Origin of the sequence: Nocardioides sp. NPDC023903 (assembly GCF_040639295.1) — a bacterium.
Classification (GTDB): domain Bacteria; phylum Actinomycetota; class Actinomycetes; order Propionibacteriales; family Nocardioidaceae; genus Nocardioides.
Genome location: NZ_JBEZZS010000034.1, coordinates 1 through 54835 on the forward strand (window position 1 = coordinate 1; position 54835 = coordinate 54835).

The following is a 54835-nucleotide window of genomic DNA, read 5'->3' on the forward strand; positions in this document are numbered from 1 at the left end:
ACGTGCTGGTCGTCGCGTCCGCACTGTCCTTCATGCCCCTGGCCGGATTGGCTTCCTACGGTGCGAGCAAAGCCGGAGTCGAAATGCTGACCCTGGGCTACCGCCAAGAGGTGGCACACCTCGGTGTCACCGTCGGCGTGGCGACGAATCTCTACTTTCGTCGCCCACAACTACCTGCTCGGCGCGCCAGTTCTGCCGACTCGACGGTCAGGAACGGCCTGCGGCAACGGTGTCGAGGGCGAGCGTGGCCAGGAAGTCTCCGGGGATACCGGGGTAGCCGTGGCTGAGCTTGCGCCACTCGGCGGGGATGGCGGTGGCGCCCCAGCGGGCGCCGAGAAGGCCCCCGGCGATGGCAGCGATGGTGTCGGTGTCGTTGCCGATCCGGATGGTGGTGTTGAGCGCTTCGACGTAGTGGCTCGACGGGTCGGCCTCGGGCACGGGGGTCTGGGCGATCGACGACCAGGCGGCCTGTAAGGCGGTGACCACCCAGCCGTTGGGGTTGAACTTCGTCGGCGGCTCGGTCTCGGCCTCGTCGAGCTTCTCGGTCCAGAAGGTGGCTTCGGCGGGGGAAAGGAGGGAGAGGCCGGAGCGTACGTCGAGCTCGCCGTGCATCACCGCGTGCTCGATCGCCAGGGACCACAGCACGCAGCCGGACCGGGCATGCTCGTCCCAGTGGGTCAGGGCGCTCACCGCGGCGGCTGCCTCGGCGACGGCCGGACGGTCGCCGAGATAGCAGAGCGGGACGGGAGCGGTACGCATCAGGGAGCCGTTGCCTCCCGTGTGGCCGGTCATCTCGTGCAGCTTCTCCGAGACGTGCCGCAGCTGCGCGGCGGTCGGCGCGGGACCGGCGGTGTTGAGCACTCGGGCGGTCTGGTTGCCGATGTCCTTCGGCTCCGACTCCGCCCACGTCCTGAAGTTGCGGGCGACCGCGGTCAGCCCCTCCTCGGTACGCAGGTCGAGACCGCCCGCGGCGACGTCGAGGATGCACCACGACATCGTCGTGTCGTCGGTCCACTCCCCAGGCGCGAACGGGCCGAGCCCGCCGCCGAGCATCTGCGCCTTCTCGTCCGCGCCGAGCCGAGCCCGGTCGAACTCGTAGTGAGCTCCGAGCGCATCCGCCACCGCGGTTCCGACGATGGCCCCGACGGCCCGGTCACTCTGAGAATCGGTCAGCTTCACGCGAAGACACTAGCGGCGCGTGTACTGCACATGCGTGTCCGCCGCAGCGCGCGTGAAGCCGAGGCCTTCGTAGAGACGTACGGCCGGGGTGTTGTCGCCCTCGACATAGAGATGGATCCGCTCGACGCCGGCACCAGCCAGGTGGTTCAACCCGAGGAGCGTGACCAGCTTGCCGAGGCCACGGCCCTGCGCGGCGGGATCGACACCGACGACGTAGACCTCGCCCTCGGTCTCGCTGTGGCGCTTGGTCCAGTGGAACGCCAGAAGCTTCTCGTCCTCCCACGCGGTGACCAGCCCCGACGGGTCGAACCACGACTCCGCCATCCGCTCCTGTAGACCGGCCTCGTCCAGCGATCCCTGCTCGGGGTGGTGCGCGAAGGCGGCAGCGTTGACGCGGAGCAGTTCGGCCTCGTCGCCGGGCTCGAAGCCGCGTACGACGATCCCGTCGGGTGTCTCCGGAGCCGGCGGCAGACCGGCAACAGGACGACGCATCACCCACAGCTCACGGGTGCGCTCCCAGCCCTGTGCGGCGGCCAGCCGGGCAGCCGCCGGGTTGTCCCCGTGCGACCACGCCGTGGTCCCGGGCACCAGAGACGGCGCCCGGAGCAGCAGTTGGCGACCCAGGCCGACACCGCGATGCTGAGTCAGCACCACCAGCGACAGCTCGGTGCCGACCAACAGCCCGAAACCGCGTACGTCACCCCAGATCGTGGCGTCCTCCGGACGGTTGCGTAGCGTCAGGAGGGTCGCCTCGTCGAGCGGCGCCGCGCCGTCGTACGCCTCGGTCGCCTTCGCGATGGCCAGGACCTGTTCGACGGTGAGTGCCATAGGTGCAGCCTAGGCGTCGGCCCCCAGGCGAGGAGACGGGGTCAGCCGGGCGCCGTCGGCGGCGGCCTCGTTGTTCTTCGACGGCAGCACGAAGCGGTAGCCGACGTTGCGGACGGTGCCGATGAGGGTCTCGTTCTCGGGGCCGAGCTTGGCGCGCAGGCGACGTACGTGGACGTCGACGGTGCGGGTGCCGCCGAAGTAGTCGTAGCCCCACACCTCCTGCAGCAGCTGCTGGCGGGAGAAGACGCGGCCGGGGTGCTGGGCGAGGAACTTCAGGAGCTCGAACTCCTTGAAGGTCAGGTCGAGCGGGCGGCCGCCGATCTTGGCGGTGTAGGTGGCGTCGTCGACGACGACCTCGCCGGAGCGGATGACGTGGGCCTCGGGGTCGGAGGCCTCGCGGGCCGCCGAGATGCGGCCGATCGCAAGCTTGATCCGGGCCTCGAGCTCGGCCGGACCGCAGGTGTGCAGCACGACGTCGTCCATGCCCCAGTCGTGGGCGACGACGGCGAGGCCACCCTCGGTGGCGATCAGCAGAACGGGGATGTCGGTGCCGGTCGTACGGATCAGACGACACAGGTCACGGGCCTGGGCGAGGTCCTGCCGGCCGTCTACCAGCAGCAGGTCGGAGTCGGGCGCCTCGAGAAGCGCGCTACCTTCAGCAGGAAGGATCTTCACCTGATGGCCGAGGAGCGAGAGCCCGGGAAGGACATCTGCCGAAGGCTGGAGCGAACTGGTCAACAACAGAAGCGAGCTCATTGGGGGTGCCTCTCGGTCAGAGAAAGAGGAGCACCGAAACGCAACATTGAGCCTCGGTGAGGTGATCGTTGCACCATATTAACGAAACCTGACGGTGACATAGGAAGGATGTCCACGAGAAAGTGACGAATGTTATAGAGGTTCACTACTGGGCCGCGGCCAAGTCAGCGGCCGGGACTCCGTCCGACAAGTTCGAGGTCGACGGCCCGTTGACGCTGGCAGAGGTCGTACGCCGCGCCGCGGAGCTGCATGCCGACACCCGTCTTCCCGAGATCCTGAAGGTCTGCTCGGCACTCATCGGTGACCGCCCGGCGGGTACGGGCGACCCCGGCGGGATCGAGGTCCCACCGGGGTCGACAGTTGAGTTCCTTCCGCCGTTCGCCGGCGGCTGATTCGCGAGGGGCTGGGGAAGCCCGCGCCCGGTGACTCACCTGCGTAAGGGCCTGCCGGGGCGGGCAGGTCCTATCCCTCAGCCCTCGATCGCGGCCGGCTCCGGCTTGGCGCTGGTGGCGATCTGGATCTTGCGCGGCTTGGCCTTCTCGGCGACCGGCACGACCAGGCGCAGCACGCCGGCGTCGTACGCAGCCTCGATGTGGTCGAGGTCGAGGTTGTCGCCGAGCACGAGCTGACGGCTGAAGCTGCCGCGGACGCGCTCGTTGGCGAGCATCTGCCAGTCGCCGTTCTTGGCGACCCGCTCGGCCTTGACGGTGAGTACGTTGCGCTCGACATCCAGGTCGATCGTGTCCGGGCTGACGCCGGGAAGGTCGAACTCGATGACGAACCGGTCGCCCTCGCGCCAGGCATCCATGGGCATCACGGCCGGCCGGTTGGTGGTGCCGCCGCCCAGGAGCTGCTGGGTGATGCGATCGAACTCGCGGAACGGATCGGTGCTTCGGATCAGCATTGGATTCCCTCCTGACGGGATCTATATCAGCGGTTACACCTTTCATATATCCCAATCGCTAGATGATTTCAAGTCCTCGTGTCAGAATTGACCGTGTGACGGAGCGAACCAGGGCTGTGTACGCCATCTCGGTGGCCGCGGAGATGGCCGACATGCAGATCCAGAACCTCCGCGTCTACGAGCGGCGGGGGCTGGTCGACCCTGCGCGGACCTCGGGCGGCACCCGGCTCTACTCCCGCGCCGACGTCGATCGTCTCGTCCGCATCCGTGACCTCCTCGCCGACGGCCTCAACCTCGCCGGCATCGCCCGCGTGCTGGCTCTGGAGGAGGACGTACGCCGCCTGGAAGCGGCCAACGAGAGGCTTCGGCGCGCCTCGAGGGAATGAGCGGGGCGGATTACCGGTTCAATAGTTCCATGAGCACCGGAGCCTGGATCGCCGTCATCGCGATAGCCGCCGCCGTCGTCTTCGGCCTTTTCCGGATGCTCAGCGACGGCCGCTTCCGAGGCACGAAGGAGCTCCATGTGACTCACGAGGACCACGCACCCGAGCCGCACGCGTGGGACGCGGTCACCGACGCACTGGGCGAGACCGAGCTCGGTGACCGCGCGACTCTCGTGCAGTTCTCCAGTGCCTTCTGCGCGCCCTGCCGGGCGACCCGGCGAATCCTGGGCGAGGTCGCCGACATCGTCCCGGGCGTGGTGCACGTCGAGATCGACGCCGAGCACCACCTCGACCTGGTGCGCCGCCTCGACATCATGCGTACCCCGACGACCTTGGTCATCGACGGCTCCGGGAACGAGATCGCACGTGCCTCGGGGGCTCCGCGCAAGGAGCAGGTCCTGAGTGCGATTCCTGCCGTCAATCTCGAATCCTGACACGCTCGTCCATATGACGAGACATTCGTTTCGTGGCCGTCGAGCATCGCGCTACTGTCATCGCATGTTCTCGACCATGCTGACCAAGCGCCGCGCAGTGGATCACTGCCGCGTGCGCTCGGCGCTGTGTCGTTCCTGCCGCTGATTCCCTGAGATTGTCGACCGAGTCGACCCTGGGGATCGCTTTCGCCTGTCAGGCTCGTTCCTGACGACCTCCCCTCCACTCTCGCAGGAGCACACCTATGTCCGAGACCTCAGGCCAGACGGCGACACAGACCGGAATCGACCCTCGTGGCCCGCAGTTCGCTGCGGCGCTGACCGTTGTCGTACTCATCCTGGCTCTGCTGCTCCCGCAGCCATGGGCTCTGGTGGTGACGGCCATTCAGACCGTGCTCTTCGCGATCGGGGCCGGTCTCGGCGTTCAGCGGACCCCGCACTCCTGGCTCTTCAAGAAGTTCGTACGTCCCCGGCTCGGGGCTCCGAACGAGCTCGAGGACCCGGCACCGCCCAGGTTCGCCCAGGGCGTCGGCCTCGCCTTCGTGCTGGTCGCGCTCGTGGGCTTCATCCTCGGCGCCACGCTCGTGGCGCAGATCGCGCTCGGCTTCGCACTTGTCGCGGCCGTGCTCAATGCCGCCTTCAAGTTCTGCCTCGGCTGCGAGCTCTACCTGCTGATCAGGCGAGTGGGTCTCATCCCCTCGGCCTGACCCCCTGAACGCAAGAAACACCAACGAAAGGTACCTAGATGACCCGCGAGAACTCCCTCGTCTCCGCCCAGTGGGTGGAGGAGCACCTCGATGACCCGAAGGTGGTGCTGATCGAGGTCGACGAAGACACCACCGCCTACGACAAGGGCCACATCAAGGGCGCGATCAAGCTCGACTGGACCACCGACCTGCAGGACCAGGTGCGCCGCGACTTCGTCAACAAGGACCAGTTCTCCGCACTGCTCTCCGAGCGTGGCGTCTCCAACGACGACACTGTGGTGCTCTATGGCGGCAACAACAACTGGTTCGCCGCGTACGCCTTCTGGTACTTCAAGCTCTACGGCCACCAGGACGTCAAGCTCCTCGACGGCGGCCGCAAGAAGTGGGAGCTCGACTCCCGCGAGCTGACCGACGAGACTGTCACCCGAGAGGCGGCCAGCTACACCGCCAAGGACCAGGACCTCTCGATCCGCGCCTTCCGCGACGAGACCGTCGAGGCCATTGGCGTGAAGAACCTGGTCGACGTGCGGTCGCCTGACGAGTTCGCCGGCCGCCTCCTCGCGCCGGCCCACCTCCCGCAGGAGCAGGCCCAGCGCGCCGGTCACATCCCGACCGCGGCCAACGTCCCGTGGTCCAAGGCGGCCAACGACGACGGCACCTTCCGCTCCGACGAGGAGCTCAAGGAGATCTACTCCGAGGCCGGCGTCGACTGGAGCAAGGACACCATCGCCTACTGCCGCATCGGCGAGCGCTCCTCGCACACCTGGTTCGTGCTCAAGGAGCTCCTCGGCCAGGAGAACGTGAAGAACTACGACGGCTCGTGGACCGAGTACGGCTCCCTCGTCGGCGTCCCGGTCGTCACCGGCGACGAGCCCGGGGAGGCCTGAGCATGTGCGGAGCAACTGAGGGCGGGCTCTCGCTCGCCGGCGTCGATGTCGCCAAGGAAGCAGTCATCCAGGGTCAGGTGACCCGTGGCGGCGAGCCGGTCCACGGTGCGTATGTCCGGCTGCTCGACCGCACCGGCGAGTTCACCGCCGAGGTGCCCACCTCGGCCACCGGCCACTTCCGGTTCTTCGCCGGCGACGGCGAGTGGACGCTGCGTACGCTCGCGCCGAAGGCCGAGCCCGTGGACAAGAAGGTCCACGCTGCGGTCGGCAACGTCGCCGAGGTGACGATCCCGATCGGCTGACGATCCCTGACGTGGGAGCCCCGGTGTCACTTTGACACTGGGGCTCCCACGTCGTTTTTGCCATCATTGGGCGGAGATATTGCGGTGGATCCGTTGAATGGCGCTAGATTGTCCGGGTGACTGGACTGCTTGTGACCGTGGCGCCGACCGGGGCGGAAACCGCGAAGGAAGACTGCCCGCAGCTGCCGACGACGCTCGAGGAGCTGGTGGCGACGGCCGTCGAGTGCGAGGAGGCGGGGGCGCGGATGATCCACGTCCACATCCGCGACGACGACCACGCGCCGACGCTCGACCTGGGGCGGCTCACCGAGACCGTCGACGCGCTCCACGAGAAGACCGAGCTGATCGTGCAGCTCTCCACCGGCGGCTCGGTCCATGACCCGCTGGACAAGCGGCTGAAGGTGCTCGACGCCGGGCCGGACTCCTGCTCGCTGACGATGGGCACGACCAACTTCGGCGACGACGTCTTCTCCAACCCGTGGCCGTTCATCTCCGAGCTCTACCAGCTCACCCAGGAGCGCGGCGTGGTGCCGGAGTTCGAGCTCTTCGACCTGGGGCACGTCGCCGCCCTGCAGCGGCTGCTGGGCAAGTACGGCCTGCCCGCGGGCGGCAAGGTCCACGTCGACTTCGTCATGGGCGTGCCCGGTGGCATGCCCGGCACCTCTGCCGCGCTGGTCGCCGGCGTCGCCGCACTGCCGGACGAGGTGACCTCGTGGTCGGCGACCGGCATCGGCCGCTCGACCCTCCCGGTCATGCTCACCTCGCTGGCCATGGGCGGGCATCTGCGGGTCGGGATGGAGGACGTACTCACCCTTGCCAAGGGTGTCCCCGTCGACGCCAACCGCCAGCTCGTCGAGCGTGCCGTAGAAGCGGCCGCGGTCGCTCAGCGGGAGCCGATGAGCACAGACGAGGCCTGGGCCCTCCTCGGCCTCAAGCGATAGGCGCAAGATTCGCCGAGTCGGCTCGTCATGACGAGCCGACTCGGCCCTCGTTTTGGTCAGTTTGAGCCGACTCGGCGGTGAGGTAGCGGTCGATCGTCGGGGCCACCCAGGTGACGATCTCCTCCGGGTCCATCTCGACGATGGGTGGGAGATGGAGTACGTAGCGGCCCAGCGCGATGCCGAGGAGCTGGGTGGCGACGAGGGCTGCCCGGCGGGCGGCCTCGGTCGGGTCGGGGCACAGGGGAGCGACGGCGGCGGCGACCTGGGTGGCGAAGATGCTCCGCATCTGCTCCGCGGCCTGGGGATCCGAGGCGGCCCGGCGGAGCAGGGCCATCAGGGTGCCCTCGGAGTCCCAGGTGCGTACGAAATGGGCGGTCATCACGCGGCCGACCTCGCCCTCCGGGGTCGTGGAGAGGTCGGGGAGAGCCAGGTCGATCGAGGCGGCGACCTTGAAGAGCTCCTCCTTGTTGCCGAAGTAGCGCATCACCATCGACGGGTCGATCTGCGCCTCTGAGGCGATGGCGCGGATGGTGGTGCGGTCGTATCCCTGCCGCGCGAAGTGCTCGCGCGCGACGGCGAGGATGCGCTCGCGGGTCTCAGCTCCGGATCGGCGCATATCGGTCATGCCAACAAGTGTAGGCCAACGCTCGTTGACGTCAATGGCGACAGCGCGCTAACTTGGTCAACACCAGTTGGCCAACAAGTGTTGACCTCCGAATCAGAGCAAGGAGCGCATCATGTCCACCATCACCACTGATGTCCTCGTCGCCGGCGCCGGCCCCACCGGGCTGGCGGTGGCGGCCAAGCTGGCCGCAGCCGGCATCGACGTCACCGTTATCGACAACCAGGCCTCCGGGGACAACACCTCCCGGGCCGCGGTCGTCCACGCCCGCACCCTGGAGGTCCTCGCCGACCTCGGCGTCTCAGCTCGCCTTGTCGAGGAGGGCATCGAGGCGCCGCGCTTCACCATCCGTGACCGCGACAAGGTCCTGGTGCCGATCCGCTTCGACGACCTCCCCAGCGAGTTCCCCTACGCCCTGATGGTCTCCCAGGCGGTCACCGAGCGGGTCCTCCTCGAGCGCCTCACCGAGCTCGGCGGTCACGTACGCCGGCCGCTCACCCTCGTCGACCTCGTCCAGGACGACACCGGCGTCACCGCCACCACCGAGGACGGCACCGAGATCCGCGCGCGCTACCTCGTCGGCGCCGACGGCATGCACTCCACCGTGCGCGACAAGTCCGGGATCGGCTTCCCGGGAGGAAAGTACGCCGAGTCGTTCAGCCTCGCCGACGTACGCATCGAGGGCGACCTGCCGCACGACGAGGTCATCCTCTACTTCTCTCCCGAGGGCACCCTGGTCTCGGCGCCCCTGCCCGACGGCTCGTTCCGGTTCGTCGCACCGGTCCCCGAGGCCCCGGAGAAGCCCGACGTCGACTATGTCCAGGGCCTTCTCGACCGGCGCGGTGGCGTCAAGAGTCCGGCCAAGGTCACCGAGGTCCTGTGGGGGTCGCGGTTCCGGGTCCACCACCGGGTCGCCGACGCCTACCGGGCGGGCCGGGTCCTGATCGCCGGCGACGCCGCCCACGTGCACAGCCCCGCGGGCGGCCAGGGCATGAACACCGGTCTCCAGGACGCGGTCGTGCTCGGAGACGCCCTCGTCGCGACCATCGCCCGCGGCGAGGACGCGCTCGACGACTACGCCGCCCGCCGCCGGCCCGTCGCCGAGGAAGTCATCGAGCTCTCCGACCGGCTGACCCGGTTCGGCATCGCGCAGGGGGTCCGGCGCAGCGTACGGAACCTGGTGCTGTCCACGCTCGCGAGGCTCCCGCGCTTCCGCCGGATGCTCGCCTGGCGCCTGTCCGGGCTGGTCTACCGCGACCGCTGAGCCGCGGCTCAGGCGAGGTCGAGGTAACCCGCCGAGCGCAGGCCCTCGATGACGTCGTCCAAGGCGTCCTCGATCGAGCGGCCGGTGGTGTCGACGCGTACGTCGGCGTCGGCCGGCTCCTCATAGGGCGAGGAGATCCCGGTGAACTCGGGGATCTCGCCGCGTCGGGCCTTGGCGTAGAGGCCTTTGCGGTCGCGCCGCTCGCACTCCTCCAGCGGCGTGGCCACGTGGACCAGGAAGAAGGCGCCACCGGCGTCATCGACGTAGCCGCGTACGTCCTGGCGGGTCGAGTCGAAGGGCGCGATGGGGGAGCAGACGGCGAGGCCGCCGTGGCGGGAGATCTCGGCGGCCACCCAGCCGATCCGGCGGATGTTGGTCTCCCGGTCCTCCTTGGAGAAGGTCAGCCCGGCCGACAGGTTGCGGCGCACGACATCGCCGTCGAGCGAGGTGACCGTGCGCGCGCCCTGCTCGAGGATCCGATCCATCAGGGCACGGGCGAGGGTGGACTTGCCGGAGCCGGACAGGCCGGTGAAGAAGATGACCAGGCCCTGGTCCTCAGGCGCCGGCTGGTCGGAGGCGATGACCGCGGCGATCGCCTCGGTGTAGTCGGCCGACTCGGTCGAGTTGCCCGAGGAGAGTGCGTGGATCGGGTCACCCCCGGCGTACGCCTCCACCACGGCCACCCCGAGGGCGTGGTCGGCCTCGGGGTCGTCGTGCGAAGCCAGCGGCACCGCGACGACGGCCGCGTCGGGGAGGTCCTCCGCGGCCAGCAACGAGGCACGCAGCAGGGCGACGGGGGAGAGCGACGGCGTGCCGTGCCCGACCAGAGCGAGCAGCAGCACCGGCCCGAGGGCCGCGATCTCCGCGATCTCGGCGGTGGTGAGCGCGTCGGTGACCGGGACGACCGTCCGCCCGGCGTACGCCTTCCGGGTCTGTTCCGGGGTGAGGTGGAGCCGTCGGAAGGGACCGTAGGCGGGGGAGGACAGGCCGGTGACCTCGCCCGCGGGCCAGGTGACCCGGGCCAGTGGAAGTCCCTCGGGGTCGACGATCTCCACCGCGCCGTCCGCGGCCGCGCTCTCGGCAACCGAGGCCGGCAGGGTGAGCGTCAACGCCGACCCGGGAGCGTTCAGCGGACCCGGGAGGGCCCCGGAGACGATCAGCTCGATGTCGTCGAGCTCGCGCGGCGTGGGAGAGAACTGCTGAGGCACAAGATCACCTGGTGAGGTCGGTATGAGATAGCCGGCAGCGTTTGCCACTGCCGAGTCGGCGCAATCCGGTCCTCGCTGCGCTCCGGTCCGTTTGCGCCGACTCGGCAGTGGCTAAACGCGCTCAGTCGTTGATCATGCCCGCGCCGACGGTGACGCCGGTCGCCTCGTCGATGAGGATGAAAGAGCCGGTGGTGCGGTTCTTCGAGTAGGGGTCGCACAGCAGCGGCTTGGTGGTGCGCAGCTGGACGCGGCCGATCTCGTTGAGGCCGAGCTCCTTGGTCTCCAGGTCGCGGTGGAGGCTGTTGACGTCCAGGCGGTACTGGATGTCCTTGACCAGCGCTCGCGCCGAGTTGGAGGTGTGCTTGATGGCCAGCTTCTGCCGCGGACGCAGCGGAGCGTTGGTCATCCAGCAGATCATCGCGTCGATGTCCTGGCTCGGCTCGGGGGCGTTCTTGACCCGCGAGATCATGTCGCCGCGGCTCACGTCGACGTCGTCCTCGAGCCGGACGGTCACCGACATCGGCGGGAACGCCTCGGGGATCTCCTTGTCGAACAGGTCGATCCCGGCGATCTTGCTGGTCATCCCGGAGGGAAGCACCATGACCTCGTCGCCCGGCTTGAGCACTCCACCGGCGACCTGGCCCGCGTAGCCGCGGTAGTCGTGGTGGTCGTCGGACTTCGGCCGGATGACGTACTGCACCGGGAGGCGCACGTCGACCAGGTCGCGGTCGGAGGCGACGTGGACGTGCTCGAGGTGGTGGATCAGCGTCGGGCCGGAGTACCAGTCCATGCTGGTGGAGCGGGTCACCACGTTGTCACCCTGGAGCGCCGAGATCGGGATGACCTCGAGGTCCGGGATGTTGAGCTTGGTCGCGAACGCGGTGAACTCGGCCGAGATCTTGTTGTAGACCTCCTGGGAGTAGTCCACGAGGTCCATCTTGTTGATGCACAGGACCAGGTGGGGCACTCGCAGCAGCGAGAGCAGCACCGCGTGACGGCGCGACTGCTCGGTCAGCCCGTGACGAGCGTCGACGAGCACCAGGCCGAGGTCGGCGGTGGAGGCACCGGTGACCATGTTGCGCGTGTACTGCACGTGGCCCGGGGTGTCGGCGATGATGAACTTGCGGTTGGGCGTCGCGAAGTAGCGGTAGGCCACATCGATGGTGATGCCCTGCTCGCGCTCGGACCGCAGTCCGTCCGTCAGCAGCGACAGGTCGACGTAGCCGTGGCCCTTGTCCTGCGAGGTCTTCTCGACCGACTCGAGCTGGTCGGTGAAGATCGACTTCGAGTCGAACAGCAGCCGCCCGATGAGGGTGGACTTGCCGTCGTCGACCGAGCCGGCGGTGGCGAACCTCAGGAGGTCCATGGCCATCAGAAGTAGCCTTCCTTCTTGCGGTCCTCCATGGCGGCCTCGGAGAACCGATCGTCACCGCGGGTCGCGCCACGCTCGGTGACCCGGGCAGCGGCGACCTCCTCGATGATCTCGGGGATGGTGGATGCGGTCGACTCGACGCAGCCGGTCAGGGTCATGTCGCCGCAGGTGCGGTAGCGGACCGTACGCTCGGTGACGACCTCGCCCTCGCGCAGCGGGTTGAGCGGGGTCTCGGTCAGCAGCATGCCGTCGCGCTCGAAGACGCGACGCTGGTGAGCGAAGTAGACCTGCGGGATCTCGATGCCCTCGCGGCCGATGTAGTCCCAGATGTCCAGCTCGGTCCAGTTGGAGATCGGGAAGATCCGCATGTGCTCGCCCTCGTGCAGGCGGCCGTTGTAGAGCGACCAGAGCTCGGGGCGCTGCATCTTGGGGTCCCACTGGCCGAACTCGTCGCGGTGGGAGTAGACGCGCTCCTTGGCGCGGGCCTTCTCCTCGTCGCGGCGACCGCCACCGAAGGCGGCGGTGAAGCCGTTCTCCTCGATCGCGTTGAGCAGCGTGGGGGTCTGGAGGCGGTTGCGCGAGGTCTTGCCGTCGTCGACGACGATGCCGCGCGCGATGGCGTCATCGATGCTCGCGATCACCAGGCGTACGCCCAGTCGGCTGACCCAGCGGTCACGCGTCTCGGCGACCTCGGGGAAGTCGAGGCCGTTGTCGATCTGGAGAACAGGGAACGGGATCTTGGCAGGGAAGAAAGCCTTCTCCGCAAGTCGCAGCATCACGATGCTGTCCTTGCCGCCCGAGAACATCAGGACAGGCTTCTCGAACTCTGCCGCGGCCTCGCGGAAGATGTGGATCGACTCGGCTTCCAGCTGGTCGAGCTGGCTGAGCCGGTAGTCGGCGTGTGTTGCAGTCATTACGGAACCAGAGGACCTCTCCGTCAGGTTGAGGCGCCCATGCTAGTGGCGGCTTCCACGGCACGGCGAAATGTCCCATCCCCGCGTGGGCAGGAATCCGAGTGTACGCACGCGTCGGCCCTTGTCCGGCAGCACCACTCGCACGGTGAGATGGGGAGGTGGGACGCGTCAGCGCCGAGGTGCCACGGCGACCCGGTCCCCGGCCAGCAGGAAGGCGATCTCGTCGACGTCATCGGCCGGAGGCGGCGCCAGGTCGAGCCGAAGGAACAGGTCGCGTACGCCGCCGGGGTCGATGTCCTCGCCCGGCCGTAGACCCAGCGCCTGCCGGATCGTCTCGGCATGGATGCGCCGGCCGCCGAGCCGGTCCCAGCGCTCCGCGACGAGTGCCGCCTGCGCTCCGAAGGTGACCAGCTCGGTGCGGGTGGCGGGCACCCCGCTGGAGCGGGCCCGGCCCAGCTCCGCGATCCTCGCGGCCGCCTCCTCGGGGGTCGTCGGCCGCAGGATGTGCGTCGACGGATGCTCGTACGTCGGCCAGAACCACTTCCCCGAGGCCCACCGCAGCGCGAACTTCCCCTGGTGACCACCGAGGGAGAACCGCGGCCGGGCCCGCTGGTCGAGCCACGAGGTGGGCTGGTTGCGTAGCGCTGCGAGGCGGGTCGTGATCTCGGGCAGCGGCGCCTCGACGGGATGCGGCGCCCGGCGCCAGGGCAGGTCGGGGTCGGCGGAGAGCGAGACCGCGCCGGGGAGGTCGTCGCCGTACGAGGCGAGCAGCGTCATCGGCTCGCTGTCGGGCAGGCCTCGCTCGCGCGCCCATCTGCGGCGTACGTCCTCGCGGGCCGGGAGCAGGTTGTCGAGCCAGGCGCGGGCGGCTCCCGGGGCCAAGGCTGGGCCGGTGCGGGGGAGGGAGAGCGAGATCGGTGTCGGGCCGGCGGCCTCGGCGTAGGTGAAGTCGATCCGGTCGCCGGCCTGGCGGAAGGTGCCCATCCGGCGGCGGCCGGCGAAGGCGTACAGCTCTCGCATCAGGGGCCGGTCAGACAGCGGGCCAGGACGGCGTCGAGGTCGACGTCCTCCAGGGGCGGGGCGATCGGGGAGAGCTGCGTGGGGGCGAGATAGACGTCGAGGACCTCCAGCAGCGCGAGCGCCTTGCCCAGCTCGGCGCGCGAGTGGCCGGACTCGACGTCGACCACGAACCGCCTGCCCACACCGGCCCGGTGCGCCAGCTCGCCCTGGGTGAGGCCGGCGCGGCGCCGGGCCGAGCGAACGGCCGACCCGAAGGCGGCGGGTGAGGTCAGGTAGGGCGACGGCACGATGAACACTTTACGCGATGTTCCCGTACGGGAACATCGCTGGTTTATACGCTGTGACCGGCCTCGAACCGCTGCTTACAGTGCCGAACATGAAGATCACCGTTGTCGGCGTGGGCTACGTCGGGATGTCTCTCGCCGTCCTGCTCGCCCAGAAGCACGAGGTCGTCGTGCTGGACATCTCCCAGGAGCGGGTCGACCTGGTCAACGCGGCCAGGACCCCGATCGAGGACGCCGAGATCACCAGCTTCCTGGCCACCAAGGAGCTCAACCTGCGCGCGACCCTCGACAAGGAGGACGCCTACGCGAACGCCGCGTACGTCATCGTCGCCACCCCGACGAACTACGACGAGGCCTCGAACTACTTCGACACCTCCAGCGTCGACGGCGTGATCGCCGACGCGGTCAGCTACGCGCCGGAGGCGGCGATCGTGGTGAAATCGACCATCCCGGTCGGCTACATCGCGGCCAAGCGTGAGCAGCACCCCGAGGTGACGCTCTTCTTCAGCCCCGAGTTCCTCCGTGAGGGCAAGGCGCTTCACGACAACCTGCACCCCTCCCGCATCGTCGTCGGCGACGACTCCCCGGCCGCCAAGGGCTTCGCCGAGCTGCTGCTCGAGGGCTCGCTCGAGCCGGACGTACCGGTACTGATGACCGGTGCCACCGAGGCCGAGGCGATCAAGCTGTTCGCCAACACCTACCTGGCGCTGCGGGTCGCGTACTTCAACGAGCTGGACACGTACGCCGCCACCCACGGCCTCAACACGACCCAGATCATCGAGGGCGTCGGCCTGGACCCCCGGATCGGGTCGCACTACAACAACCCGAGCTTCGGCTACGGCGGCTACTGCCTGCCCAAGGACACCAGGCAGCTCCAGGCCAACTACCAGGACGTCCCGCAGAACCTCATCTCGGCGATCGTCGAGGCCAACACCACCCGCAAGGACTTCGTCGCCACCGACATCCTGCGCCGCGAGCCGAAGGTGGTCGGCGTCTACCGGCTGATCATGAAGTCGGGCTCGGACAACTTCCGTGAGTCCTCGATCCAGGGCGTGATGAAGCGGATCAAGGCCAAGGGCGTCGAGGTGGTCATCTACGAGCCCGAGCTCGACGAGCCGGAGTTCTTCCACTCCGAGATCATCAAGGACCTCGACGAGTTCAAGCAGCGGGCCGACGTGATCATCGCCAACCGGCGCACCGACGTGCTCGCCGATGTCGCCGACAAGGTCTACACACGCGACATCTACGGGCGCGACTGAGGCCCTCCGGCTGAGAAATCTGCTCCCGTGGGCGACCTGCGGGTAACGGACCGGTGAATATCGGTTCGCAATGAACCGTGCGCGGATGCGTACAGTTATGGTCGCGTCTTCTGTTCAGTGTCTAGGAATGAGGCAACATCATGGCTGGTGACTCCGAGACCCGCCCCTGGGGTTCGTGGCACGTCATCGACATCGGTCCGGGCTACAAGGTCAAGCGGATCGAGGTGCTGCCCAACAGCCGCCTCTCCTACCAGACCCACACCCACCGCTCCGAGCACTGGGTGGTCATCTACGGCAAGGCGACCTGCATCATCGACGGCGTGACCACGATCGCCGGCCCCGGCGAGTCCGTCGACGTCGCCGTCGGCCAGGCCCACCGGATCTGCAACGAGACCGACGAGCCGCTCTCGATCATCGAGGTCCAGCGCGGTGGCTACACCGGCGAGGACGACATCGTCCGCCTCGAGGACGACTTCGGCCGGGCTGAGCAGAAGATCACGGCCGAGGCCTGATCGGCCTAGGCCAGCAGGCCGAGCAGGTACTTCCCGTAGCCGCTCTTCAGCAGTGGCTGGGCGAGCTCGGATAGCTCCTCGTCGGAGAGCCAGCCCTGGCGCCAGGCGACCTCTTCGGGGGCGCCGATCTTGGTGCCCTGGCGGTGCTCGATGGCGCGGATGAAGTTGGCCGCCTCGTTGAGGTCCTCGAGGGTGCCCGTGTCGAGCCAGGCGGTGCCGCGCGGCAGCACCTCGACCGAGAGGGTGCCGGCCTCGAGGTAGATCCGGTTGAGGTCGGTGATCTCGAGCTCGCCGCGCGCGGACGGCTTGAGGTTGCGGGCGTGCCCGATGACCGAGCTGTCGTAGAAGTAGAGGCCGGGGACGGCGTACGGGCTCTTCGGCTTCTCGGGCTTCTCCTCCAAGGAGATGGCCTTGCGATTCTCGTCGAACTCGACGACGCCGTAGGCGCGCGGGTCGGCGACGCGGTAGCCGAAGACGGCACCGCCGGTGATCGTCTTGAAGCGGGCGAGCTGGGTGCCGAGGCCGGGGCCGTAGAAGATGTTGTCGCCCAGGACGAGACCGACGCCGTCCTCGGACTCGTCCAGGAAGCCGACGTCGGCGCCGATCGTGAACGCCTGGGCGAGGCCGTCGGGGGAGGGCTGCTCGGCGTAGCTGATGTTGACGCCGAGATGGCTGCCGTCACCCAGGAGCCGGTGGAAGCCGGAGGCCTCGTGGGGCGTGGTGATCACCAGGATGTCCCGGATCCCGGCCAGCATCAGCGTGGTCAGCGGGTAGTAGATCATCGGCTTGTCGTAGATCGGCATCAGCTGCTTGCTGATCGCGAGGGTGATCGGGTGCAGACGTGAGCCGGTGCCTCCGGCGAGGATGATGCCCTTCATGATCAGTTGATCCTACGGATGTTCACCCCACGTTCTAGGGAACCCACCGGGGCGAGGCGACCACCGGGTGGTTAATTCTGCCTACGATGACCCGGTGAGACGGATTCTTGTGACAGGCGGCGCCGGGTTTATCGGCTCCAACTTCGTGCACCACCTCGTGGCCAACACCGATGCGTACGTGACGGTGCTCGACAAGCTGACCTATGCCTCCTCGGAGGCATCGCTGACGGGGCTCCCGGAGGACCGGGTGAAGCTGGTGGTCGGCGACATCGCGGACGCCGCGGTGGTCGAGCCGCTGGTCGCGGAGTCGGATGCAGTGGTGCACTACGCGGCCGAGTCGCACAACGACAACTCGCTCTCCGACCCGGCTCCGTTCGTCCAGACCAACATCGTCGGCACCTTCGTGCTCCTCGAGGCGGTCCGCAAGCACGACGTACGTTTCCACCACGTCTCCACCGACGAGGTCTACGGCGACCTGGACCTCGATGACCCGAAGCGGTTCACCGAGGACACGCCCTACCAGCCGTCCTCGCCCTACTCGGCCTCCAAGGCCGGCTCCGACCACCTCGTCCGCGCCTGGGTGCGCTCCTTCGGCGTACGCGCGACGATCTCCAACTGCTCCAACAACTACGGCCCCTGGCAGCACGTCGAGAAGTTCATCCCGCGCCAGATCACCGAGGTGATCGAGGGGCGCCGGCCGCGCGTCTACGGCGACGGGCTCAACGTGCGCGACTGGATCCACACCGACGACCACTCCTCGGCGGTCTGGACGATCCTGGAGAAGGGTCGGATCGGGGAGACGTACCTGATCGGTGCCGACGGCGAGAAGTCCAACGTCGACGTCGTCCGCGCGATCCTGCGTCACTTCGGGCGTCCCGAGGACGACATCGAGTGGGTCACCGACCGCGCCGGCCACGACCGTCGCTACGCCATCGAGTCCGGCAAGCTGCGCAACGAGCTCGGCTGGGAGCCGAAGTACCAGGACTTCGACAAGGGCCTGGCCGCGACGATCTCCTGGTACCAGGAGAACGAGGCCTGGTGGTCGCCGCTGAAGCACGAGACCGAAGCCAAGTACGCCTCGAAGGGGCAGTGATCTCGTGCCGGATCTGACCATCGAGCAGACCCCGATCCCGGGGCTGCTGGTAGCCCACCTGCCCGTGCACGGCGACGCCCGCGGCTGGTTCAAGGAGAACTGGCAGCGCCAGAAGATGGTGGAGCTGGGGCTCCCCGACTTCGGGCCGGTGCAGAACAACATGTCCTTCAACGCCTCCCGTGGCGCGACCCGAGGAATCCACACCGAGCCGTGGGACAAGTTCGTCTCGGTCGCGTGCGGGCGGGTGTTCGCGGCGTGGGTCGACATGCGCGAGGGGCCGTCGTTCGGGACGACCTTCTCGATCGAGATCGGCCCGGAGACCGCGGTCTTCGTGCCGCGAGGCGTGGGCAACTCCTACCAGGCGCTGGAGGATCGCACCGTCTACTCCTACCTGGTCAATGACCACTGGCGTCCCGGGTTCGCTTACCCGGCGCTCAACCTCGCCGACGAGACCGCCGCGATCGCCTGGCCGATCCCGCTGGACTCCGCCGAGATCTCCGAGAAGGACAAGGCCAACCCGCGCTTGGCCGAGATCACCCCGATGAAGCCGAAGAAGACGCTGATCATCGGCGCCAACGGCCAGCTCGGCCGGGCCCTCGTGTCGGTCTTCCCGGATGCGGACGCGGTCGACCTCGACGAGCTGGACATCTCCGATGAGAAGGCGGTCGCGGCCTGGCCGTGGCCCGACTACCAGCTCATCCTCAACGCCGCCGCCTATACCGCGGTCGACGTCGCCGAGACCGCCGACGGGCGGCGCACCGCGTGGGCCGCCAACGCGACGGCTCCCGCGCTGCTCGCCCGGGCCGCGACCGAGCACCGGCTGACCCTGGTGCACTACTCCACGGAGTACGTCTTCGACGGCACCGCCACCGAGCACACCGAGGACGAGCCGGTCTCGCCCCTCGGTGTCTACGCCCAGTCCAAGGCCGCCGGCGACATCGCGGTCGCGGGCACCGCCCGCCACTACATCCTGCGCACCTCCTGGGTCGTCGGAGACGGCAAGAACTTCGTACGCACCATGGCAACCCTCGCCGAGAAGGGCGTCTCGCCCACCGTGGTCGACGACCAGATCGGCCGGCTCACCTTCACCGACACCCTCGCCGCGGCCACCGCTCACCTGCTGCGGTCCGGGGCTGCGTACGGGGTCTACAACTGCACCAACGCCGGTGACCCGTGCTCGTGGCGGGACGTCGCCGCCGAGGTGTTTTCGCTGTCGGGGCGTGACCGGGCCGATGTGGGCGCCACCTCGACCGAGGCGTACTTCGCGGGCAAGGAGGGCGTCGCGCCGCGACCGCTCAACTCGGTGATGTCCCTCGACAAGCTCACCGCCACCGGCTTCGAGCCCGAGGACCACCTCGACGCGCTGCGCCGCTACCTGAAGGCCTGACTGCCGAGTCGGCTCGTCACGACGAGCCGACTCGACGCTATTTGTCCGAACGCTCCGGCAGCCGCCAGGCGGCGGCGTTGTTGTCGAAGGCTTCCAGGCCGCGCGACTGGCGGATGAAGCCCCACAGGAGCGGGCCGAGGAGCAGCATCGCGCCACCGAGGAGCAGCAGGAAGGTGGCGTCGGCGCCCAGCATCTTGGCGCCCGAGAGCGTCAGCATGATGACGATGCCGCGCCGGATGACCGACTGGGAGACCCAGCGCGCCATCCGGGAGCCGAGGAAGGTGCCAGGGGTGCCGCCGAGGATGAGCGGGATCAGCACCGCCCACTCGACGCCGTGGTTGAGCACCTGGCCGATCGCGGCGGCCATGACGAGCGGCACCGCCTGGAGCAGGTCGGTGCCGACCAGCTTGACCGCGGAGAGCGTCGGGTAGACCAGCAGCAGCGCGATCATGATGACCGAGCCGGAGCCGACCGAGGTGATGCCGACCAGGAGGCCGCCGAGCGCGCCGATGACGATGGTGAGCAGCGGCTTCAGGCGGGGATCTTCCTCGGGGGCCTCGTTTCCGCCGGTGACCAGGCGTAGCTGCAGGTACATCCGAAACATGTAGGACGCCGCCGCGAACAGCAGGGCCCCGCCGAGGATGAGCTTGAGGAAGTGGTCGGTGTCGCCCGGCGCCAGCTTGTGGACGAAGGTGCCCAGGAACGCGAACGGCACCGACCCGATGATCAGGTACGTCGCCAGCCGGATGTTGGGTGAACCGTGGCGCCAGTGCACCGCGGCCCCGACCGACTTGTTGACCGAGGCGGCGACGAGGTCGTTGGCGACCGCCGTCGTCGGGGGCACCCCGAGGAAGATCAGCGCCGGCGTCATCAGGGCGCCACCGCCCATGCCGGTCAGCCCGACGACGATGCCGATGCCGAAGCTGACCACGAGCACGCTGAACGCGTCTTGGGTGAGGAGGTCGGCGAACACGGGGCAACTCTCACATAGTCTCGCCCCCATGCCAGCACCTGTGCCGTTCGCCGAGATCATCCGCTCCGACTTCGTCGAGGGACACCACTACGGATCCGCCGTCTCCCTGGCGGCCGACGGCACCGTGAGCTGGTCGCTCGGTGACGTCGACTCGCCGATCCTGCCGCGCTCCTCGAACAAGCCGGTCCAGGCCCTCGCGATGGTGATCCTCGGCCTCGACCTGCCGCCCGACCTGCTCGCCCTCGCCTGCGCCTCCCACTCGGGCGAGGCGTTCCACCAGGAAGGCGTACGCCGCATCCTTGCCACCGTCGGCCTGGACGAGTCAGCCCTGGGCAACATCGAGGACTACCCGTTCGGTGTCGAGGCGCGGGAGGAGGCGCTCCGTCGCGATGAGCCGAAGACCCGGCTGGCGATGAACTGCTCCGGCAAGCACGCCGCGATGCTCGCCACCTGCGTCGCGGCCGGCTGGCCGCTGGAGGACTATCTGGACCCGAAGCACCCGCTCCAGGAGGGGATCCAGGAGGTGCTCGAGGCGTGCACCGGCGAGGCTGCGTACGTCACCGTCGACGGCTGCGGAGCACCGGCCCTGTCCACGTCGCTGACCGGGCTGGCGCGGGCGTTCTCGACGATCGGCTCTGCGGTCGACGGTCCGGCCGCGCGGGTCGCCGAGGCGATCCGGTCCCACCCCGAGTACGTCTCGGGCACGACGCGCGACGAGGTCGCCTTGCACCGGGCCGTACCCGGGCTGATCGGCAAGCTGGGCGCCGAGGCGGTCTACGCCGTCGCGCTTCCCGACGGCCGCGCTTGGGCGCTGAAGGCCGACGACGGAGGTGACCGGGCGCGCGCGGCGGTGATGGCCGCCGCGCTGCTGCGGGACGGGGTCGGCGACCTGGACGGGGTCGACGCCGCCGCCTTGCGCGCGACCGGCGACGCGCCGATCTTCGGCGGCGGGCTACGGGTAGGGGAGATCCGCGCACTTCTGTGAACTGCTAGCGGCCTGCTAGCGACCTCGGGATGCCCCGAATCAGCGCGTTTTCGCCGGTTGACGAAGCAACTAGTGGGTGATGTGTGTCACTTTGGTTGCCCAGGACTTGTGTTTGCTAGCAATTGTTAGCACACTGGAGTCATGGTCAAGAGCAAGGTCACGAGTGCGGTTGGCACGCTCGGCGAGTATCTGAAGGAACAGAGGATCTCGGCTGAGATGTCTCTGCGTCAGCTCGCCGACCAAGCAGGTGTGTCCAACCCCTACCTCAGCCAGATCGAGCGCGGTCTGCGCAAGCCATCGGCTGAGGTCCTCCAGCAGATCGCCAAGGCGCTGCGTATCTCGGCGGAGCAGGTCTACGTCCGTGCCGGGATCCTCAGTCCCGACTCCAACGTCGGGGGGTCCGTGGAGCTCGCCGTGCTCGCCGACCCGAGCCTGACCGAGCGGCAGAAGCACTCGCTGCTCGACGTCTATCACTCGTTCCTTGCTCTCAACAGTCGTGTCACCGACGATGCGCCGGCCGCCGATGAAACCGCTGAACCCCATCACGAGGAGAACCCAGATGCCCACTCTGCCCAAGATTGAGACCACCAAGCCCCTCAACGCCGTCGCCGGCGTCGCCGACCTCGCCTACGAGACCGTCAAGGACCTCGCCACCGACCTGCAGAAGCGCGTCGACGGCTACCGCTCCGAGGCGACCACCAAGCTGACCGACGCCCGCTCCAAGGCGACCGAGAAGGCGACCGAGTACCGGACCCAGGCGACCGAGAAGGCGACCGCTGCCAAGACCACCGTGATCGGCTTCGACCCGAAGTCCCTTCCGGCCCTGGCCAAGGAGCAGTACACGGTCCTCCCCGAGAAGCTGAAGACCACCGTCAAGGCCAAGCTCGACGAGACCACCGGCTCCGCCACCGGCACCTACGACAAGCTCGCCACCCGCGGTGAGACCTTCGTCGCGAAGTTCAAGAAGGCCGAGGCCGAGGCTCCGGCCGCCGAGGCCCCCGCCGAGACCCCGGTCGAGACCGCCAAGGTCGAGACCGTCGAGGCCGCTCCGGCCGAGAAGCCGGCCCCGGCCAAGAAGGCCCCGGCCAAGAAGACCGCTGCCAAGAAGGCCTGATCCAGGCTCTCGATCGAAGACGGCCCGCTCGAAAGAGCGGGCCGTCTTCAATTTCGCCGAGGCGTCAGCTGGGGTAGTCGGCGCCTGCGGCCTGACGGGCCTCCCAGGCGGTGGCGACCATGGAGCGCAGGTCGTGGCGCATCTCCCAGTCGAGGTCGCGCCGGGCGAGCTCGCCGGTGGCGACGATGCGGGCGGGGTCGCCGGGACGACGCGGCTTGATGACCGGCTCGAAGTCGATGCCGGTGACCTCGCGGATGGCGTCCATGATCTCGCGTACGGAGGAGCCGTCGCCCGAGCCGAGGTTGTAGACCGGCTCGAGGTCCTTGCCCTCGGCGAGCCGCTTGGCGGCGACGACGTGGGAGTGGGCGAGGTCGGCGACGTGCACGTAGTCGCGTACGCAGGTGCCGTCGGGGGTCGGGTAGTCGTCGCCGTTGATCTGCGGCGTCTTGCCCTTGGCCAGCGCGTCGAAGACGAGCGGGAAGAGGTTGTGGGGGCTGGTGTCGTAGAGGTCCTTGCTGCCGGAGCCGACGACGTTGAAGTAGCGCAGGCTGGTGTGCGCGAGCCCCTCGGAGCGCGCCACGTCGGCGATCAGCCACTCGCCGATCAGCTTCGACTCGCCGTAGGGGCTCTCCGGGTTGGTCGGCGTGGTCTCGGTGACCAGGTCGACGTCGGGGGTGCCGAAGGTCGCGGCGGAGGAGGAGAAGACCAGCGCGTCGACACCGGTGGCCGTCATCGCCTCGAGGAGGTTGGCGGTGCCGGTGACGTTCTGTGCGTACGTGTGCAGCGGCCGCTGCACCGAGACGCCTGCGTACTTGAAGCCGGCGAGATGGATGACTCCCTCGACGCCGTGGTTGGAGATCGCCTGCTCGATCGCGGACTTGTCCAGCAATGTCGCCTCGACGAACGTGACGTTGTCGGGCACGAACTTCGCGAACCCCGAGGACAGGTCGTCGATGACGACCGGCTCCATGCCTGCGTCGAGCAGTGCCTGCACGACGTGCGATCCGATGTAGCCCGCGCCTCCGGTAACCAACCAACTCATGCGATGAAGATAGCGGGGTGTCCTGAGCGGTTACGTTTGCGGGGTGAGGCTCCTGCACGGTGACGGCGACCCGACGACCCCCGAAGGCCTGCGCGCCATCTACGCGCCGCTCCGCCTGCCGTGGTTGCGGGCCAACATGGTCAGCTCCCTGGACGGTGCGGCCACCGGCTCCGACGGCCGCTCCGGCACGGTCAACAACGCCGTAGACGTCGACGTCTTCCACGTCCTGCGCGATCTCGCCGACGCTGTTCTGGTCGGCGCCGGGACCGCCATCGCCGAGACGTACAAAGCCAAGGGCGCGCCGATCGTCGTCGTCTCCCGTCGCGGCCGGGTCCCCGACGATCTCCGCGGCTGCGAGCCCGGCGCAGTGCGGCTCGCCACGGTCGCCGAGGCGCCCGGTCTGGACGCCGCGCGCGACGAGATCGGCGAGGAGAACGTGTACGTCGCCGGCACCTCCGAGGTCGACCTGTCGGCACTACTCGACCGGCTGCACGAGGAGGGCATGCAGCACGTGCTCTGCGAGGGCGGGCCGACCCTTCTCGGCTCACTGCTCGAGGCCGGCCTGGTCGACGAGCTCTGCCACACGATCACGCCCAAGCTCCTCGCCGGCGACGGCCGGCGGATCGTGACCGGGCCGCCCACTGACGTACCGGTGTCGCTGGGATCCCTCATCGAGCACGACGGGACGCTGCTCGGACGCTGGCTCGTCGAGGGTTAGCGGTGCCCTACGCTCGGTTCTCGTGAGCGAGGACTTGGTAGTGGAGCGGCGCCCGGGCGTCGTACAGGTGACCTTCAACCGGCCGCAGAAGCACAATGCCTTCACCGCGGAGATGTACGGCGCGCTGCACGAGCTGTGCGACGAGCTGGCCACGGACGAGTCGGTGAAGGTGCTGGTGCTGACCGGCACCGGCGGGCGCGCGTTCGCCGCCGGCAACGAGATCTCCGACTTCCTCTCCCGCGATGCGGTGGACTACGAGGACTGGATCCGCTCGCTGCTCGAGAAGCTGTTCGCGCTGCCGCAGGTCACCATCGCCGCGGTCGACGGCGTCTGTGTCGGCGGCGGACTCGCGGTCGCGACCCACTGCGACCTGCGGGTCGCGACGCCGCACTCGCGCTTCGGCTACCCGATCGCGAAGACGCTCGGCAACGCGCTCGCGGCCTCCATCGTCTACCGCGCGGCCGCCGTCTTCGGCGAGCCGGTCGTACGCGAGATGCTGCTCGCGGCGCGGCTGGTCGGAGCGGACCGCGCCTACGCCACCGGCGCGCTGACCGCCGTCACCGACTCGCTGGCCGACGAGGTCGACGCGCTGGTCGAGGGCATCCTGCAGCTCTCCGGCGTCACGGTCCGGGCCACCAAGAGCCAGCTCGCCGCGTACGCTGCCCGGGCGGAGGCCTCACCGGAGGGCGATGAGGACCTGCTGCGCGAGGTCTACACGGGTGCCGACTTCAAGGAGGGCGTACGCGCGTTCCTGGCCAAGGAGAAGCCGGCTTTCCGCTGAGCCATAAGTGCGTTGACCGGGTCGCGGCCCGGGACGAGACTGAGGCGATGACCAGCCAGAGCGGGACCGAGTACGCCGAGACCGACCAGTTCCGCGATGCACTGATCCGGCAGAGCGATGTCAGTGGTCTGGAGATTCGTGACTGCTGGTTCGAGAGTCGGCTGAAGATCGTCGACGCCTTCGGCAAGGACGTCTATCTGGGTGGCGACTTCGGCCGGGTCGTGGTCAACGACGTCGACGTGACGGCGTACGTCGAGGCCGAGCTCGATCGCGCGGAGCCCAACCGGGTGTTGGCCCGTGAGGCGCAGACCGCGGATGAGATCCGTGCTGCCTGGGATGCGATCGAGGCGACGTGGGCAGCGACGGTCGAGCGGGCCCGGGGCTTGCCGGAGAAGATGCTCCACGAGCGGGTCGATGACGAGTGGTCGTTCGTAGAGACGCTGCGTCATCTGCTCTACGCCAGCGACAAGTGGTTCGGAAACCCCGTGCTGGAGGAGGAATCGCCCTACCATCCGCTCGGTTACGGGCCGATGGACGCTCCCGCCGAGGTCGGGCTGACCCTGGATGTGGTGGCGAGCCTGGAGGAGGTGCTGGAGCCGCGGCTGGCCCGGATGGCCACGATCCGCCGCTATGTCGACGCGCTCACCGCCGAGGACCTCGACCGGCTCTGCGCCCGCACGCCGGTCGGCAACGACCCCGACGCCGACTACGAGGTACGCCGCTGCCTCAAGGTCGTGCTCGCCGAAGAGGCCGAGCACCACCGCTATGCCGTACGCGATCTCGCTGTCCTCAGCGCTGGTTGAGGCGCGCCGCCTCGTCGGACCCGAGCGACCCGAGGAGCGCCAGCTTCTCGGCGCTCTCCGAGCCAGGCTCGGCGTGGTAGGTGCCCATGATCAGACCGCTCCCGTCGCTGAGCGTGAACTTCTGGCGGTGCAACGTCAGCGGCCCGACCTGCGGGTGGTCGAGCAGCATGGTGCCACCGGCGAGGGCCTTGACGTCGTGCCGCGCCCACAGTTGCCGGAACCGCTCGCTGGCCAGGGAGAGCTCGCCGACCAGCTCGACGAAACGAGGGTCGTCGGTGTCGCTCCCGACCGAGGTGCGGAACGCGGCCACCAGGGAGCCGCAGATCGACTCCCACTCCGTATGCAGCGCCTGCACCGCTTGGTCGAGGAAGACCGAACGGAGACGGTTCTCGCCAACGACGAGGGTGGGGTCGAGAAGCCGGGCGAGCGCGTTGCTGGCGAGGATGTCGAGATATCGGTCCTCGATGACCGCGGGAACGCCGACGACCTCCAGGAGCTGGGCGAGCGAAGGTGGCACCTGCGCCCGCCTGCGGCGACGTGTACGTCGTGCGCGAGGAGCGACCAGGCCCAGCAGATAGCTCGTGCCGGCCTCGTCGAGCTGCAGCACCCGGGCGATTGACTCCAGCACCTGCGGTGACGGGTTGCGGTCGCGGCCCTGTTCCAGTCGCAGGTAGTAGTCAGCGCTCACGCCGGCGAGCAGGGCGACCTCCTCGCGGCGCAGGCCAGGGACCCGGCGTACGCCTGTGGTCGGCAGACCCACTGCGTCGGGACGTACGAGCTCTCGTCTGGCTCGGAGATAGACGCCCAGCCGGTTGTCGTCGCTCACGGTCTCCACGATAGTTGCGCGCCGGCCGGGGGATCGAGCTCCAGGCTGGTCCCCGCACTACCAGGATCAGCGGCCCTCTCCCTCGTCTGTGTCTGGCCAGGGACGCTGGAGACGCCGAGAAGCACGAGAGGACCACCAATGACCTACACAGACACGCACACGTACGGCACCTACGCACTGGGCGACCTCACGGTTCGCCGGATGGGCTACGGCGCCATGCAGCTCGCGGGGCCGCATGCGTTCGGCCCACCGGCCGACCGGGACGCCGCGATCGCGGTGCTCCGTGAGGCGGTCGCCCTGGGCGTCGACCACATCGACACCAGCGACTTCTACGGGCCGTACGTCACCAACCAGATCATCAAGGAGGCGCTGCATCCCTATCCCGAGAGCCTGCGCATCGTCACGAAGGTCGGAGCGCTGCGCGACGCCGAGGGAGCCTGGCTCCCGGCAGCCTCTGCCGACGAGCTGCGCGCTGCCGTCCACTCCAACCTGGAGCACCTCGGCCTCGAGGCACTCGACGTCGTCAACCTGCGGGTGATGGGCGGTACGGACGTCGCTGGCGCCGCCCGCGCCTACGCCGTCCTGGCCGAGCTGCGGGAGCAGGGGCTGATCCGTCACCTCGGGATCAGCGAGGCCACCGCCGAGCAGGTCGCCGCGGCACAGGGCATCGCACCGGTCGTCAGCGTCCAGAACCTCTACAACCTGGCCAACCGCAATGACGACGACCTGATCGACTCGCTGGCCGAGCAGGGCATCGCGTACGTCCCGTACTTCCCGCTCGGCGGCTTCACGCCGCTGCAGTCCGATGCCCTCGACGTCGTCGCGGAGCGGCTGGGTGCAGGCCGGATGGCGGTCGCGCTCTCCTGGCTGCTGCAGCGCTCGCCCAACATCCTGCTCATCCCGGGCACCTCGTCGGTCGACCACCTGCGCGAGAACGTCGCCGGTGCCGCGCTCGAGCTCAGCGCGGATGACGTGGCGGAGCTGGACGCGATCGGTCGCTAGCCGAATCCCGTTGACCTGCGCCTCCACCGGGCGAAGACTCTGCCCATGGCTGAGGAGCAGGTCGACAGGGTCGAGCACGTCGAGACCGACGCGGACCTCGACCGGCTCTGCGCCCGGTCTGCAACGACCCCGACGCCGACTATCCCGTACGCCGCTGCCTCAAGGTGGTGCTCGCCGAAGAGGCCGAGCACCACCGCTATGCCGTACGTGACCTGGCGGTTCTCACCTCGCGCGGCTGAGCGTCCGCCCGATCATCAGACCCGGCTGCCGCGCTGCGGGTGGCAAGTCGGCCCGAGGTGTGCGTAGGGTCGAACCGTGATCGCCGAAGCGCTTGCGTTCGCCACCGAGGAGCCCGCGGGGCTCCTACCGGCGCGTCAGCAGATGGCCTTCTCGCTCGGATGGCACATCATCCTGGCCTGCTTCGGCGTCGCCTTCCCGAGCATGATCTTCGTCGTCCACCTCCTCGGCCTTCGTAGCAACGAGGTGGCGCTCGTCCTGGCGAAGCGGTGGGCGAAGGTCTCCGCGGTGCTCTTCGCGATCGGCGCGGTCTCGGGCACGGTGCTCAGCTTCGAGATGGGGCTGCTCTGGCCCGGACTGATGGGCAAGTTCGGCGACGTACTCGGGCTGCCGTTCGCGTTCGAGGGGCTCTCGTTCTTCACCGAGGCGATCTTCCTGGGCCTGTATCTGTACGGCTGGGGACGGATGTCGCCCCGCCTGCACCTGCTCTGCCTGGTGCCGATGGCGGCGGCAGGGATCTTCGGCACCTTCTGCGTGATCTCCGTCAACGCCTGGATGAACATGCCCACCGGCTTCCGCATCAACGCCCGCGGAGAGGTGGTCGACGTCGAGCCCTGGAAGGCGATGTTCAACGAGGGCGCGCTGCTGCAGTTCCTGCACATGTGGCTGGCAGCTTTCATGGTGGCGGGTTTCGTGGTCGCCGCGGTGTACGCCGCCGGCGCCCTCCGCGGCCGGCGCGACCGCCATCACCGGCTCGGCTTCACGGTGCCGTTCGCCTTCGCCTCGGTCGCGGCCGTTCTCCAGCCTGTCGTCGGTCACGTCCTCGGCATCCGGCTCGGCGAGACACAGCCGGCGAAGCTGGCTGCCTTCGAGCTCGCCGACACCACCGAGCAACCGGCGCCGCTGCGCCTGGGCGGGCTGATGATCGACGGCGAGCCGCGCTACTTCATCGAGATTCCCAACTGGGGGTCCTTCATCGCCCGCGGCAGCTTCGACCTGCCGGTGCGCGGACTCGACACCTTCCCTGCCTCCGACGTCCCGCCGGTCAACATCACCCATCTCGCGTTCCAGACGATGATCGGCATCGGGAGCCTGATGATGCTGGCCGCCATCGTCTACTGGCTGTTTCGCTGGCGTGGCCGGGACCTGTTGGAGAACCGCTGGTTCTGCTGGTTCGCGGTCCTCGCCGGACCGCTTGCCGTCGTCGCGCTCGAGGCCGGTTGGGTCGCTACCGAGGTCGGCCGCCAGCCGTGGGTCGTCTACGACGTCATGCGCACCGTGGACGCGGCCGGGGACAACCCGGGTCTGTGGTGGGTCTTCGGCACGATGGTGGTTGTCTACACGCTCCTGACGATCGGCGCCGTCCTGGTGCTCCGCTCGATGGCGCGGCGATGGCGCGAGGGCGGCGAGGACCTGCCGAGCCCGTACGGCCCGGCGGCGATCTCGGCGGACAGCCGGTCATGAGCCTGGAGGTGGCGGTCGCGGCGGCGCTGTTCGTCGGGGTTCTGGCGTACGCGCTCTTCGGCGGAGCCGACTTCGGCTCGGGCTTCTTCGACCTCACCGCCGGTGGGGCGAGGCGGGGTGCGGAGCTTCGTACGCTGGTCGACCACAGCATCGGCCCGGTGTGGGAAGTGAACCATGTCTGGCTCATCTACTGCCTGGTGGTGTGGTGGACCGCGTTCCCGGAGTCGTTCGCGGCGGTGATGACGACGTTGATCGTGCCGTTGCTGCTGGCGCTGCTCGGCATCGTCCTGCGCGGAGCGTCGTTCGCGTTCCGGAAGTACTCCGCGACGCTGTCGCAGGCCCGTACCTTCGGTGTCGTCTTCGCGGTCTCTTCGATCATCACGCCGTTCTTCCTGGGGACCGTCGCCGGCGCGATCGCGTCGGGCAGGGTGCCCGCCGAGGGGTATGGCGACCGCTGGTCGTCATGGGTGAACCCCACCTCGGTCTTCGGAGGGATCATCGCCGTCGGCACCTGTGCCTTCCTTGCCGGTGTGTTCCTCTGCGCTGATGCCGTACGTGCCGGGAAGCCCGCTCTTGCGTCGACCCTCCGGGTCCGGACTCTCGGGGTGGGTCTGGCCACCGGACTGATCGTCTTCATCGCGCTGATCCCGATCCAGATGGATGCGCCGACGCTGGCCGAGGGGTTGGAGACCCAGGCCGCGCCGCTGATCGTCTGCTCGTTCCTGGCCGGCGTCACCACCTTGTGGCTGCTCTGGAAGAGCCGCTTCGCGATCGCTCGGCTACCCGCCCTGATCGCAGTGGCCACCGTGATCTCCGGCTGGGGCGTCGGCCAGTATCCGTGGCTCTTGGTCGATGAGGTTCTTCTCGCCGATGCGGGCGGTGCCGATGCGACCTTGCAGGCGCTGCTGGTGGCCGTCGCGATCGCGGGAGTCGTGGTCGGACCTCCGCTGGTCCTGCTGTTCCGGCTCACTCAGACCGAGCGGTGGACCAGGTGATCCTCGACGACGATATTCAGGCGCCGTACGCGTGGGCCGACCCTACGATGTCGCCGTGACTGTCTTCGGCTGGTTCGTGCTGACCCTGGTGTTCGTCGACGAACTGTTGGCGATGGCGGCCTTCGGGATTTGGGGCTGGCAGCATGATCCGCGGTGGCTGCTCGTCTGGCTGCTTCCGGTGGCAGCCGCGGTCGTCTGGGCGCTGTTCGCCTCGCCCAAGGCCACTCGCAGCGGGCCCGTGATCCGGCCGGTGGTGAAGGTGATCGTCTTCGGGCTCGCCTCGCTGGCACTCCTGGACGCCGGCCAGCCGGGATGGGCGCTCGCCCTGCTGGTCTTCTCGGTCGTCGTCAACGGCTTGGCTCAGGTGCCGGCGATCAGCCGGCTGCCCACCGATGTGCCTCGACCAGACTCGGTCCGTACCAGGTGATCAACCGGCCGCTGACCAGCTCGGTCGGCGTACGCGCGAAGGCCTCCGGGCCGTCCTCGGCGGTGAAGACGTACGGCTCGTCGGGCAGCAGCACCACGTCGGCCCCGGCGCCGTCGATCTCAGCCAGGTCGAGGTGCGGATAGCGGTCCGTGTGCTGGCCGAAGACGTTCTCCCAGCCCAGCCGCCGCAGCAGGTCCCCGGTGAACGTCCGTGAGCCGACCACCATCCACGGATCGCGCCAGATCGGCACTGCGACCCGGCGGGTGACCCGGGGGAGCGGCCCGCACCAGAGCCGGCGGGCCTCCGCCAGCCAGTCCGGGCGGTCCCAGCCGATGCCGTCGAGAAGGTTCTCCATGGATGCGATCGCCTGGGGGACCGTCTCGATGTCCGTGACCCAGACCCGGACGCCCCGTTCCCGCAGCCGGCGTACGTCCAGCTCCCGGTTCTCCTCCTTGTTGGCCACCACCACGTCCGGCTCCAGCGCGGAGATCGCGGCCAGATCGGGGTTCTTGGTGCCGCGTACGCGGGGCACGTCCAGGTCCGCAGGATGCGTGCACCAGTCCGTCGCCCCGACGACCCGGTCCGCCGCGACCGAGACGAGCGCCTCGGTCAGCGACGGGACCAGCGAAACCACCCGCGCCGCCGGCCGCGGCCCGTCGTACGTGGTGCTCAGGTCGTCGGTTGGCGCCGGATGCTCACCGAGGTAACTCACTCAACGCTCGCTTCCTTCGTGGAACTCCACGAGGGATGTGGCTGTTCACCGAGTTACCTCGGTGAACAGCCACCACCCCTCAGACGTTGCGCCGGTACTGCCCGCCGACCTCGAAGAACGCCTCGGTGACCTGACCCAGCGAGCAGACGCGAGCCGCGTCCATGAGCGCCGCGAAGACGTTCTCGTCGGAGGTGGCGGCCTGCTTGAGCCGTACGATCGCGGCTTCCGCCTCGGCCGAGTGGGCGGCCTGGAAGGCGTGGACGCGGTCGAGCTGGGACTTCTTCTCGGTCTCGGTCGCTCGGGCGAGCTCGACGGGGCCGGCGGGGGCGCCGTTGGTGTCACGTACGAACGTGTTGACGCCGACGATCGGCAGGGTGCCGTCGTGCTTGCGGTGCTCGTAGAGCATCGACTCGTCCTGGATCTTGCCGCGCTGGTAGCCGGTCTCCATCGCGCCGAGCACGCCGCCGCGCTCGGAGATCCGGTCGAACTCCTTCAGCACGGCCTCCTCGACGAGGTCGGTGAGCTCGTCGATGATGAAGGAGCCCTGGAGCGGGTTCTCGTTGAACGCCAGGCCCCACTCGCGGTTGATGATCAGCTGGATCGCCAGCGCGCGCCGCACCGACTCCTCGGACGGGGTCGTCACGGCCTCGTCGAAGGCGTTGGTGTGCAGCGACTGGGCGTTGTCGTAGATCGCGATCAGCGCCTGCAGCGTGGTGCGGATGTCGTTGAAGTCCATCTCCTGCGCGTGCAGGGACCGGCCCGAGGTCTGGATGTGGTACTTCAGCTTCTGCGCGCGTTCCGAGGCGCCGTAGCGGTCCCGCATCGCGATCGCCCAGATCCGGCGGGCGACACGGCCGATGACGGAGTACTCCGGGTCCATCCCGTTGGAGAAGAAGAAGGACAGGTTGGGCGCGAAGTCGTCGATGTCCATGCCGCGGGCCAGGTAGGACTCCACGTAGGTGAAGCCGTTGGCGAGCGTGAAGGCGAGCTGGGAGATGGGGTTCGCCCCGGCCTCGGCGATGTGATAGCCCGAGATCGAGACCGAGTAGAAGTTGCGCACCCCGTTCTCGATGAACCACTCCTGGATGTCGGCCATGCAGCGCAGCGAGAACTCCGTGGAGAACAGGCAGGTGTTCTGGCCCTGGTCCTCCTTGAGGATGTCGGCCTGCACAGTGCCGCGGACGGTCTGCAGCGCCTTCGCCGGGTCGATCCCGCGCTCGCGCGCCTGGTCGATCACGGTGTTGAGGAAGAACGCCAGGATCGTCGGCGCCGGCCCGTTGATCGTCATCGACACCGAGGTCGTCGGGGCGAGCAGGTCGAAGCCGTCGTAGAGCGCCTTCATGTCGTCCAGCGTCGCCACCGAGACGCCGGAGGTGCCGACCTTGCCGTAGATGTCGGGGCGTACGTCGGGGTCGCGGCCGTAGAGCGTCACCGAGTCGAACGCGGTCGAGAGCCGCGTCGCCGGCTGGCCCTCGGAGAGCAGCTTGAAGCGGCGGTTGGTGCGGAACGGGTCGCCCTCGCCGGCGAACATCCGCGCCGGGTCCTCGTTGGCCCGCTTGTAGGGGAAGACGCCCGCGGTGAACGGGAAGAACCCGGGCAGGTTCTCGTTGCGCAGGAAGCGGGTCAGCTCGCCGCGGTCGGTGTAGCGGGGGGTCGCCACCCGGGGGATGTAGTTGCCGGCCAGCGATGTGCGGCCGCTCTCGTCGGCGGCGTACGTCTCCCTGGTCTCCTCCCACGAGGAGAGCTGTTTGCGCAGGTCGTCGGGGATCTCGCTGGCGGGGGCCTCGAGCTCGGGGTGGTCCGCGGCCACGATCTCGTAGGCCTGCTCCTTCCGCGCCGCGGCGACGAGCTCGACGGTGCGGGCGTGGTAGTCGCGTACGTCGCCCGCGATGTCCGCGAGGTAGCGGACCCGTCGCTCGGGGATGATCGGGTGGATGCCGGTCGAGTGGCGGGTCGAAACACGGGGAAGGACGCCCTCGCCGATGGCGAGCCCTGCCTCGGCGATGAGCCCGCGCAGGTGCTGGTAGAGCGCGGTGACGCCGTCGTCGTCGAAGGCCGCGGCCGAGGTGCCGAAGACCGGCATGTCGTCGGGGGAGGAGGTGAACGCCTCCCGGTTGCGGACGAGCTGGCGGGACACGTCGCGCAGCGCGTCCTCGGCCCCGCGCCGCTCGAACTTGTTGATCGCCACGACGTCGGCGAAGTCGAGCATGTCGATCTTCTCCAGCTGCGACGCGGCGCCGAACTCGGGCGTCATCACGTAGAGCGAGACGTCGACGAAGTCGCTGATTCCGGTGTCGCCCTGGCCGATGCCGGGCGTCTCGACGATGACGAGATCGACGGCGGCCTTCATCACCGAGAGCACGTCGGCGAAGTGCTCAGGCACCTCGTGACCGCCGCGCGTGGCCAGGGAGCGGTAGTACGTCGTCGAGCCGCCGTCGGTGATGGCGGCGAGCGAGTTCATCCGGATCCGGTCGCCCAGCAGTGCCCCGCCGCCACGCCGCCGGGTCGGGTCGATGGCGAGGACACCGATGCGGATCTTGTCCTCCTGGTCGACCCGCAGTCGCCGGACCAGCTCGTCGGTGAGCGAGGACTTGCCGGAGCCGCCGGTGCCGGTGACACCGAGCACGACGGCCTGGTCGGCCTCGCCCAGCCGCGTCAGGAAGTCCTCGGGGAGCCGGCCCTGCTCGGCGCCCGTGATCGCACGTCCGATGGAGAGCCCGTAGCCCGCGATCACGCCGTTGGGGGTGATCGGGAAGGTGGGCCACAGGTCGCGGTCGATGTCGCGTACGACCGTGTTGATCATCCCCGGGAGTCCCAGCCGCTGGCCGTCCTCGGGGGAGAAGATCTTGACGCCGGAGTTGGCCAGTCGCTCGATCTCGTAGGGAACGATCACGCCGCCGCCACCGCCCACGACCTTGACGTGTCCGGCGCCGCGCTCCTTGAGGGCGCACACCAGATACTCGAAGAACTCCACGTGGCCACCCTGGTAGGAGGAGACCGCGACGCAGTGGGCGTCCTCCTGGACGGCGGCGTCGGCGATCTCGGTCACCGAGCGGTTGTGGCCGAGGTGGATCACCTCGCATCCCTGCGCCTGGAAGATCCGGCGCATGATGTTGATCGCCGCGTCGTGACCGTCGAAGAGACTGCTCGCGGTCACGATCCGTACGTGGTTCTGGGGGATGTGGAGGTCAGACATGGGCGGTGCTCCCAGGAAATAGTTGGACGTCCAAGTAATTCCAGCATAGGTCGTCCCGGGCGTACTTGCCAGTACGCGACGTCGGCGTCTCAGCCGACCATGTCCCCCGACGCCGCGCGGAGCTGGGTGAGCAGCGCGGTCAGACCGTGTACGTCATCGATCCCGGGCTTCTCGAAGACTTCGCTGTTGAGCGAGATCGTGGCGGCCTCGACCGCCTCGCGGCCGGCGTCGGAGATCGCGGCAAGGACCACGCGCCCGTCGTCGGCGGAGCGGCTGCGGCGTACGAAGCCCTGCTTCTCCAGGCGGGCGACGGCGCTGGTCACCGAGGCGGGGTGGACCTGGAGGCGGGAGCCGAGCTTGGCCATCGGGAGCTGGCCGTCCTGGGTGAAGGAGAGGAGGCGGAGCACCTCGTAGCGGGCGAAGGAGAGGTCGTGGGGGCGCAGCGCGGCGTCGACGCGCTCCATGACGAGCTGGTGCACGCGCACGAGCGAGGTCACCAGTGCCATCCCGTCGGCGGCATCGGCCCAGCCGTGCGCGATCCACTGCCGTTTCGCCTCGCCGATCGGATCCATGCGGGCCAGCATCACACAAAGTGTTTGCGAGGTGTTTACGAAGGCGCGCCGAACGTCCCCAGCAGGTTGAGAATCACCGCTACCCCGATGACGGTCGCGATCACCGAGAGCGTCACGACCAGGCCGACCGCGACGGAGAAGCCCGCCCCCTCGTGCCGCGCGCCGCGCTGCTGCAGCGCGTAGAGCCGGGCGACGCTGGTGATCAGCGTGCGCCCCTCCTCGGCGTCGAAACGGTACTGGTCCGTGTCGGGGACCGCCTCGGGGTCGTGCACGGTCCACACGCCCTGGTCGGTCTGCTCGTCATCGGCCTCGATGCGGCGTACGCCGGTCTTCTGCGTGTGCGGCACGTCGCCGAACCAGACGAGGCTGCGGGTGTCTTCGATGATCGCGTACGAGCTCCGGGTCGGCATCGAGACGTGGTAGGTGAAGACCCAGTTCAGCTTGGCGGCCAGGAGTGTGGAGTGCCAGCGCTCGTCGGCCAGGTCGAGCTCCACGTCGAACCCACGCGCCGTCTCGGTCGCCTTGTAGGGAGTTCCGTCGCACACGCGCGCGACATGGTCGAAGAAGGGCCTCGCATGAGGGGACACGATTCAACAGGCTATCTGCTCAGAGGACTCTGTGGGCTCACTCCGTGGCGTTGGGCGGCACGTCGATCTGGAAGTGGACCCGGCCACCATCGACGTCGTCGACGGTGATGATCGCGTCGTACTTCTCGCCCTCTGAGGTGAGGACGCAGGTCATCTCGGTGCCAACCTTGCCCTCGAGGTCGCCCGGGCAGTCGAGCCCCTCGGGGGTGACGCCGATGGCGTTGGTGAGCTGCTCGGTCGCGATCCGCTCGACCGTCTTCTCCTGCACGTAGTCCTTGCTCGAGCCGCCGCAGGCCGTCAGGGACAGGCCCAGGAACAGGCCCAGCGGCAGCACGAGCAGTGCCGCGCCGGTCTTGGCGCCCGAGAAGGCGCGGGTGCGTGTCATGCGCACAGACTAGGGGTAGGCAAAGACCAGGCAGACGTACGCCGCACCAGCACGCGCGCAACGATGCCGAAGGCCGCCGACCCCGAGGGGGCCGGCGGCCGGGCGGCGGAGCGGTCAGCCCACCGGAGTGAAGTCGCGCGCCCCGATGAACGTGGGCCGCGGACTCGGGGCCGAGAACGGCTCGACCGCGGTGTTCTCCACGCTGTTGAACACCAGGAAGACGTTCGATCGCGGGTAGGGCGTGATGTTGCCGTTGGACCCGTGCATGCAGTTGCAGTCGAACATGACCGCGCTCCCTGCGGCTCCGGCGAGCACGTCGATCCCGTAGGTGTCGGCCATCTTCGTGATGGTCTCCTGGTCCGGGGTGCCCGCGCCCTGCATCACCAGCGAGGACTTGTAGTTGTCCTCAGGAGTGGCGCCGCCGCACGAGACGTACGTCCGGTGCGTGCCGGGCATGATCATCAGCGGCCCGTTGAAGGAGTGGTTGTCGGTCAACGAGATCGAGATGCTGACGGTCCGCATCCGGGGCAGGCCGTCCTCGGCGTGCCAGGTCTCGAAGTCGGAGTGCCAGTAGAAGTCACCGCCGCCGAAGCCGGGTTTGAAGTTGATCCGGCTCTGGTGGATGTAGACGTCCGAGCCCAGGACCTGCCGGGCCCGGCCGACCACGCGCGGGTCGGCCGCCAGCCGGGCGATGATGTCGCTGGTCCGGTGCACCTCGAAGATCGAGCGCACCTCCTGCGAGGCGGGTTCGATGATGGTGCGCTCGTCGGCCCGGGTCTCGGGGTCGTTGCTGAGCCGGTGCAGCTCGGCACGCAGGTCCGTGACCTCCTCGGGAGTGACGAGATCGGGGATGGTCAGGTAGCCGCGCTCGTCGTAGGAGTCGAGCGCCGGCTGGTCCATCGGCCCGTCGGCCGCGGTGCCCCAGACGACCTGGTCCTGGCGGGGGAGCGTGGAGAAGCCCTCTTCGAGACGGGTGGGGTACACGTCCTCGACGTGTTCGATTGCAGCGGTCATGCAGTTACCTCCTCGGTCAGGAGCGGGTAGACGCCGTTCTCGTCGTGCACCTCGCGGCCGGTGACCGGCGGGTTGAAGGTGCAGATCAGGCGCAGGTCGGTCTTGGCGGTGACGGTGTGCTTGTCGTGCTTGTCGAGCAGGTAGCACATCCCGTCGCGGATCTCGTACGTCTCTCCGGTCTCGCGGTCGAGGAGCTCGCCCTCGCCGCCGACGCAGTAGACGCACTCGATGTGGTTGGCGTACCAGAACTCGTTCGTCGTCCCGGCGGGGATGTTGGTCTCGTGGAAGGAGAAGCCGACGCCCTCGCGGGCCAGCACGATCCGGCGGCTGCGCCAGGTGCCGTGCTCGGACTCGACGCGTACGTCTCGGTCCGTGTCGTCGAGGTCTTCCAGATAGGTGACGCGCATGTTCTCTCGTTTCAGCTGTCGGGGGAGGTCAGGTCAGGCCGGGACACCGTCGCCGAGGACGGACGCGGTGGCCTCCTCGACGATGGCGAGACCGCGGGCGAGCTCCTCAGAGGTGATGGTCAGCGGCGGCATCGTCTTGAGCACCTCGTCCTCCGGTCCGGAGGTCTCGACCAGCAGGCCCCGCTCGTACGCCGCCGTCGCGATCTTCCCGGCCGCGCTGATGTCCGGGAAGGCGATGCCGGTCAGCAGGCCGCGACCGCGGACGGTCGCACCCTCGTACCGCTCGGCGATCTTCGTCAGCCCCGCACGCAGCTCGGCGGCCTTCGCCTGGACGTCCTTCTGGAAGGATTCGTCCGCCCAGTACGTCTCCAACGCGGCCCTGCCGGTGACGAAGGCGAGGTTGTGACCGCGGAAGGTGCCGTTGTGCTCGCCGGGCTCGAACTGGTCCAGGTCGGGCCGGATCAGGGTCAGCGCCATCGGCAGGCCGAATCCGGAGATCGACTTCGACAGGCAGACGATGTCGGGGGAGAACCCGGCCTCCTCGAAGCTGAAGAAGGTGCCGGTACGCCCGCAGCCGGCCTGCACGTCGTCGACGATCAGGATGATGTCGTACTCGCGACACAGGTCCGAGAGCGCCTTGAGCCACTCCAGCCGGGCGGCGTTGAGGCCGCCCTCGCCCTGAACGGACTCCACGATGATCGCGGCCGGCTTGTCGACGCCGGATCCGCTGTCCTGGAGCACCCGCTCCAGCCACATGAAGTCGTCGACGGCACCGTTGAAGTAGTCGTCGTACGGGATCTTCGAGCTGTTGGTCAGCGGGATGCCTGCGCCCTTGCGCTTCATCGAGTTGCCGGTCACGGCCAGCGAGCCGAGCGTCATCCCGTGGAACGCGTTGGTGAAGGACAGCACGTGCTGGCGTCCGGTCACCTTGCGGGCCAGCTTGAGAGCCGCCTCGACGGAGTTGGTCCCGGTCGGACCGGGGAACATCACCTTGTAGTCGAGGTTGCGCGGTTCGAGGATCAGGTCCGAGAAGGCCTGCAGGAAGTCCCGCTTCGCGCTGGTGTGCATGTCCAGCGAGTGCAGGATGCGGCCCTCGCGCAGGTAGTCGAGCAACGGATCCAGCAGCGCGGGGTTGTTGTGCCCGTAGTTGAGCGCGCCGGCTCCGGCGAAGAAGTCCAGGTACTCGGTCCCGTCCTCACTGGTGACGGTCGCGCCCTGGGAGTGGGTCATCACAGCGGGCCAGCTGCGGCAGTAGCTGCGGACCTGCGACTCGAGGGAGTCGAAGATCGCGGTGTCGCCATCGGGCCGGGGAGTCTCGGCAGTGGCGGGTTCGGTGGTCGTAGTCATGGACATGACACCTCCGTGATCGGGTCGTGCGGGTGGAAACGGGCCGATGCGGAACAACAGCTCCGCGTCGTGCCCGTCGGGGAACATCGCGGCTTCGAAGAGCGGTGTGCGCTCGATCGGTGCGCCGCGTGCGTTCGCGAACGAGGTGAACAGCGCGATGGAGGCGCTGTTGTCCGCGGTGATGGTCGTCTCCAGGTGGCGTACGCCCTGGTCAGCCGAGAGACGGTCGACGAGCTCGTCGAGCATGCGGCGGGCCAGGCCCTGGCCGCGGTGCGCCTCGTCGACGGCGACCTGCCAGATCATCAGGGTCTCCGGCTCGTCCGGACGGAGATAACCGGTGACGAATCCTCCTGGATCGTCATCGACGGTCGCGATGAGCGACGTCTCTGCGAAGTCGCGCGCCCACAGCAGGTAGGCATACGAGGCGTTGACGTCGAGTACCCGAGATTTCGTAGCCATCCGCCACAGGTGCTGACCGTCCTCGAGGTCCGGTGAGCGGAAGTCGACTCGGGAAGCCGACTTCAGGCGGGGCACGCTGCCAGTCGAGTTGCGATGTGGCATCGCCCCAGGACGCTAACAGCCTTGCGGCAGGCATGCCCGGATCGCGTCCGCACTCCGATATGCGGGCGGACGAATGGCGCGTCGGTCAGGTCACGCAGACGTACGCCGCACCAGCTCGGGCGCGAAGACGACGCGCCGCGGGATGGTGGTGGTGCCGTCGAGCTGAGCGAGGAGGAGCCGGGCGGCCTCCTCGGCCATGTCGCCTATCGGGTTCTTGACCGTGGTGAGCGGGGGAGTGGTGCGCTCGGCGATGCCGAGATCGTCATAGCCGACGACCGCGATGTCGTCGGGGACACGGCGGCCCGCGCGGCCGAGGGTGCGAAGCGCACCCGCGGCCATCAGGTCGGAGGCGACCATGAGGCCGTCGATGTCGGGATGGCTGCCCAGCAGGATCTCGCAGGCGGCCTCGCCACCGTCCTCGGTGAAGTCACCCTCGACGACCGCGTCGGCTGCGAGACCGGCGGCGTCCAGAGCGGCCCGCCAGCCGGCGACGCGGTCGGCGCCCGCACTCATGTCGGCGGGGCCCGTGATGGTGCCGATCCGGCGGCAGCCGCGGTCGATGAGCACCTGGGTGACCTCGCGGGCGCCGGCGAAGTTGTCGGTGTCGGCGTAGGAGACCCGATGGGCGCCGGTCCACGGGCGGCCGACGAAGGCCGCCGGCAGACCGAGGTCGGCGACGTGGTCGGCGAGCAGGTCGCTGCGGTGCGAGGAGACGACGATGGCGCCGTCGATGTGTCCACCGCGCAGGTAGCGCAGCATCCGGTCCTCCTCCTCGCCCGGACGCGCGATCAGCAGGACCACCTGCAGGTCGCGGGACGAGAGGGCCCGGGTGACGATGCGCAGCGTACGGGCGAAGAACGGATCGGCGAAGACCCGCTCGTCGGCCTCGGGGATGACCATCGCGACCGAGTCGGTACGCCGGGTCACCAGCGAACGCGCCGCCGGGTTGGGGGTGTAGCCGAGTGTGCGGACCGCCTCGGCGACGGCCTCGGAGGCCTTCGCCGAGACGCGCGAGCCGCCGTTGATCGCGCGCGACGCGGTCGCCCGGCTGACACCTGCCAACCGGGCGACATCGTCGAGCGTTGCCGAACTCATGCGAGCAGCGACATCAGCGTGCCGGCACTCGGTTGTGGGCGGCGACATCGGCGAACCAGAGGCCGCTGTCCTTCGGCGTACGCACCTGGGTCTCGAAGTCCACGTGCACGATCCCGAACCGGTGCGCGTAGCCGTAGCTCCACTCGAAGTTGTCGAGCATCGACCAGGCGAAGTAGCCGCGTACGTCCGCACCCTGCTCCATCGCATCGAGGGTCGCGCGCAGGTGCGTGTCGATGTAGTCGAGTCGGGCGGTGTCGTGCACGGCGCCATCCTCCACCACATCATCGTAGTAAGCCCCGTTCTCGGTGATGTAGATGGGCGGGGCACCGTACTCACCGCTGAGCCGGGTCAGCAGCCGGGTCAGCCAGACCGGGTCGATCTCCCAGTCGCGCGCGGTCGTGGCGCGGCCGGTGCGCGGGGTGACGAACTCGGCGCCAGGGTAGGGGTTCCCCCGCGGCAGGTCGGAGTGCACGAGCCGGCTGCCCAGCACCTGGTCGGGGTCGATCTCGAACGGCTCCGCCGCGATGGCGTTGCCGAAGTAGAAGTTGACCCCGAGCACGTCGAGCGGCGCGGAGATGACCTCCAGGTCGCCCTCGAGCACCCAGTCCTGCCACGGACGGCCCTGGAAGGTCAGGCCCTCGGTGTCCGCGGCCAGGTCGTCGGCGTACTTGCCCCGGAACAGCGGGTCGAGGAAGACCCGGTTGTGCAGACCGTCGATCCGCCGGGTCATGTCGACGTCCTCGGGACGGTCGGCGTCGTAGGGGTCGACGACCGTCGGGTTGAGGGTGATGCCGAGGGACTTCCCGTTCTCCGGCGTCGCGCCGCGGGCGCGCAGTTCGTTGATCACGAGGCCGTGCCCGAGCATGAGGTGGTGAGCCGCGACGATGCCGGCCACACCCTCCTGGCGACCCGGCGCGTGCTGGCCACCGGAGTAGCCGAGGAACGCCGAGCACCACGGCTCGTTCAGCGTCGTCCAGTTGTCGACGCGGTCGGAGAGCGCGTCGTAGACGGTGGTGGAGTACTCCACGAACCGGTAGGCGGTGTCACGGCTGGTCCAGCCGCCCTGGTCCTCCAGCGCCTGCGGGAGGTCCCAGTGGTAGAGCGTGATCCACGGCGCGATCTCGGCCTCGAGCAGCTCGTCGACGAGACGGCTGTAGAAGTCGAGCCCTGCCTGGTTGACCTTCCCGCCATCGGGCCGGATCCGCGGCCACGCCGTCGAGAACCGGTACGACGCCAGGTTGAGGCGCTTCATCAGCGCGACGTCCTCGGGCACCCGGTGGTAGTGGTCGCAGGCCACCTCGCCGGTGTCGCCGTTGAGGATCGCCCCAGGAACCTTGGTGAAGGTGTCCCAGTTGCTGGGCGTACGTCCGTCCTCGTCGATGGCTCCCTCGATCTGGTAGGAAGCGGTCGCCGCGCCCCAGAGGAAGTCCTGGGGGAACGTACGTTCGGCGCGGGCTGGGTTTGTCGAGAGATTCATCCCTTGACGGCTCCTTGCATGATGCCGGACACCAGGTGGCGGCCGGTGGCGATGAACAACAGAAGTAGGGGCACGGTCGCGAGGATCGTTCCGGCCTGGACCAGGGCCATGTCGGCATGCCCCTGACCGGGGGCGACCTTCAGTGCGTCGAGCGCGGTCTGCAGGGTCTGGACGTCGGACCCCTGCAGCACGATCAGCGGCCACATGAAGTCGGTCCACACCTGCATGAAGGTGAACAGGCCGAGGATCGCCATCGCCGGTCTCGCTGCGGGGATGGCGACGGTCCAGAACGTACGGATCATGGACGCGCCGTCGACGCGGGCCGCGTCGATGAGCTCGTCGGGGATCGCGTCGACGAGGTACTGCCTCATGAAGAAGACACCGAACGCGGTCACCACCCACGGCAGGATCACGGCGGCGTGGGTGCCGGTGAGGCCGAGGTTGGAGAACTGCTTGAGCATCGGCACCAGGGCCAGCTGGGTCGGCACCGCCAGGGTGGCGACGACGAAGATCATCCCCGCGTTGGAACCGCGGAAGCGGAGCTTGGCGAAGGAGTAGCCGGCCAGGGTCGAGAAGAGCACGACCGAGGCCGCCGAGATCCCGGAGATGATGATCGAGTTGAGCAGCGCCGACCAGAAGTCGATCCGGTCGAAGACCCGGGCGGCGTTCTCGAAGAAGTGCCCTCCCGGGACCAGCGGCGGCGGCGACTGGATCGCCCGATGCCGGGTGACCGATCCGATCACGAACGACCAGTACAGCGGGAACGCCGAGCCCAGCAGAAAGGCCGTGAGCAGGCCGTAAACGAGGAATCCGGGACGTCTGCTCATCTGAGGTTCCTCCGTTGTACGGCCCGGGTGACCAGGAAGTTGACCAGGGCGATCCCCACGATGATCAGGAACAGCACCCAGGCGGCGGCGGCCGCACGTGGATAGGGGTTGGTCGTGGTCTGGGCGGTGTTGAAGACGTACATCGTCAAGGTCGTGTACTGGAAGTCGGAGCCGCCCTGGAACCGAAGGTTGGTGTCGAAGATCCGGGGCTCGGTGAAGATCTGCAGGCCACCGATGGTCGAGGTGACGATGACGAAGATCATCGTCGGCCGGATCGAGGGCAGCGTGACGTGGAAGAACTGCTTCACCTTGGAGGCGCCGTCGATCTCGGCCGCCTCGTAGAGGTCCCGCGGGATCGCCTGCATGGCGGCGAGGATGATCAGCGCGTTGTAGCCCGTCCAGCGCCAGTTGACCATGGTCGCGATCGCGGTCCAGCTCGCGAACCGGTCGGCGTGCCACGGCACCTTGTCGAAGCCGAAGCCGTCGAGCGTCTGGTTGATCAGGCCCGTGCCGTCGGCGAAGATCGCGCCGAAGATCATCGCGGACGCCGCAGGAGCGACCACGAAGGGCAGCAGGATGCTCATCCGCCACAGGGTGCGGCCCCGGAGCCGGGTGTCGAGCAGGGCGGCGAGGATCGTCGCCACCATGATCTGTGGCACCGAGGAGAGCAGGAAGATCCCAAGGGTGTTCCAGAAGGCCTTGCGGAAGACCGAGTCACCGAGGACGTGGGCGTAGTTGTCCCAGCCGACCCACGGGCCGACCTCGGACCCATAGGCGGGCCAGGAGAAGAAGGACAGGTAGCCGGTGTAGAGCATCGGGTAGAGCCCGATGAGGAGGAACACGAGGAAGAACGGCGCGACGTACAGGTAGGGCGAGAACTTGAAGTCCCACCGGGAGAGCCGGTTACGCCACGCCTGGCGGCGGGGTGCTGCCCCGGTCGAGGGCGCCGGGGTGGCGTTCTCGACCGGGGCAGAGGTGGTGGTCGGCATGGATCAGGACATTCCTTCGACGCCCTCGACGAAGGTCGCCCACGACTTCTCGGGGTCGGTGCCCTCGTCCACACGTCGGATCGCCTGCTGGAAGAGGCCCAGGATGTCGGAGTACTTGTCACCCTTGAACGGGACACCCGCCGGCACGGCCTCCGCGCGGCTGGCGAGGATCTGCGAGGTGGGGGCGTTGTTGAAGTAGGGGTCAGTGGCGTTCTCGTCGGCCAGGACCGTCTGCGCCTCCAGGTTGGCCGGGAAGTTGCCGGCCACCTTCGACGCGGCCACCTGGGACTCGGCGGTGGTCAGGTAGTTGGCGAACTCCTTGGCCTCGTCCTGGTGCTCCGACTGCGCCGGGACGGCGAGGTAAGAGCCACCCCAGTTGCCGCCGCCGCCCGGGAAGGCGTCGACGATGTCCCAGCCCTTCACCTCAGGAGCGGAGTCCTTGATGTTGGCGAACATCCATCCGGGGCAGGGGATGGTGGCGAAGCCGTCGTTGGTGAAGTTGGCCGTCCAGTCCTCGCCCCACTGCTCGACCTTCGTCGACTGGGTGGGGGCGTACTGCGCGACCGTGTCGTAGACCTCCCGGAGCTCCGGGTTGTCGACGTCGATCTTCTGGTCCTTGGTCTGGAAGGGGTACTCGACCTGGTTGAGCATCGCCTGGGCGATCGCGCCGCTGGAGTCGTACCAGGCCGTCTTCGGCATCTTCTTCTTGAACTGCTCGCCGGTGGCGAAGTAGGTGTCCCAGTCCTTGAAGAGCTCCTTCACGGCCTCGCGGTCGCTCGGGAGGCCGGCCTTCTCGAAGAGGTCTGCGCGGTAGCAGAACGCCTCGGGACCGGCGTCGGTCGGGTAGCCGATCTGCTTGCCGTCGGCGGTCTGGCCCTCGAGGTACTTCGACTCCATCCAGCGGCTGTCGAGCTCCTTGTCGGTGAGATCGACGAACTGCTCGGAGGCGCCTTCGGCGACGAGCGCGGGCATCATGTCGCCCTCGATGCCGACGATGTCGGTGAGACCTTCGCCGGACTGCAGGCCGGTGGTGAGGCTCTGCTTCCAGGTGTCCCACTCGGCAACGACGGTCTGCTTGACCTTGAAGGGGCGGTCAGGGTCGGCGTTCCACTGCTCGATGAGGTCGCCGTAGCCGAACTCGCTGAAGGTCGTGATGGTCAGGGTGTCGTCCTTGCCGAGCTTGGCCTGCTCGCCGGTGTCGTCGCTGCCGCCGCAGGCCCCGACGAGGCCAGCGACGAGAGTGGCGACCGCGCCAGCGGCTAGACCGCGGCGCCAGGACTTGGAGATCTTGGACACGGGGTGCTCCTGCACGTCTGTGTGGGGAGTGAGAGCGCTTCCACTCTCGGGACTACGGAGAGTGTGAGTGTGCTCACATGGCTGTGTCAAGAGGCCCGGAGGTAACGATTTCGTGTGGTGTGGGAGCGCTTCCACCAAACTGGGGAAACGGAGCGTCGGTCAGGCCGAGATGACGGTGAGCAGGCGAGCCGTCTCGGCGGCCATCGCGTCGCGGCCGGCACCGAGGTAGCGGCGCTGGTCGACCAGGGTCGGGTCGGCTTCGAGGGTCTCGCGGACCGCGGCGGTGAAGGCCTTGTTGAGCTGGGTGGCGACGTTGATCTTCGTCATCCCCGCCGCGATGGCGGCTCGGAGGCCTTCATCGCTCACGCCGGAAGAGCCGTGCAGGACCAGAGGGACGTCGACGACGCGGCGGATCTCCGCGATCAGCGCCTCGTCCAGGGCCGCGTCCCGGGTGGTCATCTTGTGGCTCGAGCCGACCGCGACCGCGAGGGCGTCGACGCCGGTGCTGGCGACGAATGCGGCCGCCTCGGCCGGGTCGGTGCGTACGCCGGGCGCGTGGACGCCATCATCTCGACAAGCTCGATACATCGCCTTGCCGCCGACCTCGCCGAGCTCGGCCTCGACGTGGGCGCCACGGTCGTGGCAGCGGCGGGCGACGGCGGCGGTGCGGGCGAGGTTGTCCTCGTAGGGGAGCTGGGAGGCGTCGTACATCACCGAGGAGAAGCCGAGGTCGACCGCGATCCCGACCAGACGCTCGTCGGTCGCGTGGTCCAGATGGAGCGAGATCGGCATCGTCGATCCGGACGCGACCGCGATCGCGGCCTGGGCCAGCGGCGCCAGGCCGCCGTGGTAGCGCACCGCGTTCTCGCTGATCTGCACGATCACCGGCCGGTTCGCGCTCTCGGCTCCGGTGGCGATCGCCTCGACGGTCTCCAGGTTGATCGCGTTGAAGGCGGCGACGCCGTGGCGCTTCTCATAGGCCGAGCTGATCAGCGAGGCGGTGGTCGTGAGGGTCATGGTCGAAGTCTCGCAGCCGGCCGACGACGAGAACGGCCGCCGACCCAGGAGGGTCGGCGGCCGTCACAGAAGTCGGTCAGGACTTGTTGGCCTTGCGGGCGCGCGAGGCGATCTTGCCCCGGTCGTTCTGGTCGAGGACGACCTTGCGGATGCGGACCATGTCGGGGGTGACCTCGACGCACTCGTCCTCGCGGCAGAACTCCAGGCACTGCTCGAGCGAGAGCTTCTTCGGCGGGATGAGCTTCTCGAAGTTGTCGGAGGTGGCGGAGCGGACGTTGGTCTGCTGCTTCTCCTTGGTGATGTTGACGTCCATGTCGTCGGCGCGGGAGTTCTCGCCGACGATCATGCCCTCGTAGACCTCGGTGGCCGGCTCGACGAACATGACGCCGCGCTCCTGCAGCGAGGTCATCGCGTAGGCCGTGGCTGCACCAGAGCGGTCGGCGACGAGCGAGCCGTTGTTGCGCGAGCGGATCTCACCGGCCCAGCGGTCGTAGCCCTCGGAGATGTGGTGGGCGATGCCGGTGCCGCGGGTCTCGGTGAGGAACTCGGTGCGGAAGCCGATCAGGCCACGCGCCGGCACGATGAACTCCATGCGCACCCAGCCGGTGCCGTGGTTGGTCATGCCCTCCATGCGGCCCTTGCGGTTGGCGAGCAGCTCGGTGATGGAGCCGAGGTGCTCCTCCGGAGCGTCGATGGTCAGGCGCTCGTACGGCTCGTGGATCTTGCCGTCGACCTCCTTGGTGACCACCTGCGGCTTGCCGACGGTCAGCTCATAGCCCTCGCGGCGCATCTGCTCGACCAGGATCGCCAGCGCCAGCTCACCGCGGCCCTGGACCTCCCAGGCGTCGGGACGCTCGGTGTTGAGGATCTTCAGCGACACGTTGCCGATGAGCTCCTGGTCAAGGCGGTCCTTGACCAGACGCGCGGTGACCTTCGAACCCTTCACCTTGCCGACCAGCGGCGAGGTGTTGGTGCCGATCGTCATCGAGATGGCGGGCTCGTCGACGTGGATGAGCGGCAGCGCGACCGGGTTCTCCGGGTCGGCGAGCGTCTCACCGATGGTGATCTCCGGGATGCCGGCGATGGCGACGATGTCACCGGGGCCGGCGATCTCGCCCGGCTTGCGCTCGAGGCCCTCGGTGATGAGCAGCTCGGTGATGCGTACGTTCTTGACCTCGCCGTCGCGTCGCATCCAGGCGACGTTCTGGCCCTTCTTCAGGGTGCCCTGGTGGATGCGGACCAGCGCGAGGCGGCCGAGGAACGGGCTCGCGTCGAGGTTGGTGACGTGGGCCTGGAGAGGCGCACCCTCGACGTAGGTCGGAGCCGGGATGGTGTCCATGATCGTCTGGAACAGCGGCTCGAGATCCTTGGAGTCGGGCAGCTCGCCGTTGCCGGGCTGCTCGAGCGACGCGACGCCGGCCTTGCCCGAGGCGTAGATCACCGGGAAGTCGAGCGCGTCCTGGCTGTGGGAGTCGTCGAGCAGGTCCATGAAGAGCTCGTACGTCTCGTCGACGACCTCCTCGATGCGCGCGTCGGGGCGGTCGACCTTGTTGACCACCAGCACGACCGGCATGTCGGCGTTGAGCGCCTTGCGCAGCACGAACCGGGTCTGGGGGAGCGGGCCCTCGGAGGCGTCCACCAGCAGCACGATCCCGTCGACCATCGACAGGCCGCGCTCGACCTCACCACCGAAGTCGGCGTGGCCGGGGGTGTCGATGATGTTGATCGTCATCCCCTCGGGAGCGCTCGGCCCGGAGTAGTGGATGGCGGTGTTCTTCGCGAGGATGGTGATGCCCTTCTCGCGCTCGAGCTCACCGGAGTCCATGACTCGGTCGGCGACCGATTCGGCCTCGTGCTCGGTGAAGGTGCCTGCCTGACGCAGCATGGCGTCGACCAGCGTGGTCTTGCCGTGGTCGACGTGCGCAACGATGGCGACGTTGCGGAGATTGGCCTTGAGGATCTCGGACATGTGCGAAGCGGCTCGATTTCTGGGGCGGGACGGGACGTCTGATCTTATCCGCCGCGACCTCCTTGACCCGCATCCGGAGATGACGGTTGGCTGAGGCCCATGACTTCTCGGAAACACGTCTGCCAGATCGTGCCCCCGTATCTCATGCAGCGGCTCAACGCCGGCCGCCTCGACCAGGACAACGCATTTCGTGCCGCTCGGGCGGAGCACCTGACCAGGGTTCTCGCCCAGCGCCCGGCCCCTGAAGCGGGCGAGACCACCGCCGAGGCGGGGGACTGGACGGTCTACACCGCGAACAACGGCACCGACCTGCCCGGAGAGAAGGTCCGCGCCGCGGGTGACCCGGAGTCGGGCGACGAGAGCGTCGACGAGGCCGCGACCGGCATCACCGCCTCGCTGGCGCTCTTCGAGGAGGTCTACGGCCGCGACTCCTACGACGGCCGGGGCATCGAGGTCGTGATGACCGTCCACTACGACCGCGACTACGCCAACGCCTTCTGGGACGGCACCCAGCTGGTCTTCGGCGACGGCGACGGCGAGATCTTCCAGCGGTTCACCAAGGCCGTCGACGTGATCGGTCACGAGCTCTCCCACGCGGTCACCGAGCACACCGCCGGGCTCGTCTACCAGGGCCAGCCCGGCGCGCTCAACGAGTCGATGTCGGACGTGTTCGGCTCCTGCCTCAAGCAGCGTCTTCTCGGCCAGAGCGCCGACGAGGCCGACTGGATCATCGGCGAGGGCCTCTTCACCGAGTCGGTACAGGGCGTCGGGCTGCGGAACATGCTCGAGCCCGGGACCGCCTACGACGACCCGAATCTGGGCAAGGACCCGCAGCCGGCCCACATGGACGACATCTACGACGGCACCGACGACAACGGCGGCGTCCACATCAACTCCGGCATCCCCAACCGCGCCTTCGCCCTCGCCGCCAAGGCGATCGGCGGCAGCTCGTGGGACGGCGCCGGCAAGATCTGGTACGCGGCGCTGACCAGCGGCGCCGTCACCACCGACACCGACTTCGCCGGGTTCGCCGCGGCCACCATCGCCGAGGCCGGTGACCAGGCCGAGGCGGTCACCACCGCTTGGTCCGAGGTCGGGGTCGCCCCGGCGTCCGGGATGCCCGCGCCCGACGGCGAGGTGCCGACCGTGGTGAGGGTACGCCGCAGCGGCGGCTTCCTGGGACGTACCAAGGAGGGGGTCGCGGAGCTCTCGCCGTCGGCCGCCCACGCGGCCGCCCTGCGCGACCTGGTCGGAGGCGACGTCACTCCTTCGAAGCCGAAGGGTGCCGACCGCTACATCTACGAGTTCGAGGTCGACGGCCGGACCGTCGTCGTGCACGAGGGCGACATGAGCCCCGAGCTGCGCGCTGTCGCCAACGAGCTGCTCGAGAGCTGACCGGCTTTAGACGGCTGGCCTCAGGGGAGGGCGCGGTCGAGCGCGGCCTCGACGTGCACGGTGATGGCGTCGAGGATCGGTACGTCGACGTCGCTGGGCCGCACCAGGAGGCTGAGCTCGGAGGCGCCGAGGATCACACCGTCGGAGCCCGCGTCCCACAGCTCGTGGACGACCTCGAGGACCCGCTTGCGCGAGCCCGAGACGACGTTCCGGTGGACGAGCTCCTCGTAGATGATCGAGTCGAGCATCTCCACGTGGAGGGTGTCGGGCAGGTTCACGTCGACGCCGTGGTCGGAGATGCGCTGGGCGAAGAAGTCGTTCTCCACGGTGTAGCGCGAGGCGAGGAACCCGGCCTTGGTGATGCCGAGCTCCTTGGCCTTCGAGGCGAGCTCGTCGGCCAGGTGCAGCACGGGTACGTCGACCGCGGCCGCGACCTCGTCGTAGACCTTGTGGAAGGTGGTGGTGCACAGCAGGATGAAGTCGGCCCCGCCGGCCACCACGCTGCGCGCCGCGGCGATCAGGATCTCGGCGACCTGGTCCCAGGACTCCTTCTCCTGCAGTGCCGTCAGCTCGGCCAGGTCGACGGAGGCCAGCACGATCTTGGCGGAGTGGAGACCGCCCAGCCGCTCCTGGACACCCTTGTTGAGTCCCTCGTAGTACGCGGCGGTGCTTTCCCAGCTCATGCCGCCGATGAGTCCGATCGTCTGCACGTCATCGAGTGTGACACCGTCGGCTGTCGCGTACTGAATCCTCGGCGTCGCTCTGACCTGGACTAGACCAGGTCAGAGGCCGGATCGCGGCGGTCAGCCCTCGCGGTGCACCTTGTGCGGGGCGGCCTGGGCGCGCGGCTTGATGACCAGCTCGTCGATGTTGACGTGAGCCGGACGGGTCGCCATCCAGACGATGGCGTCGGCGATGTCCTCGGCCACGAGCGGGTCAGCGACGCCCTGGTAGACGGCGTCGGCCGCCGCCTGGTCGCCCCCGAGACGTACGAGCGAGAACTCCTCGGTCTGGACCATGCCCGGGGCGATCTCCATGATCCGCACCGGCTTGTCGACGATCTCCAGGCGCAGCGCCTCGGTGACCGCGCGGGTGCCGAACTTGGCCGCGTTGTAGCCCGCGCCGCCCTCGTAGGCGCGCCGGCCGGCGATCGAGCCGACATTGACGACCGCGCCCGCCCCCGAGGCGACCAGGGCGGGGAGCAGCGCCTTGGTCACGCGGGTCAGGCCGATCACGTTGACCTCGAACATCGCCTGCCACTTGGTCAGGTCGGCCTCGGCGACCTTGTCCACGCCGAAGGCGCCGCCGGCGTTGTTGACCAGCAGGTCGAGACGGTCGCCGACCGCCTCGACGAGCGCGGCGACGGAGTCGTCGGAGGTGACGTCGGTCGCGATCGCGGTGCCACCGATCTCCTCGGCCAGGGCCTCGATCCGATCGGCCCGGCGAGCGGCGAGGAAGACGTGGTAGCCCTCCTTGGCGAGCTGGCGGGCGGTGGCGGCGCCGATCCCGCTCGAGGCGCCGGTGACGACAGCATTCTTGGACGACATGGCCCCATTCTCTCGTCGCTCGCTCGACTTTGCCCACCGGGTCCCACGATCGAAGACGGTTCAAACCGGTTCATGCGGCCGGGAATGATGAGCGGGATCCGAGTGTTGAGAGACGGGACCACAGGCGTATACACAAAGGGGCAGGAATGATCCACCGCGTAGCGATGGTCAGTCTGCACACCTCTCCACTCGACCAGCCCGGCACCGGCGACGCCGGCGGCATGAACGTCTACGTGCTCGAGCTCTCCCGGCGGCTGGCCACCCAGGGCATCGCGGTCGACATCTTCACGCGCGCGACCTCGTCGCGCCTGCCGCAGGTCGTGGAGGCGTACGACGGGGTTGCTGTCCATCACGTCCACGCTGGTCCGTTCGAGGGACTGGCGAAGGGTGACCTTCCCGGGCAGCTGTGCACGTTCGCGCGTGAGGTGCTCCGCGCGGAGGCGTCCAACCCGCCGGGCTACTTCGACGCCGTGCACTCCCACTACTGGCTCTCGGGCCAGGTCGGGGCGCTCTCCCGCGACCGTTGGGGCGTGCCGCTGGTCCACTCGATGCACACGATGGCCAAGGTCAAGAACGAGGCGCTCGCCGAGGGCGACTGTCCCGAGCCCGAAGCCCGGGTGATCGGGGAGGAGCAGGTCGTCGATGCCGCCGACATGCTGATCGCCAACACCGACCTCGAGGCCAAGCAGCTGATCAACATGTACGACGCGGAGCCGGGTCGCGTCGCCGTCGTGCATCCCGGGGTCGACCTGCGGGTCTTCCGTCCGCGCGGGCGAGCCGCGGCGCGTGCCGCGCTCGGGCTCCCGGCCCGGGCTCACGTGCTCCTCTTCGCCGGTCGCATCCAGCCGCTCAAGGCTCCCGACGTACTCCTGCGGGCGGCCGCGGTCATGCTCGCGCGTGACCCGTCGCTGCGCCGCAACCTCGTCGTCCCGATCGTCGGCGGTCCCTCCGGCTCCGGTCTGGAGCACCCGACCGTGCTGGTCGATCTCGCCGCTGAGCTGGGGATATCCGATGTCGTCCGGTTCGTCCCGCCGGTGCGCCAAGACCAGCTCGCGCTCTGGTACTCCGCCGCCTCCGTCGTCGCCGTTCCCTCCTACAACGAGTCGTTCGGCCTGGTCGCCGTCGAGGCCCAGGCCTGCGGAACACCCGTCGTCGCCGCCGCGGTCGGCGGTCTGACCACCGCCGTGCATCATGGACGCAGCGGTCTCCTGGTCGATGGGCACGACCCGGCGCAGTGGGCCGACGCGCTCACCAACGCCATCGCCTCCCACTCGCGCTGGTCAGCTCTGGCCGACGGCGCCCGCGAACACGCCCAGGACTTCTCCTGGGATCTCACCGCACGCAATACGCTCGAGGTCTACGAAGAGGCCAAGATGCTGATGCGTGAGGAGCTGACGGCGTGACTGATTCGCGAACCGACCACGAAGAGGTCGTACGCGGCTGGCTGAAGTCCAACGACCTGACCTGGGACGAGACGTCCCAGCCGGGCGGCGAGGTGGTCTTCTCGTTCTCGCTCCCGGGCGAGCGCAAGCTGCAGACGCCGGTCCGGCTCGACCTGGGGCAGCACGCCCTCGGCGTCCATGCCTTTGTCTGCCGCCGTCCCGACGAGAACCACGAGACCGTCTACCGCTGGCTGCTCGAGCGCAACCTGCGGCTCTACGGGGTCTCGTTCGGGCTGGACCGGCTCGGCGACATCTACCTCGACGGCCGGCTGCCGCTGGCGATGGTCGACCCCGACGAGCTCGACCGGCTGCTCGGCTCGGTCCTGACGTACGCGGACGAGTCCTTCAACACCATCCTCGAGCTCGGCTTCGCCTCCTCGATCCGCAAGGAGTGGGAGTGGCGCAAGCTGCGCGGTGAGTCGACCGCCAACCTCGAAGCCTTCCGGGGCTGGCTCGAGCGGGACGAAGACCCGAAGGACTAGCGCGGCTGGCGCCGGGTGATCAGCACACCCGCGATGCACATCGCGCCACCGATGAAGGCGAGCGCGGGCGGCACCTCGTCGAGCACCAGCCACGCCATCAGCGCGGTGATGAACGGCACCAGGAACGTCGACTGCGCGAACTTGCCGGCATCGGAGTGGGACAGGGCGTAAGCCCAGGTCACGAAGGCCAGGGCGCTCGGGAAGAGGCCGAGGTAGACGATCCAGCCGATGTTACCGACGCTGATGTCGGGGAGCGTGGTGGCCAGCTCGAACGACCAGGGCAGGCAGATGACGAGGCCGGCGATGGCGTACCAGAACGTCAGCAGCAGCGCGCTCATCGTCGGCAGCAGCTTCTTCTGGGTCAGGACGCCGACCGCGAAGGTGAGCGCCGCGACGACCGAGAGAGCGACGCCGATCCAGTCGCCGGTGTCACCGTTGGCCGAGGCGCGGCCGATGACGACGACCCCTGCGAAGCCGACACCGGTGCCGATCAGGATCCACCGGTGGATCGTCTCCTTGAGCACGAGGCCCGCCAGCAGCGCCACCACGATGGGGCCGACCTGCACGATCAGCGCCGCCGTCGCCGCGTCGATCCGACGCTCGGACTCGTTGAGCGCCAGGTTGTAGACGCCCAGCCACGACGCACCGCCCAGCGCGATCAGCGGCCACTCCTTCCGGGTCGGCAGCCGGAACCCGCCCTTCAGCGCGAGGTAGGCGCCGAGCGCCGCGACCATCACCACGAGTCGGCCCAGCGACAGGCTTCCCGGAGGCACGGTGTCGCCCAGATGACGGATCCCCACGAACGCCGATGCCCACAGGACCAGCGTGATTCCACAAGCGATCAGTGGCTTCCAGATCGGCGTGGTCTCGGCGGGTGCGGGGCTAATCGTCGTCGTCACGATAAAAGAGTAAAGATCCGCGTCCCGGAGCGCGAGCGGATATCAGCCATCGATGTTCGACATCCCGCCAACTAGCCCCTGCCGAGTCTGTAGTTGTGGGCGACGAAGCTCTACTTTCGTCGCGCACAACTACAGACTCGGCCGCCAAAAGTGCGGATTCGGCTGGGGGTCAGCCGCGGAAGGTGCGGCGGTACGCGGTGGGGGTGATGCCGAGGGCGGCGTGGAAGTGGAGGCGGAGGGACTGGGCGGTGTTGAGGCCGCAGCGGGCGGCGACCTGCTCCATCGAGAGGTCGGTCGTCTCCAGGAGGGTGCGGGCGAGCTCGATGCGCTGGCGCTGCAGCCAGCGGCCGGGGGAGTCGCCGGTCTCGTCGCGGAATCGCCTGGTGAAGGTGCGTACCGACATCGAGACCTGGGTCGCCATCGCCTCCAGAGTGAGGGGCTGGTCGAGGTGGGCGAGGGCCCAGGCGGTCGCGGCGGAGATGCCGGTGTCGCCGGGGGCGGGTGCGTGGTGCCGGATGAACTGCGCCTGCCCGCCGTCGCGGTGGGGAGGTACGACCGTCACGCGGGCGACGCGGTTGGCGACCGCGGCGCCGTGGTCGCTGCGTACGACATGCAGGCAGAGGTCCAGGCCGGAGGCCACGCCGGCGGAGGTGAGGATGTCGCCGTCGTCGACGAAGAGTACGTCAGGGTCCAGCTTGACCTGCGGAAACAGGGCGCGGAAGTCGTCGGTGTATGACCAGTGGGTGGTCGCTGGACGACCATCGAGGAGACCGGCGGCGGCGAGCGCGAAGGCGCCGGTGCAGATCGACATGACCCGGGTGCCGGGGCGGATCAGGTCGAGCGCCTCCTTCAACGGCGCCGACAGCACTCCGTCCGAGACCGTCGGGTAGTCGAGGCCGAACTTCGGGATCACCACGGTGTCCGCTTCGGCGAGCGCCTCGGGTCCGTGCGGCGCGAGGAGGACGACGTCCGAGTCGGACTGCACCGGTCCGGGGCCGCCGGTGGTGCAGGTGACGACCTCGTAGAGCAGGCGGTCCTCGCTGTCGCGGGCCCTGCCGAAG

Annotated in this window: 59 protein-coding genes (1 of these 59 cut by a window edge); 26 read left to right on the forward strand and 33 right to left on the reverse strand. The window is 68.7% G+C overall.

Features of this window, described 5'->3' with window-relative positions:
- The first annotated feature begins 2 nt into the window (after positions 1–2).
- Entirely contained in the window at positions 3–287 is a 285-nt protein-coding gene (locus AB0F44_RS24790) for an SDR family NAD(P)-dependent oxidoreductase (RefSeq protein ID WP_357359329.1), read from the forward strand.
- Here AB0F44_RS24790 and AB0F44_RS24795 read toward each other — a convergent pair.
- From AB0F44_RS24795 to AB0F44_RS24805, 3 genes are read right to left on the reverse strand one after another with little or no spacing between them, the layout of a single operon-like run.
- Positions 208–1179 carry an ADP-ribosylglycohydrolase family protein gene (locus tag AB0F44_RS24795; RefSeq protein WP_357359330.1) on the reverse strand — a complete coding sequence of 324 codons (972 nt, stop codon included), beginning with the start codon at positions 1177–1179 and terminating at the stop codon, positions 208–210. The two genes, AB0F44_RS24790 and AB0F44_RS24795, sit on opposite strands and share 80 nt — an antisense overlap.
- A gap of 9 nt (positions 1180–1188) precedes the next feature.
- Complete coding sequence (gene mshD, locus AB0F44_RS24800; RefSeq protein ID WP_357359331.1) at positions 1189–2007, reverse strand: mycothiol synthase; 819 nt, start codon at positions 2005–2007, stop codon at positions 1189–1191.
- Between the two features lie 9 nt (positions 2008–2016).
- Positions 2017–2763, reverse strand: coding sequence for a response regulator transcription factor (locus tag AB0F44_RS24805; RefSeq protein ID WP_160026765.1), 747 nt, complete (start codon positions 2761–2763; stop codon positions 2017–2019).
- Between the two features lie 122 nt (positions 2764–2885).
- Here AB0F44_RS24805 and AB0F44_RS24810 point away from each other — a divergent pair, with 122 nt between their 5' ends.
- Positions 2886–3155, forward strand: a complete 270-nt coding sequence (locus AB0F44_RS24810) for a MoaD/ThiS family protein (RefSeq protein ID WP_357359332.1) — start codon at positions 2886–2888, stop codon at positions 3153–3155.
- A gap of 77 nt (positions 3156–3232) precedes the next feature.
- Here the strand turns inward: AB0F44_RS24810 and AB0F44_RS24815 are convergent, their stop codons facing one another.
- A complete protein-coding gene (locus tag AB0F44_RS24815; protein WP_357359333.1) occupies positions 3233–3667 on the reverse strand; it encodes an Hsp20 family protein in 435 nt (144 codons plus the stop codon).
- 95 nt (positions 3668–3762) lie between these two features.
- On the opposite strand from AB0F44_RS24815, the gene AB0F44_RS24820 reads away from it, so the two are divergent.
- From AB0F44_RS24820 to AB0F44_RS24845, 6 genes are all read left to right on the forward strand, one after another.
- Positions 3763–4053, forward strand: a complete 291-nt coding sequence (locus AB0F44_RS24820) for a MerR family transcriptional regulator (RefSeq protein ID WP_357359334.1) — start codon at positions 3763–3765, stop codon at positions 4051–4053.
- 29 nt (positions 4054–4082) lie between these two features.
- The gene (locus AB0F44_RS24825; protein ID WP_357359335.1) at positions 4083–4544 is read left to right on the forward strand and encodes a thioredoxin family protein; all 462 of its coding nucleotides are present in this window, start codon (positions 4083–4085) and stop codon (positions 4542–4544) included.
- 242 nt (positions 4545–4786) lie between these two features.
- Entirely contained in the window at positions 4787–5248 is a 462-nt protein-coding gene (locus tag AB0F44_RS24830) for a DUF4395 domain-containing protein (protein ID WP_357359336.1), read from the forward strand.
- A gap of 38 nt (positions 5249–5286) precedes the next feature.
- Entirely contained in the window at positions 5287–6135 is an 849-nt protein-coding gene (locus tag AB0F44_RS24835; RefSeq protein ID WP_357359337.1) for a sulfurtransferase, read from the forward strand.
- 2 nt (positions 6136–6137) lie between these two features.
- On the forward strand, positions 6138–6437 hold the full coding sequence (locus AB0F44_RS24840) for a DUF1416 domain-containing protein (RefSeq protein ID WP_045549621.1): 300 nt from the start codon (positions 6138–6140) through the stop codon (positions 6435–6437).
- Between the two features lie 116 nt (positions 6438–6553).
- The gene (locus AB0F44_RS24845; protein WP_357359338.1) at positions 6554–7378 is read left to right on the forward strand and encodes a 3-keto-5-aminohexanoate cleavage protein; all 825 of its coding nucleotides are present in this window, start codon (positions 6554–6556) and stop codon (positions 7376–7378) included.
- 25 nt (positions 7379–7403) lie between these two features.
- Here the strand turns inward: AB0F44_RS24845 and AB0F44_RS24850 are convergent, their stop codons facing one another.
- Complete coding sequence (locus AB0F44_RS24850; RefSeq protein ID WP_357359339.1) at positions 7404–8003, reverse strand: TetR family transcriptional regulator; 600 nt, start codon at positions 8001–8003, stop codon at positions 7404–7406.
- A 112-nt stretch (positions 8004–8115) separates the two neighbouring features.
- On the opposite strand from AB0F44_RS24850, the gene AB0F44_RS24855 reads away from it, so the two are divergent.
- Positions 8116–9264 (forward strand): FAD-dependent oxidoreductase, encoded by a 1149-nt coding sequence (locus AB0F44_RS24855; RefSeq protein ID WP_357359340.1) that lies wholly within the window; start codon positions 8116–8118, stop codon positions 9262–9264.
- An 8-nt stretch (positions 9265–9272) separates the two neighbouring features.
- Here AB0F44_RS24855 and cysC read toward each other — a convergent pair whose 3' ends face one another.
- The 5 genes from cysC to AB0F44_RS24880 all read right to left on the reverse strand — a co-directional run bounded on the left by cysC (position 9273) and on the right by AB0F44_RS24880 (position 14065).
- Positions 9273–10472, reverse strand: a complete 1200-nt coding sequence (gene cysC, locus AB0F44_RS24860) for an adenylyl-sulfate kinase (RefSeq protein WP_357359341.1) — start codon at positions 10470–10472, stop codon at positions 9273–9275.
- Between the two features lie 121 nt (positions 10473–10593).
- A complete protein-coding gene (locus tag AB0F44_RS24865; RefSeq protein ID WP_355021524.1) occupies positions 10594–11844 on the reverse strand; it encodes a GTP-binding protein in 1251 nt (416 codons plus the stop codon).
- Positions 11844–12758, reverse strand: coding sequence for a sulfate adenylyltransferase subunit CysD (gene cysD / locus AB0F44_RS24870; RefSeq protein ID WP_350660983.1), 915 nt, complete (start codon positions 12756–12758; stop codon positions 11844–11846). Before cysD ends, AB0F44_RS24865 begins: the two co-directional genes overlap by 1 nt.
- A 168-nt stretch (positions 12759–12926) precedes the next feature.
- Positions 12927–13778, reverse strand: a complete 852-nt coding sequence (locus AB0F44_RS24875) for a HipA N-terminal domain-containing protein (protein WP_357359342.1) — start codon at positions 13776–13778, stop codon at positions 12927–12929.
- Positions 13778–14065, reverse strand: a complete 288-nt coding sequence (locus AB0F44_RS24880; RefSeq protein WP_357359343.1) for a helix-turn-helix transcriptional regulator — start codon at positions 14063–14065, stop codon at positions 13778–13780. The genes AB0F44_RS24875 and AB0F44_RS24880 overlap by 1 nt, the downstream gene beginning before the upstream one ends.
- 89 nt (positions 14066–14154) lie before the next feature.
- On the opposite strand from AB0F44_RS24880, the gene AB0F44_RS24885 reads away from it, so the two are divergent.
- A complete protein-coding gene (locus AB0F44_RS24885; protein ID WP_357359344.1) occupies positions 14155–15321 on the forward strand; it encodes a nucleotide sugar dehydrogenase in 1167 nt (388 codons plus the stop codon).
- A gap of 140 nt (positions 15322–15461) precedes the next feature.
- Positions 15462–15833, forward strand: coding sequence for a phosphomannose isomerase type II C-terminal cupin domain (locus tag AB0F44_RS24890; protein WP_091045897.1), 372 nt, complete (start codon positions 15462–15464; stop codon positions 15831–15833).
- A 5-nt stretch (positions 15834–15838) separates the two neighbouring features.
- Here the strand turns inward: AB0F44_RS24890 and rfbA are convergent, their stop codons facing one another.
- On the reverse strand, positions 15839–16711 hold the full coding sequence (rfbA, locus tag AB0F44_RS24895) for a glucose-1-phosphate thymidylyltransferase RfbA (protein WP_141801304.1): 873 nt from the start codon (positions 16709–16711) through the stop codon (positions 15839–15841).
- A gap of 94 nt (positions 16712–16805) precedes the next feature.
- On the opposite strand from rfbA, the gene rfbB reads away from it, so the two are divergent.
- Both rfbB and AB0F44_RS24905 read left to right on the forward strand, forming a co-directional pair.
- The gene (rfbB, locus tag AB0F44_RS24900; protein ID WP_357359345.1) at positions 16806–17804 is read left to right on the forward strand and encodes a dTDP-glucose 4,6-dehydratase; all 999 of its coding nucleotides are present in this window, start codon (positions 16806–16808) and stop codon (positions 17802–17804) included.
- 4 nt (positions 17805–17808) lie between these two features.
- Entirely contained in the window at positions 17809–19191 is a 1383-nt protein-coding gene (locus AB0F44_RS24905; RefSeq protein WP_357359346.1) for a bifunctional dTDP-4-dehydrorhamnose 3,5-epimerase family protein/NAD(P)-dependent oxidoreductase, read from the forward strand.
- A gap of 37 nt (positions 19192–19228) precedes the next feature.
- On the opposite strand, the gene AB0F44_RS24910 is transcribed toward AB0F44_RS24905, so the two are convergent.
- The gene (locus AB0F44_RS24910) at positions 19229–20164 is read right to left on the reverse strand and encodes a sulfite exporter TauE/SafE family protein (protein WP_357359347.1); all 936 of its coding nucleotides are present in this window, start codon (positions 20162–20164) and stop codon (positions 19229–19231) included.
- 28 nt (positions 20165–20192) lie between these two features.
- Here AB0F44_RS24910 and AB0F44_RS24915 point away from each other — a divergent pair, with 28 nt between their 5' ends.
- The 3 genes from AB0F44_RS24915 to AB0F44_RS24925 all read left to right on the forward strand — a co-directional run bounded on the left by AB0F44_RS24915 (position 20193) and on the right by AB0F44_RS24925 (position 22263).
- A complete protein-coding gene (locus tag AB0F44_RS24915) occupies positions 20193–21149 on the forward strand; it encodes an asparaginase (protein ID WP_357359348.1) in 957 nt (318 codons plus the stop codon).
- Between the two features lie 141 nt (positions 21150–21290).
- Positions 21291–21731 (forward strand): helix-turn-helix transcriptional regulator, encoded by a 441-nt coding sequence (locus AB0F44_RS24920; RefSeq protein ID WP_350660964.1) that lies wholly within the window; start codon positions 21291–21293, stop codon positions 21729–21731.
- Positions 21709–22263, forward strand: coding sequence for a hypothetical protein (locus AB0F44_RS24925; protein WP_357359349.1), 555 nt, complete (start codon positions 21709–21711; stop codon positions 22261–22263). Before AB0F44_RS24920 ends, AB0F44_RS24925 begins: the two co-directional genes overlap by 23 nt.
- Before the next feature lie 64 nt (positions 22264–22327).
- On the opposite strand, the gene galE is transcribed toward AB0F44_RS24925, so the two are convergent.
- Positions 22328–23305, reverse strand: a complete 978-nt coding sequence (gene galE, locus AB0F44_RS24930) for a UDP-glucose 4-epimerase GalE (RefSeq protein ID WP_357359350.1) — start codon at positions 23303–23305, stop codon at positions 22328–22330.
- A gap of 43 nt (positions 23306–23348) precedes the next feature.
- Here galE and AB0F44_RS24935 point away from each other — a divergent pair, with 43 nt between their 5' ends.
- From AB0F44_RS24935 to AB0F44_RS24945, 3 genes are read left to right on the forward strand one after another with little or no spacing between them, the layout of a single operon-like run.
- Positions 23349–24023 (forward strand): dihydrofolate reductase family protein, encoded by a 675-nt coding sequence (locus AB0F44_RS24935; protein WP_357359351.1) that lies wholly within the window; start codon positions 23349–23351, stop codon positions 24021–24023.
- 22 nt (positions 24024–24045) lie between these two features.
- Positions 24046–24804: an enoyl-CoA hydratase-related protein gene (locus AB0F44_RS24940; protein WP_357359352.1), complete on the forward strand. Its 759-nt coding sequence runs from the start codon at positions 24046–24048 to the stop codon at positions 24802–24804.
- A gap of 47 nt (positions 24805–24851) precedes the next feature.
- The gene (locus tag AB0F44_RS24945) at positions 24852–25607 is read left to right on the forward strand and encodes a DinB family protein (protein WP_357359353.1); all 756 of its coding nucleotides are present in this window, start codon (positions 24852–24854) and stop codon (positions 25605–25607) included.
- On the opposite strand, the gene AB0F44_RS24950 is transcribed toward AB0F44_RS24945, so the two are convergent.
- On the reverse strand, positions 25594–26433 hold the full coding sequence (locus AB0F44_RS24950) for a helix-turn-helix transcriptional regulator (RefSeq protein WP_357359354.1): 840 nt from the start codon (positions 26431–26433) through the stop codon (positions 25594–25596). The two genes, AB0F44_RS24945 and AB0F44_RS24950, sit on opposite strands and share 14 nt — an antisense overlap.
- A 138-nt stretch (positions 26434–26571) precedes the next feature.
- Here AB0F44_RS24950 and AB0F44_RS24955 point away from each other — a divergent pair, with 138 nt between their 5' ends.
- The 4 genes from AB0F44_RS24955 (at position 26572) to AB0F44_RS24970 (ending at position 30558) form a co-directional block, all read left to right on the forward strand.
- On the forward strand, positions 26572–27435 hold the full coding sequence (locus tag AB0F44_RS24955; protein WP_357359355.1) for an oxidoreductase: 864 nt from the start codon (positions 26572–26574) through the stop codon (positions 27433–27435).
- 315 nt (positions 27436–27750) lie between these two features.
- Positions 27751–29136, forward strand: coding sequence for a cytochrome ubiquinol oxidase subunit I (locus AB0F44_RS24960; RefSeq protein WP_357359356.1), 1386 nt, complete (start codon positions 27751–27753; stop codon positions 29134–29136).
- Positions 29133–30131, forward strand: coding sequence for a cytochrome d ubiquinol oxidase subunit II (locus tag AB0F44_RS24965; RefSeq protein ID WP_357359357.1), 999 nt, complete (start codon positions 29133–29135; stop codon positions 30129–30131). Before AB0F44_RS24960 ends, AB0F44_RS24965 begins: the two co-directional genes overlap by 4 nt.
- A 55-nt stretch (positions 30132–30186) precedes the next feature.
- Positions 30187–30558 carry a YrdB family protein gene (locus tag AB0F44_RS24970; protein ID WP_357359358.1) on the forward strand — a complete coding sequence of 124 codons (372 nt, stop codon included), beginning with the start codon at positions 30187–30189 and terminating at the stop codon, positions 30556–30558.
- Here AB0F44_RS24970 and AB0F44_RS24975 read toward each other — a convergent pair.
- The 15 genes from AB0F44_RS24975 to typA all read right to left on the reverse strand — a co-directional run bounded on the left by AB0F44_RS24975 (position 30506) and on the right by typA (position 48009).
- The gene (locus tag AB0F44_RS24975) at positions 30506–31270 is read right to left on the reverse strand and encodes a helical backbone metal receptor (RefSeq protein WP_357359359.1); all 765 of its coding nucleotides are present in this window, start codon (positions 31268–31270) and stop codon (positions 30506–30508) included. The two genes, AB0F44_RS24970 and AB0F44_RS24975, sit on opposite strands and share 53 nt — an antisense overlap.
- Before the next feature lie 79 nt (positions 31271–31349).
- The gene (gene icmF, locus AB0F44_RS24980) at positions 31350–34466 is read right to left on the reverse strand and encodes a fused isobutyryl-CoA mutase/GTPase IcmF (RefSeq protein WP_357359360.1); all 3117 of its coding nucleotides are present in this window, start codon (positions 34464–34466) and stop codon (positions 31350–31352) included.
- Positions 34467–34555: 89 nt separating this feature from the next.
- The gene (locus AB0F44_RS24985) at positions 34556–35038 is read right to left on the reverse strand and encodes a MarR family transcriptional regulator (protein ID WP_357359361.1); all 483 of its coding nucleotides are present in this window, start codon (positions 35036–35038) and stop codon (positions 34556–34558) included.
- Positions 35039–35073: 35 nt separating this feature from the next.
- Entirely contained in the window at positions 35074–35625 is a 552-nt protein-coding gene (locus AB0F44_RS24990) for a hypothetical protein (protein ID WP_357359362.1), read from the reverse strand.
- Positions 35626–35662: 37 nt separating this feature from the next.
- The gene (locus tag AB0F44_RS24995) at positions 35663–36010 is read right to left on the reverse strand and encodes a DUF4333 domain-containing protein (protein ID WP_357359363.1); all 348 of its coding nucleotides are present in this window, start codon (positions 36008–36010) and stop codon (positions 35663–35665) included.
- A gap of 114 nt (positions 36011–36124) precedes the next feature.
- Positions 36125–37024 (reverse strand): ectoine hydroxylase, encoded by a 900-nt coding sequence (gene thpD, locus AB0F44_RS25000; protein WP_357359364.1) that lies wholly within the window; start codon positions 37022–37024, stop codon positions 36125–36127.
- A complete protein-coding gene (locus tag AB0F44_RS25005) occupies positions 37021–37431 on the reverse strand; it encodes an ectoine synthase (protein ID WP_357359365.1) in 411 nt (136 codons plus the stop codon). Before AB0F44_RS25005 ends, thpD begins: the two co-directional genes overlap by 4 nt.
- Before the next feature lie 33 nt (positions 37432–37464).
- Positions 37465–39312: a diaminobutyrate--2-oxoglutarate transaminase gene (gene ectB / locus AB0F44_RS25010; RefSeq protein WP_357359366.1), complete on the reverse strand. Its 1848-nt coding sequence runs from the start codon at positions 39310–39312 to the stop codon at positions 37465–37467.
- Positions 39313–39429: 117 nt separating this feature from the next.
- Complete coding sequence (locus tag AB0F44_RS25015; protein ID WP_357359367.1) at positions 39430–40434, reverse strand: LacI family DNA-binding transcriptional regulator; 1005 nt, start codon at positions 40432–40434, stop codon at positions 39430–39432.
- A 13-nt stretch (positions 40435–40447) separates the two neighbouring features.
- Positions 40448–41911 (reverse strand): family 1 glycosylhydrolase, encoded by a 1464-nt coding sequence (locus AB0F44_RS25020; RefSeq protein ID WP_357359368.1) that lies wholly within the window; start codon positions 41909–41911, stop codon positions 40448–40450.
- A complete protein-coding gene (locus AB0F44_RS25025) occupies positions 41908–42738 on the reverse strand; it encodes a carbohydrate ABC transporter permease (protein WP_350660925.1) in 831 nt (276 codons plus the stop codon). The genes AB0F44_RS25020 and AB0F44_RS25025 overlap by 4 nt, the downstream gene beginning before the upstream one ends.
- Entirely contained in the window at positions 42735–43727 is a 993-nt protein-coding gene (locus tag AB0F44_RS25030; protein WP_350660923.1) for a sugar ABC transporter permease, read from the reverse strand. Before AB0F44_RS25030 ends, AB0F44_RS25025 begins: the two co-directional genes overlap by 4 nt.
- Before the next feature lie 3 nt (positions 43728–43730).
- Positions 43731–45023, reverse strand: a complete 1293-nt coding sequence (locus AB0F44_RS25035) for an extracellular solute-binding protein (protein ID WP_350660921.1) — start codon at positions 45021–45023, stop codon at positions 43731–43733.
- 159 nt (positions 45024–45182) lie between these two features.
- Positions 45183–46040 (reverse strand): class II fructose-bisphosphate aldolase, encoded by an 858-nt coding sequence (locus AB0F44_RS25040; protein WP_357359369.1) that lies wholly within the window; start codon positions 46038–46040, stop codon positions 45183–45185.
- A gap of 76 nt (positions 46041–46116) precedes the next feature.
- Positions 46117–48009, reverse strand: a complete 1893-nt coding sequence (gene typA, locus AB0F44_RS25045) for a translational GTPase TypA (protein WP_357359370.1) — start codon at positions 48007–48009, stop codon at positions 46117–46119.
- A gap of 99 nt (positions 48010–48108) precedes the next feature.
- Here typA and AB0F44_RS25050 point away from each other — a divergent pair, with 99 nt between their 5' ends.
- Positions 48109–49404, forward strand: a complete 1296-nt coding sequence (locus AB0F44_RS25050) for a M4 family metallopeptidase (protein ID WP_357359371.1) — start codon at positions 48109–48111, stop codon at positions 49402–49404.
- Positions 49405–49424: 20 nt separating this feature from the next.
- Here the strand turns inward: AB0F44_RS25050 and AB0F44_RS25055 are convergent, their stop codons facing one another.
- The gene (locus AB0F44_RS25055) at positions 49425–50114 is read right to left on the reverse strand and encodes an amino acid racemase (protein WP_357359372.1); all 690 of its coding nucleotides are present in this window, start codon (positions 50112–50114) and stop codon (positions 49425–49427) included.
- 93 nt (positions 50115–50207) lie between these two features.
- On the reverse strand, positions 50208–50951 hold the full coding sequence (locus tag AB0F44_RS25060; protein ID WP_357359373.1) for an SDR family NAD(P)-dependent oxidoreductase: 744 nt from the start codon (positions 50949–50951) through the stop codon (positions 50208–50210).
- Between the two features lie 146 nt (positions 50952–51097).
- Between AB0F44_RS25060 and mshA the strand changes: the two genes are divergently transcribed.
- Together mshA and AB0F44_RS25070 are read left to right on the forward strand one after the other, a co-directional pair.
- Positions 51098–52354 carry a D-inositol-3-phosphate glycosyltransferase gene (gene mshA / locus AB0F44_RS25065; protein WP_357359374.1) on the forward strand — a complete coding sequence of 419 codons (1257 nt, stop codon included), beginning with the start codon at positions 51098–51100 and terminating at the stop codon, positions 52352–52354.
- On the forward strand, positions 52351–52875 hold the full coding sequence (locus tag AB0F44_RS25070; RefSeq protein ID WP_357359375.1) for a YbjN domain-containing protein: 525 nt from the start codon (positions 52351–52353) through the stop codon (positions 52873–52875). The genes mshA and AB0F44_RS25070 overlap by 4 nt, the downstream gene beginning before the upstream one ends.
- On the opposite strand, the gene AB0F44_RS25075 is transcribed toward AB0F44_RS25070, so the two are convergent.
- Positions 52872–53774, reverse strand: coding sequence for a DMT family transporter (locus AB0F44_RS25075; RefSeq protein WP_355224473.1), 903 nt, complete (start codon positions 53772–53774; stop codon positions 52872–52874). The two genes, AB0F44_RS25070 and AB0F44_RS25075, sit on opposite strands and share 4 nt — an antisense overlap.
- A 169-nt stretch (positions 53775–53943) precedes the next feature.
- A protein-coding gene (locus tag AB0F44_RS25080) for a helix-turn-helix domain-containing protein (protein WP_357359376.1) crosses the window boundary here: on the reverse strand, positions 53944–54835 show its 3' portion. The gene runs 92 nt beyond the window's last position; 892 of the gene's 984 nt are visible here — the last part of the coding sequence; its start codon lies beyond the right edge, outside the window; the stop codon is at positions 53944–53946.

Bases quoted from the DNA above. Each gene is read 5' to 3' on its own strand.
- mshD (WP_357359331.1), bottom strand. From the start codon at position 2,007: ATGGCACTCACCGTCGAACAGGTCCTGGCCATCGCGAAGGCGACCGAG.
- AB0F44_RS24805 (WP_160026765.1), bottom strand. From the start codon at position 2,763: ATGAGCTCGCTTCTGTTGTTGACCAGTTCGCTCCAGCCTTCGGCAGAT.
- AB0F44_RS24815 (WP_357359333.1), bottom strand. From the start codon at position 3,667: ATGCTGATCCGAAGCACCGATCCGTTCCGCGAGTTCGATCGCATCACC.
- AB0F44_RS24825 (WP_357359335.1), top strand. From the start codon at position 4,083: ATGAGCACCGGAGCCTGGATCGCCGTCATCGCGATAGCCGCCGCCGTC.
- AB0F44_RS24830 (WP_357359336.1), top strand. From the start codon at position 4,787: ATGTCCGAGACCTCAGGCCAGACGGCGACACAGACCGGAATCGACCCT.
- AB0F44_RS24835 (WP_357359337.1), top strand. From the start codon at position 5,287: ATGACCCGCGAGAACTCCCTCGTCTCCGCCCAGTGGGTGGAGGAGCAC.
- AB0F44_RS24840 (WP_045549621.1), top strand. From the start codon at position 6,138: ATGTGCGGAGCAACTGAGGGCGGGCTCTCGCTCGCCGGCGTCGATGTC.
- AB0F44_RS24850 (WP_357359339.1), bottom strand. From the start codon at position 8,003: ATGACCGATATGCGCCGATCCGGAGCTGAGACCCGCGAGCGCATCCTC.
- AB0F44_RS24855 (WP_357359340.1), top strand. From the start codon at position 8,116: ATGTCCACCATCACCACTGATGTCCTCGTCGCCGGCGCCGGCCCCACC.
- AB0F44_RS24865 (WP_355021524.1), bottom strand. From the start codon at position 11,844: ATGGCCATGGACCTCCTGAGGTTCGCCACCGCCGGCTCGGTCGACGAC.
- cysD (WP_350660983.1), bottom strand. From the start codon at position 12,758: ATGACTGCAACACACGCCGACTACCGGCTCAGCCAGCTCGACCAGCTG.
- AB0F44_RS24875 (WP_357359342.1), bottom strand. From the start codon at position 13,778: ATGCGAGAGCTGTACGCCTTCGCCGGCCGCCGCCGGATGGGCACCTTC.
- AB0F44_RS24885 (WP_357359344.1), top strand. From the start codon at position 14,155: ATGAAGATCACCGTTGTCGGCGTGGGCTACGTCGGGATGTCTCTCGCC.
- AB0F44_RS24890 (WP_091045897.1), top strand. From the start codon at position 15,462: ATGGCTGGTGACTCCGAGACCCGCCCCTGGGGTTCGTGGCACGTCATC.
- rfbA (WP_141801304.1), bottom strand. From the start codon at position 16,711: ATGAAGGGCATCATCCTCGCCGGAGGCACCGGCTCACGTCTGCACCCG.
- AB0F44_RS24915 (WP_357359348.1), top strand. From the start codon at position 20,193: ATGCCAGCACCTGTGCCGTTCGCCGAGATCATCCGCTCCGACTTCGTC.
- AB0F44_RS24920 (WP_350660964.1), top strand. From the start codon at position 21,291: ATGGTCAAGAGCAAGGTCACGAGTGCGGTTGGCACGCTCGGCGAGTAT.
- AB0F44_RS24925 (WP_357359349.1), top strand. From the start codon at position 21,709: ATGCCCACTCTGCCCAAGATTGAGACCACCAAGCCCCTCAACGCCGTC.
- galE (WP_357359350.1), bottom strand. From the start codon at position 23,305: ATGAGTTGGTTGGTTACCGGAGGCGCGGGCTACATCGGATCGCACGTC.
- AB0F44_RS24945 (WP_357359353.1), top strand. From the start codon at position 24,852: ATGACCAGCCAGAGCGGGACCGAGTACGCCGAGACCGACCAGTTCCGC.
- AB0F44_RS24955 (WP_357359355.1), top strand. From the start codon at position 26,572: ATGACCTACACAGACACGCACACGTACGGCACCTACGCACTGGGCGAC.
- AB0F44_RS24965 (WP_357359357.1), top strand. From the start codon at position 29,133: ATGAGCCTGGAGGTGGCGGTCGCGGCGGCGCTGTTCGTCGGGGTTCTG.
- icmF (WP_357359360.1), bottom strand. From the start codon at position 34,466: ATGTCTGACCTCCACATCCCCCAGAACCACGTACGGATCGTGACCGCG.
- AB0F44_RS24985 (WP_357359361.1), bottom strand. From the start codon at position 35,038: ATGGATCCGATCGGCGAGGCGAAACGGCAGTGGATCGCGCACGGCTGG.
- AB0F44_RS24995 (WP_357359363.1), bottom strand. From the start codon at position 36,010: ATGACACGCACCCGCGCCTTCTCGGGCGCCAAGACCGGCGCGGCACTG.
- thpD (WP_357359364.1), bottom strand. From the start codon at position 37,024: ATGACCGCTGCAATCGAACACGTCGAGGACGTGTACCCCACCCGTCTC.
- AB0F44_RS25005 (WP_357359365.1), bottom strand. From the start codon at position 37,431: ATGCGCGTCACCTATCTGGAAGACCTCGACGACACGGACCGAGACGTA.
- AB0F44_RS25015 (WP_357359367.1), bottom strand. From the start codon at position 40,434: ATGAGTTCGGCAACGCTCGACGATGTCGCCCGGTTGGCAGGTGTCAGC.
- AB0F44_RS25020 (WP_357359368.1), bottom strand. From the start codon at position 41,911: ATGAATCTCTCGACAAACCCAGCCCGCGCCGAACGTACGTTCCCCCAG.
- AB0F44_RS25025 (WP_350660925.1), bottom strand. From the start codon at position 42,738: ATGAGCAGACGTCCCGGATTCCTCGTTTACGGCCTGCTCACGGCCTTT.
- AB0F44_RS25030 (WP_350660923.1), bottom strand. From the start codon at position 43,727: ATGCCGACCACCACCTCTGCCCCGGTCGAGAACGCCACCCCGGCGCCC.
- AB0F44_RS25040 (WP_357359369.1), bottom strand. From the start codon at position 46,040: ATGACCCTCACGACCACCGCCTCGCTGATCAGCTCGGCCTATGAGAAG.
- typA (WP_357359370.1), bottom strand. From the start codon at position 48,009: ATGTCCGAGATCCTCAAGGCCAATCTCCGCAACGTCGCCATCGTTGCG.
- AB0F44_RS25050 (WP_357359371.1), top strand. From the start codon at position 48,109: ATGACTTCTCGGAAACACGTCTGCCAGATCGTGCCCCCGTATCTCATG.
- AB0F44_RS25060 (WP_357359373.1), bottom strand. From the start codon at position 50,951: ATGTCGTCCAAGAATGCTGTCGTCACCGGCGCCTCGAGCGGGATCGGC.
- mshA (WP_357359374.1), top strand. From the start codon at position 51,098: ATGATCCACCGCGTAGCGATGGTCAGTCTGCACACCTCTCCACTCGAC.